Source organism: Bacteroides sp. HMSC067B03, assembly GCF_001811315.1.
Classification (GTDB): Bacteria; Bacteroidota; Bacteroidia; order Bacteroidales; family Bacteroidaceae; genus Bacteroides; species Bacteroides faecis.
In genome coordinates this window covers 1-43,685 of the sequence record NZ_KV804336.1, presented here as the reverse complement: position 1 = coordinate 43,685, position 43,685 = coordinate 1, and the positions used below count along the sequence as shown (strand labels likewise).

The window sequence follows — 43,685 nt, the reverse complement described above, 5'->3', positions numbered from 1 at the left end:
ACGAAAGCGGAGCGTGTAGTTATAGTGGGCTATATCAATGGCAAGCCATTGTCTTTTACCCACAGCCTACGGCTTCCATTCTTCTCCGTTATGGAGGGTTTTCGCCGCTGCTGCCGATTGGGGATGCACCGACCAGTACGAGGTCAAAATCATCTATCAGCTTTTGCAGGACGGGATTCTTTTCTATCATCCGGCAGAGGATTCTTTCCGCCTCCACCAAGTGGTCGGCTGTACAATTTATTTTGCTTTCCCGTATCTGGAAGACAATCCAGTCGGCTATGTCTATGTGTGCCGCTTTCTGTGCCGGGGTGGCATTCTTCTCAATGATGTCGGACACGACCGTCTTGCAAAAAGTCATGTTTTCGGCACGCTGTTTCCATTCCTCATATCCGTCCGCATCGGGAAAGAAGAGCACGGTGCGCCCGGTCAGCACACGGAGCTTTTCCTCTCCCAACTGGCTCTTGCCGCCTGTCGCCAGCCATACATAGCCGGGGAAGATGGCAGAGCCGATAACGGCACTCTTTTCAGATTCCACCAAGACCACGACCTTGTCAGGATAAGTGCCCAGCAGGTGTTCACCGAACAAGCATTGGGACAGTTGCCATTCCTCTGCCAGCTCATGCCGCCTTTTAAGCAGGCTGTGTATCCAGTCCACTGCCGATGCCTGTCCGTCCTTGACACGGTGTCCGTCATTGGGATTGTACTGCATCACCTTGCCCGTGCGTACCCTGCCTGTGCGGTCTATCTGCCAGAAGATGACAGCCCCGTCACGGGTAGCTCCCAAACGGTACTCTTCCAGCAACCTCTTCAACACTTCCTTTGCCTTGCTGCCGTAATAGGAACCAAGGAGCGATGAAATGAAGCGGAAAAAATTGCTATGCACGCTTTGCGACCTCTCCACATACTTTGGCGGTATGCAGCCTATGGTTGCTTGTGGTGGTATCTGCACAGACTTCCGTTCTGACCTCTGCCTGCCAAAAGATAAACCGTTGGCAGTACGGCATTCGGGGTGGTCATGGAAATACTCCTTTGGAGTGTAATGATACCCGCAGCTACTTTCATGGTTGCACCTGCCGACAGACGGGTGCAGGGGCGTACCGCTTTCATCCACATAGTATGTGAAAGAACGCTTGTCCCCGCAGCTGGGGCAGGTATGCCGTGTTGCCGTTCCTTTATATTTCTGTAATGTATAATTACCCATTGCTTGCCTCCTCTATTTTTCAATGAAATTATTACCGTCCTGTCCCATTGTCCCACGTCCTGTGGGTCGGGACAGTGGGACACCTTGGGACACTTTGGGAAATCAGATTCCCGCTTGTACTATTCCCGTTCTGATAAACAAGGCGGTTATCCTTCATACAGATATGTACAGGTTGTTTCATGGCTTGTCCTCCTCTCTTTCCTGACCGATAAACAACTCCGTCTGCCTTGTTTCCTCCGTTGTCCCACCTGTCCCATATTGTCCCACCGTCCCGTTTCCTCCGGGTTGGGACAGCGGGACACTTGGAACAGTAGATTCCTCCACTTTCCTGTTGCGCTGGATTATCCGGCTGACAGTGGATTTTCCGCAATTTACCTGTGAGGCTATTTCCCTGACGGACTTTCCCGACCGGGACAATTGTAATATTTGGCAGTCCCTCTGGCTGGATTCATTGTCGCCAAGTTTTTTCAGGTGTTCTTTTTCCGTTGAATAGCCCCTGAACACAAATTGCAGGAAAGCGTCCACCTTCTCAATCTCATAGATGATTACATTGTCCGCATCGTGGGAGAATGTCCCATATCGGACTTTGAGCTGTTTTACATAGCGAAGCTCTCCATCCTGCGCACTCTTCCCGATGGCGAACACGCTGTCAAAGAAATTGTAGAGCCGTTTGCTGCCGGCAAGGTCGTTGGACGTGATGGGGCAGTCCAAAGAGCGTTTTGGCGTATGCGCCAGCACAAGGACGGACAACCCGTATTTCTTTTTGAGGTTGTTGAGCTGTATCATCAGCCGTCCTGCCGCATCGCCCTTCTCCATAGCGCAGCACAGATAGGTAAGATTGTCAACGATGAAAATCTTGCACCCGGTTTGCAGAGCCATCTGTTCGATACCTCCCATGATGGCTTCCTCGAAATCGGCTTCCAGCAACGAATTGCAGTCAAGCGAAACCCGGTACAGACTTTCGGGAAAGGTGTAGGGCTTCCCATGCTCGTTGGTATAGCGGAGCTGGAACTGCTTTTCGGACAGTTCAAAATCCAGATACAGCACATTGTCCGTCCGGGCGATACGGTCGGCTATCTGCACAGCAAGGATGGACTTGCCCACATTGGAATCCGCAAAGAGGCAGGACAGTTCCCCCTCATACCAGAAACTGTCCCACAGCGCACGGGGCGTGGGCAACAGCGATGCTTCAAGTATCGTCCGGTTGGCGGTCTTGATACTCATTACACCGATGCTGTCCGGCATTCCGTGCTGCACTTGGGTCGCCCTCGTCAGGTCGCCATGTATCAGACTGATATAATTCTTGTCCTCTTCCATGACGTTTACCAATTACGTGGAGCGGGTTTGCGGCGGTGGGAGGAAGATAAGGATTCGCTCAGTTCCTCATCGGACAGGGGTACGGGATTCTTACGGGAGGATTCCAGCCATTTGTCCAGTTCGTCCCTGTAAAGGCAATATCGTTTGCCGGGTTTGGTGGCGGGAATGCTTCCCTCTGACAGCTTCATGTAGAGCGTGCCTTTGGGAATGCCCAGATATTCCGCCGCCTCTTCCACTGACATGGGGACATGGGTGTCCACCGCCTTTGCATTGTTCACACTGCGCTGCTCGGTAAGCAGGTTTCTCAGGCTCATCACCTCGTCCCGAAGCTGAGCCACGACCTCCGGGAGGTCGTTGAATGTAATCACTGTTTTTTCCATTTGCGTAGTCGCCTCTTTTGTAAGGCTTGGCGCAAAGGACTGGAATGATACAGCTGTGAATACTTCCACGAATGGTCATTGCAAAATAATTCCCGAATAATGATGCCCAACCGTGAATGACGGGCAAAATTATTCGGGAAGCGGTGTAGAACAGATAGTTATCTGTTGTTGAATACTTACGATTATTGGTTATGGAAAGGCTGGTTATACTATTTCCGTACATAATCTGCCGGATAATGGAAATCCAGTCTGCCGTTTTCCGGCTCGTCAATGGGAATCAGTGTCTTTAACGGCTCTACCTTGAAGTTCTTGATGGTCGCTATGTCCGTATCGGCAAACTCCCGTGGAAAAAGGGTGCTGATGAAGCGGGCACGGTTGTCCCCCGTGTAGTATTTCTTGTACATGAAACGCTCGGAGATATTCCACACGAAATGCCGGAGCGGAATGTTTGAAATGTCTTTGGTCAGCCGTCCTTTTATTGGCTTGGGCTTGTAACTGTGAAGCCGCATCCAGTTGTTGACCTCACCACAGATGTGGTTCACGGTCTCCTTGTCGGCAATTCGGGGCATAATGAAATGGATGTATTCCATGACCATAGCGATGCGCTCTTCATTTTCCCGCTGCTCCCTGTCCTCGTAGTCGGCACGGTTTTTCTCGTGAAGTTCCGGGGATATGGCAATCTCTGTCGGTCTTATATCCGGGGCTGCTTCCCCTCCTGTCGGCATTGATGCCGGGGGTACAGGCTTGTGTGCATCTTGGGGCTGGTCTTCCCGAACTTCTGCAATTTCGACAGGTGTCTTTTTCTTGCCGAACTTGATTCGGTAGATTTCGTATGTGTCGAAAATGACTGTCTGGAAAGAGAAATAGAGCAGCCAGCCAAGGAGGTTGCTGCATACAAAGACTATCAGACGCACAAAGTTGTCCTGATTGAATTTATCTGCGACAACCAGTGTCGCTATGGAAGATATTAGGAGGATGGCAAAGCCGACAAATCCCCAAATGATATGTTTGTCTTTTACGGACGGTTCCATGTTTCTTGTCTTATTCGGTTGTTACTTGTTGCTGTTTTCGCAAATTTAATAGTCTTCTTCCAATTATTGCTCATTATCCTTGGTTAGTGGTTTCTTTTTCAATGTTTTTCACCAAATGTCCGAAATCGTACCCGATTATCGTACTTTAAGGACTTTTTAAGGAATGGTGGGTAAAAAACATAGGGAGCGGTTAAAGCTCCACGCAATAACCGCTCCCTATGAATATCCCGGACTTTGAGGATGCCTTATGTCTCCTTGCGTTTCAGGGTTATCTTGTCCACGACCTCGCACATCTGCTGTGCCGCCATCTTGGAATAAATCTGTGTGGTGGTAATGTTCTTGTGTCCCATATAGGCTTGTATGACAGCCATGTCCGTACCCATTTCCACGTGCAGGCTTCCGAATGAATGCCGGGTGCAGTGAAAGGTTATCTTCTTGGTAATGCCTGCCGCCAAGAGCCAGCGTTTGAGCGGTCCTTGAAGCATCTTGTCCTTGAATCCGTCAAAGATAAGCCCCTCGCACCGTTCTCCGAGCAGCCCGTAGGCTTCATCACTGATGGGGTTGTGTACAATCTGCTTCGTCTTCTGCATACGGGTGGTCACAAACATCTTACCGTTGGTGTACGGCTGTATCTGCTGCCAAGTGAGCTGCCTGATGTCGCTCTTCCGCAGTCCGGTCAGGCAGGCGAAAAGAAAAGCCCTTTTCAAGACATCTTCCTCGCAAGGGGTTTCGGCAAGCCATATCAGTTCCTCTTGGCTCAGATGTTCCCTCATGGTGGGAATACACTCGATGCGGTCTAAGAATCCGTTTGGGTTCTCCTTTATCTTCCTGTCCCGGTAGGCGGTGTGAAGTACCGCACGGAAAGCCGACCAGTAGCCTGCCGCAGAATTGACATGCAGTTTTTGGTTGGTGTGTATGGATTGGGGTGCGTTAAGCAGGTATTCCATGAACTTGCGGCACAAGTCCACGTCCACCTCCTCAAAGGTACATTTGCCGTTCACGAACCGCTCGAAGTGCTTGTAAACGTGCTGCCACTTGATATTCTTCCTCTCTGCCAGCTCCTTGAAGTAGGCGAGGAAATCCCCTTTCATCCTGGCTTTGTCAAAGAAGCCGTTATTTTCGTTGAAGATGGCTTCGTAACGCCTGTTGCGAAGTATCTCCGCCTTTTTCATCATGCGTGCGTTGAAGTCACGCTCCTGCTGATTGGCGGGTTTGGCGAAAATGTAAATTCCCAGAGCTTCACGTGTAATCACTTTCATGGTGGTGTTGTCACGATAGCCGGGATAATAGTCCAGACACAGCGAATACTGTGTACCGTTCTTAATCTTGCGCTTGCGCAAGGTAACTGTCTTGCATTTGCTCATAATGATGTTGTTTTAACTGGTTGTACATTTTCGGAGGTGTCCCCGTGTTTACGGTGACAAAGGAACAACGTGAAACAACCGTGAATACCTCCACGGCAATCATTTTGAAATAATTTTCCGGAAATGTCGGTTGCTCACGGTTGTTTCTCCCTTTCAGCCATGACACGCTCCACATCGGAGCGCAAAAGCAGGTTTTTCACTCCGACCTTTATCTTTTCGATGCGCTTCACCTTGACGATATGGCTGATGTTGGCTGAGGAAAGCCCGTAAATCTGCCGGACTTGTTCCACGGTGTAGTAGCGTTCATCGTTTATGAGGTCTGTCCTGCGGAGTTCATCCAAATGGGATTTGGAGTAGTAGGTGCGCCCGTATTCTCTTTTGGTCGGTATCTTGTGGCGGTGGGCGTATGCCCGGAGTGCGGTCGGCTTCATGCCGAACAGTTCTTCCGCTTCTTCAATCAGGAGCCAGTCAGTGATATTGCTTGTATCTACAGCCACACCGAAAAACTCGTCAACATGCTTCTTGCTGTAATAGTTCTTCCCAGCGATGCGGCAGATGGGGATGCGGTTACGCTTGGCGGTGGTATAGAGCCACGACTGCTTGACCTTGAAGAGCGACATCACATTCTCACCTGAATAGAAGTCCATTACTTCATCTATATCCTTTTCCCTCTTTTCTCTTTTGGCAGGCAAAGAAGATGAAGCGGCTTTTTTCGGTGTGGAAGTGCAGCCGGGCAGGACACGATGGTAAGGGTTGCCCTCCAGCATCCGCTCGATGTCTGCCTTGCGGATGAATGCCATGCGGTTGCTGATGCGTGAGGCTTTCAGCTTGCCGAGGGCTACAAGTTTGTAAACATACTGCCGGGAACAGCCCATGAGCGTGGCTGCTTTGGAAAAGGTGAGATACTCCTGATGCTGTATCTCCATCAAGGGTTGGGCGACTTTGAAAAGATTGTTTTTCTGTTCCGTTCTGGCTCGTTTGGCTTCCGCCTGACAAGCCTCGCTGCAATATTTCTGTACCCCGCTCCGGGTTACAAATGACTTGCCGCAAAAACTGCATTTTCTGGTTGTTTTCATGCTGCTTTATCGTTTACTGGTTCATTCCTTTAATCGTGTATCCCTGAAATGGTGAATGGAAGTAAACGGAAGTCAACCGTTGTCGCCTTTCTGCACGATGTTACCATCGCTGCAAGAAGGAACGGTTGCTGTCGCTTGTCGTAAACGGTTGTAAACCCTTGTGAACTGTCTGCATGATGTGACAAAAAACAAGCTCCACAAATTCTCCACGTCAGAAATACGTCTCAAAAATATGTGGAAATTTGGGAAGCATCAAAAAGCAGCCGAAAAGTGTTAATTTTTAGAATATGCTGATAGATAAAGATTTACGCTTGAGTATTTCTGGTTGTTTTTGGTTGTTCTACGCTTCTAAATACATTGAGTAACATATCATCGAAGAAAATAGTAATGGATATAATTTCTCCCATTTGTTGGATATGTATAACTTTATCTGTTCAAACATACTAAGTTTCTTTATTTGCAGTAAAGATACAATATTTTCTTGTAAAAATTATAGGCTATTGATGATTATTATATGAACTATTTCGTATTTTTGCACCAACTCAAACAACCACCGCAACACCAAGCAATCCAAAGAATTGCACACGTGGGGTTATTAGTGGGAGAAAGATTTTAGAGATTGCTAAGATATTGAGTACGTGAAGAATAGAATAAAGGTTCATCTTCCGTACGCACCGCGAAAGCAAATAGTAAAGCTCTGAAATTCAAGAATTTCAGAGCTTTTTCTTTTTCTTCACTTTAGCAAAAATAGCGGGTTCTTTACTTTAATTAGCCGATAGCATCAATAATTTCCTGAGGTGTTATCACCAGAGCATCACTCTCACGAAGCGGCTTTTGTTTCAGGAATAATACCGGAACGATTTCCTGCCCTTTCAAGAAAGGGAGTTTCCGAGCTTTGGCAGTCAGTTCATAAATTAGCCTGCCTGCATCTTCACCTTCTGTCCATTTACATTCCCCGACAAGCAGTTTCTTACCGTCCATACTCTGTGCCACTACGTCCAGTTCGATAGCTTCATCCCTTGATACATTGCCCCACCAACGTCCGGCAAGATTGTACATATCTCCGCCGATTACTCCACCACTGACGGCCTGACGGCATAGTTTTTCCCACCAGGCAGATACATATCGAGAAAACTGTGAGCAGATAGCATCCGTCACAAAACCGGAACGTCCGAGTTCTATCAGCGAGCGGTTGGGAACTACAAAATGAAAATAGAAATCCATAAATGGGTCACTTACCTTATACAGGCTCTTCTTGCTGTTCTTCGGATTCTCACCGAAAGGAATCTCCCGTTCGATGAAATCCAGTTGGCGTAGTTTCTCTAATGGACCGGATAAATGGGTAGCCGGTTTTTCCAGGCGTGCGGCAATTTCCGATAACCGGTTGGCACCGCTCCCAATCACAGAGAGAAGCGTCGATGCCTGAATTACATCCCGCATATCGTCCATAAACAGACGGATCGGTTCCTCGTACAGTGTACCTAACGGATTGAGTATATTATAAGCTATTGACTCCTGCAAGCCGTCATCTTGTAACCGAAGCTCCCAATAACGGGGCACACCTCCCCATATAGCATATTCTTCCACCGTACTCACAGCATCCGAATGCAATACTTCCTGTAAATACTTAATATGTATAGGAGATAGTTTCAGCATCTGGTCTGCACGTCCGTATAACGGGGCACTACCATCCAATATCAATCCCTGCATCAATTGTTGGGAAGACCCACAAATAATCAGGTTATACTTAAGGCTACGGGAATCTATCAACCTTTGCAATAGGGCAGGGAGTTCAGGAGAACTCTTGACCAAATACGGGAACTCGTCCAAACAGAGTGAAAAACGCTCTTGAGTCCGATGGTTAAGAGCTGTCAGTATTGCTTCCCAATCAGGATATACTACTTTATCAAAATCCGGTATTACCATACCGATTTCTTTGGCAAGCAGGCTGATTTGATGCGCACGCTCGGTTTGGTCAGCTATATAGTACACATCATTTGAAGTCAGCACTTTTTTTATCAGGGTGGATTTTCCTAACCTGCGCCTGCCATATACAACGACAAATGCAGATTTCTCACCGTTCAACGCTTTTTGGAGCCGTTTTTGTTTTTCTATCCGATCTACGAATTCCATATTTCAATTATTATAGAATACAAAAATAATGTTTCTACTCCATAATAATAAGTATCTTACTTGTTTTCTAATTTAAGTTCTCTTCTTCTATACCCAACTTCTTTTTAATGCCACTTGCACCTATTTTGCATTCTCAAATTAGTCAGACGGAACGTTTTCCCGAAACTGAAACACTCTCCGTTACACAAAATCTTCAAGTACATAAATTTATTCGTCCGGCTATGGACTCATAATTCAATTAAATATAGCATCTTTGTGCATACAAAAAATAGAATAACGTATGAAAGAAGTAATATTTGTATTATTAAATGGTTTTGCCGATTGGGAGGGTGCATTTACAGCCATCTGTTTGAATCAGGGTGTTAAACCCGGAAACCCCATCAATTATAAAGTAAAATACCTCTCAATAACCAAAGAGCCTGTCACTTCAATAGGAGGACTCAGAGTATTACCCGATTATGATCTAAAAGATATGCCGGAAGACTATGCGGGCCTGATATTAATCGGCGGCATGAGATGGTTTTCACCGGAAGCCGAATTGATTGTTCCGCTTGTAAAGAAAGCACTCAAAGACAAGAAACTGGTTGCTGGTATTTGCAACGCCTCCGTCTTTCTTGGTATGCATGGTTTTTTAAATGAGGTAAAGCATACCAGCAATACACTCGATTACTTGAAACAATATGCCGGAGATCAATATACAGGCGAATCCAATTATATAAATAAACAGGCTGTAAGAGATGAAAATATTGTAACTGCCAATGGCATCGGACAACTGGAATTTTGCAGGGAAATATTATATGCATTAGAAGCCGATACAGCTGAAGCGATAGAAGAAAGTTATCTGTTTTATAAGAATGGGGTCTGTCCGAAAGGATAAACAAACGAAGAATATAGACATAAGAGACTTCTGGTATTATTGGTATTTACCAAACTATTTTCGGTAAATACCAGTAGCATTGAATATAGCATTCTCATAACGGATATATTTCATTTTGATGTCAGATACATAACAAAAGGATGACAAACAGCTGGTCCACCTCCCTTTTCTTAGTTAAATCCCTCCATAAAATGATCCTTTGATAAATATTACCCCTATTTTTGACGAAAAATACCCAGTCCGGATATAGGAAACTAATTATACTTGCAGTAGCATATTAGAACCAAGCTATGTGATTGAATGAAAAAAACGGCATAGGCTTATCACAAAAACTATTTAACCCTTATTTAAATTCTGTATGAGACTTATATTAATATTCACTTTTACGCTGATTAGTGCGAATCTAAATCAGACGCATCCATATTCAGGTATTTTCCATCCTCCTATAAAGGCAGAAAAAGATGCAAGTTCCCTGACATATCCCATTGGAAGTCTCAGCCTCGGATTATTTATATCTCTACTAGCCTACCATCGAACAAAACGCAACAAAGAACTACTTTCCCACGACAAATTAAGCCTTGCCCTGAGCATGGTACACAGGACTCAAACTCCATTAACATTAATGCAGAATCTGCTGAATGACATCGATTCGGAAAAACTTCCGGAAGATATCTCAAAAAAGCTAAATCATGCGCTCGGTTACACGATGCATGTCATGGAATGCTACCAAAACATTGCAGTCCTGAACAAGCTGACCAATCATGCAGCTTCAGAATTTCAAACCAACGAATTCGAACTTCATACTTATATCAATTCAATAATCACCCATTGCCGGACATACGCCCAAACACGCAGGATACAACTATGCACCAACAGGGAAGCAGGCTACGTCAGTTGCCGGATCAATGAAGCTATGATGACTGCAACGCTGCAATGTTTACTATATAAGATAATAGATATAACTCCCCGGGAGGAGCACATAGACATTAGGGTGTCACATACCGATGGCTACTGGAACCTACAAATAAGCAACAGCACGTATACTGAAAAAAGGGATTCACGTTCGGGACAATCGATCCTGGCAGGAATGCCAATATCTTATTGCAGGCATTTCCATATAGTCAAGAAAATAATCCGCCTACATGATGGAAAAATAACAGGAAGAAAAAAAGGAAGAGGCATTTTTATCCAAATCAGTATCCCTATACATATCCCTTGCAGAAAAGATTACTGCCCGATCACTCAATATTCTGTAATGAATGGTTACGAAAACACTTTTCCCTGCAAAGAGCAGTTGTCTCCAAAAGACAAAGAGGCATCGAAAGGCAATAAAGTACCTCATGTCCTTCTGGTTATGGCAGATACAGAACTGAGCGGTTATCTACATGAACGATTCTCGAAAAACTTTCAGGTTTCCGTTTTTGACAATCCCGAACTGGTTTGTTCCTCTCCCACCCAGCGTAATCCGGATGTCATCATTGTTGACGAAACAGTCAATGGCATATATGGAAGTGAGCTTTGCTCAGAGATAAAGGCGGATACCTGTATGTGTAATATTCCGGTAATCCTTCTGATAAGCCTGTGCGATAGCGAAAGCTATCTGGCACATATCGGCTGTGGTGCCGACAAAGTAGAATTACGTATGATAAACGTCTGCAAACTCAAGGCAGATATAATAGCTCTGATCAATCACCGTGCTGCACAAAAAGAGCGACTCAAAGAGTTTGCGGCAGCTACTCTTCCTGCCAACCATTCTGAAAAGGTATCACAGGGCGACAGTGACGCCATACTGATAGATAAAATACAGAAATGTCTGGAGAAGAATCTTTCGAGTGAAAAATATACAGTAGAAATGCTGTGTGCCGACATAGGAATGAGTCGCACAGCATTCTATAACAGAGTGAAGTTCATTGTTGGAAAATCTCCCACCAATTACATTCTCTCCTATAAGATGGGGATTGCCAAAACGATGCTGGCTTCCAGACAATATAATGTTTCTGAAATCGCAACCTTACTAGGCTATTGCGATGCCAAATATTTCGGGAAGAAATTCAAAGAATTTTATGGTATTTCACCCATGCAATACGTCAGGGATGTAATGGGATAACTCTCTTCATTTACTTGTCCTACCAATCCCATAACACTCCCTGTTTTCAAGCTTTATTCAACCATAAAACTCTCGGACTTAAAACCGCTGTAAAACCTTCCGGAAGTTGCCGTAAATTTCAGCACGCAATAGTCGGGATCTGTCACGCCTTCCGGATAATACATGGTGTCACCCTCCTGCCAGATCATCTCTTTACTGGCACTATCAGTCAGCACTTCCATAGTGCCACGCAGCATCACACCTCTAAAAAACCTCGCATCACAAAAGTAAATACAGGCATGATTGTTTTCCCTATACTGCGCGACACGCATTGATGAAGTGTTTGTCGTCAGATAAACAGTTTTTATCCCTTCCCGCTTTCGGGGTTGCAACATGGCCTTGATATTAGGAAATCCTTCATTATCTATGGAACCGATAAAAGCCGTTTTCAACTTATCAATCATGTTCCCTACTGTCTTTTCTGCATCTCTCATTATTCAATTATTTTAAATGGTTATTATCTGATGCGAAAGTAGGAATATAGAACACAATCAGTGCAATAAAAAGAAAGGGAGAAATAGCACTTTTTACGGTTTATGCGTTTTTCGATAAAGTAGAGGCGTTTCTCCCGTATGTTGTCGGAAGCAACGGATAAAATAAGAAACGGTTGAGAAGTGAAGTTCAAATGCAATATCCGATATAGAGGAATCTGTATAGGCAAGTAGTCTCTTAGACTCATCCATTACTTTATTCTGTATATATTGCTTCGCACTGAGTCCCATTATTGAAGTTACAATCTCATTCAGGTAATTCGGAGTAATGCAAAGTTTATCTGCATAATATTGAACAGAATGCTGTTCTTTCAAATGGGCGTCAACTAACTTAATAAATTTGTTTATATGGATATTGTTGGTTTCTTTACTTGTACTCTCTCCCCCGATATCCGCTTTTTGATAGGCCCGGTTCAACAACATCAGTACTTCATAGAGTAATGCCCTCAATACATGTACATCATTCTGTTTGTACGAATCAATCTCCGCTTTAATGTTATACAATATCTGAAGGATACGCATATAAAGTTCATCCGACAACTGTAATTTGGATGATGTCTTCCCCGATTTGAAGAATGAGAGGTGCTGCACAAAAAGAGAATCTTTAAAAAGAGAAGATAAAAACTCATCTTCAAAGATCAAGGCATAGCCATTGACTATACGATGGGTATCCCAATTCCGAATCTCTCCCGGTTTAGAGAAAAACACATCACGGGAAACCGCTTCACAAGTCTGATTATCTATCGAGAACATGCCCTCTCCTTCTGTGACAAACGTGATATCATAGTAAGTCAGCGTATGGACAGAACTTAGGGCGAGGAACTTCTTTACATACTTCAGTTCGACGACATCTACTAAAAGTTCACTTCCATACTTATTCTTATAGAAAGTATATCGGGGGATCGAGTTCTTCATTTGAGATACAAAAATAATATTCCTTATCAAATAATCCAAAGCCTCTCCAACTAAAAAAACAGGAAGCCCACAGACTATTTAATAAGGAATATATTAAAGAGACGGATCACAAGAAAATGTTTCTTATTTACGACTGCCAGCCAAGTATCCCAGACTTGTCACGTCAGCCCCTAAATAATAAGTAATGTATTTCAAAGGGACCCTGTACAGGATATCGGGTATCTCTGTCAATAAAGAAAGATATCTTTCTCTGATTGTCAGTTTACGGGTATTTACATTCATTTCCTCTTTCAAATAAAACTGATATTCCATCAGCTGGCGCATCAGATTGGCAAACGTTATGGATGTTGCGCATAACTCTTCAATCTCATCCTCACTGATGTAATAGGCAACACACCTTGTCAGTGTTTTTATAGAATGCTTACTTGTATTGTAGCACAAGATAGCATCACCTTCGGACAGGAATCTGACAGTTTTGTCCTCTCCCTGCCGGGTAGTAAATGTATGCAGGATGCCGGAAACGATAATATACAAGCTCTGCTCGGGCATTGTAGCAGAAGCAATCGTTTCTCCTTTATCCAGATACACCATTTCCATGCGAGCCAACAGCTCTTTCACTTCCTTTTCTTCAACCTGATACTCAAAACAGAGTTTCTTCAAATAAGCTTCCATACAAATTGATTTTAGTTAATATATCCACTTAAAAACACCTAATTCGACATAGCAGGCATCATTGTGCCTTTCAAATAAACTTTCTTCCGTGTATACCTTAAATACCAAATGCATATCAATAATGAAACCACTGTTGAAACAGGCGGAGCAAACCCCATGATAAACAGGGAAGAACTATCTATCTGGCTGAACCAGTACGACAACGGAATCCTAAACAGGAAAGTCGCTATCAAACTGTGAATCATCGGGAATAGTGAATTTCCCTGTCCGCTGAAGTAAGAATTTATGCAGAACACAAAACTTACTATAATACAGTCGATGCTATATCCTCGCAGATACTCCGCCGCCATTGCCACAACCGCAGCATCTTTCGTAAAGAATGCGGTAAGCATTTCCGGCAGGAATTGTGAATAGACACAAACCGATATACCGAAAACAAGTGCAATACCTATCCCGGAAGCCAGACATCTGTTCATCCGCTGTATGAGTCCGGCTCCGTAGTTTTGTGCTGTCATCGTTGCCACTGCCGATGAAATCGCCATCGGAGGCAACATGGCAAACACTATGATTTTCTCTACAACACCTAAAGAGGCCGATGCGATCACTCCCATCTGATTGACTATAACGGTTATAATCAAAAAGGAGATATTAACCAACGCATCCTGCAACGCAATAGGTGCCCCCAATGTCATGATTCTTTTAGCCAGATTCCGGTTCAGCCGGATATCTTTTCGTGTAAACTCAAAATGGAATCCATGCCGATATAAGAACCAAAGAGATATCACAAAGCTGACTCCCTGCGCCGTTATGGTGGCAACTGCTGCTCCTGTAGCTCCCAAATGGAAATATCCTACCAGTATAAAATCAAGTACAATATTAATCACACATGCCAGCGCTACAAAACAGAGCGGTGTCTTAGAGTCTCCCAACCCACGCAGAATACCACATACGACGTTATATCCTACTATAAACAAGATGCCGACCGAACACACCAGAATATAACTTTTCGTATCTGCCATTGCTTCCATCGGCGTATGCATCAACTCCGCTATCTGACCATGAAAGGCCACCATGACCAAAGTAAGCAGTACCCCGATCATTGAAAACAGCCACACGGAAGAACCGATGGTAAAAGCCACCTTCTTGTCATCCTTGGCTCCGGTAGCAATAGCGATCAGCACGGTTGTTCCCGTCGTAATACCAAGAATAATACCTGTAATTGTCTGCATCACCTGGCTGCCGATAGCCACAGCCGCTACACTTGCAGAATCATCGTATTGTCCCACAACAAAGAGGTCAGCCCCGCCATAAAGCGCCTGAAGCACATTCGCAATCAGAAAAGGAACCGCAAATTGCAGTAATACCTTCGGAACGCTCCCTTGTGTCAAATTTAACTCCTTCATAGTTTCTTCGCTACTTATTCCTCTAATCTCTATTTGTTACAAAATAAAATAGTGCCGGACAAGCTGAATGATTCGCACCATTCATCTTATCCAGCACCATAATTATTATTATAGCACCCTCCGATGAGGATTTTCTATGCCTGTCCTTATTTTTGGGCTGCAAATATGGGCTTTGTTTTCATAACTACCAAATTATAATCGATAATTATTTTTTTATGATACCATAAGGTATCAATGTGATACCAATTTCAAACCAACGATGGAGCAAATCAATGTGAAGATAAAGAACATTCTGCTCCAGCTTGCCGGTTCTTTAAAGAAAAAGATACCGATCAACACAGTGCCTGCCGCACCGATACCGGTCCATATAGCATAAGCTGTGCCAACGGGCAATGCCTTTGTTACTCTTATCAGGAGAAGCATACTGACACATAAAGATATCAGCAACCCCAATGACCACAGATATTTCTCTACTCCTATAACCCTGTTTATTTTTCCCAGACAGAAGGTAAATACCAGTTCGAGACATCCTGCCAAAATCAAAAGAATCCAGTTCATAACACTTATTGTTTTTAGTTGCAAAGGTCATGAATTTCCGTCCACCTCTATTTTACATTTGTAAAAAAGGAATTTTACATTTGATAAAAAATCACCTGATCTTTGCCCGGATTCTACTTAGATTGACCTGCGAGATACCTAAATATGACGCTATAATACCCAGCGGTACGCGTTGAAGTATATCAGGATAGTCGGATATCAGTTCCTGATATCTCTCCAATGAAGTTTTGAATTGTCGGGAAATAAAAAGTTTCTCTGATTTGATACATTCTCTTTCGGCAAATTTCCTTCCCCAGTTGGCTATGTGTATATCTTCCAGATAGAGATTATGCAATTTATCAACACTCAGTTCATACAGGGCGCTGTCTTCCAAAAGTTCAATATTCTCATATCCCGCCTGATTATCATAGAGAGTTTGCAACGGGAAAATAGCATCTCCCTCCTTCCCGAACCAGAATGTAACTTTCTTATCCGACTTATGGGTGTAGGCATGCAGCATCCCTTTCTTCATCAGATAAAATTTAGTGCTTTTACGGTTTGCCCAAAACAGATGGAAACCTTTAGGATATACCACTTCGGAAGCATCACTCAATAATGCTTCTTTCGAAACATCCGGCAGTTTATATATGTTGTCAATGATATCATGTATATCCATAAATAGTTTTATTTCAATTGCTTTGCCACTCTTTTCAGCATAAAACGGATGGTTTGCCAAAAATAGTCACTTTAAATAAACAAACAATGACTTTACCCATTTTTCTGTACTTCGTCCATTCGTATTTTGTTTTAAAACAAAATAAGGGCTGCCCCATACAAGGACAGCCCTCACCTATTCTATTTACATATCCTATTAATCTTCAATAGTACATATACTTACACGGTTCCAGTCCGGTTCGGTAAACATGTCACCTACTCCCTGACCTTCGGCAGTGATACGTGCCGGATTAATCTTATATTTGTTGACCAAGATCGTTTTTACAGCCTCTGCACGAGCCGCAGCTATTCGGGCATTGACTTCCACACTACCTTCCGGAGAAGCATATCCTTTGATCACTACTTTTGAGTCGGCATATTTCTTCATATAAGAAGCTACACGTTCTACATTCGGGAGCTGTGAAGCATCAACCGATGATTTGCCTTGTCTGAAAGTAATGATAGATTCGGGAACACGGGCAGTCTTTACCACAGTTTCAACCGGAACAACCTTAGTGCGACATGCTTCAAGTTCCTGCTGCAATCCGCTGATTTTCTGGTTAGCGCTGTTCAACTCACCATCCTTATTATTCACCTGTCCACGAAGAGCATTGACAGAAGCGTTCAGATCGTCAATTTCGCCTTGGTTGTAAACTCTCACTTCAGTGAAGTAACGGTTTCCTGAACTGGTCTTAAAGTGATAAGTCAGTCCGGCAGTCAATTCAAATGCCGCATTGTTGGCATTGAAACGGCTTTTTGCCTGATTGAAGTCACCTTGCATATCATATACAATGGCTGGTTTCACTCCTAAAGTCCAGGCTTTGCTTTCACCAAGGTTAAAGTTCAGATTCAATCCGAAGCGGGTAGACCATGAATTCTGGTCGCCATCGCCATTCACATAATAGTGCAGCCAACCCGCACCGGCTACTGCCTCAACCTCAAACAAACGAGGAACACCCTTGTAACCTGCAAACAGGTTCATCAGGTTTACTTTACCCAACAGGCTAACGTCAGATGCGTCAAAAGCTGTTTTGCTTTGGGTAGTATTGATATATCCCATGCCTTGCAATCCTAAACCAAATATAGGAGTTAATTGTTTGGAGACTCCGATTCCGAAACCGGGACGTGCATTCTTAAAGAAAGCGCTGTGAGTAAGAGGAGTAATCACACCGGCGTTTACTTCTACAGACCAATTATCTGCAAACTTTGTACCTTCCACAACAGTCTGGGCATTCGCTGTAAAAGCGCCCAATACCATAGCTAATAAAATAATAGATTTTCTCATAATCATTCTTTTTTTAATTGTAATGTTTCATTTGCTAAATTATTAGAAATGTTTTATTTGCTCATGTCTAACTTTTTAGTTCATAATTAAAGCTCGTTATTTAGATTAAACAACATTCCATATCAAATATTAGTTCGCAGGTCTCTAGCTGAATTAACATCTATTTACTCAATCCATCCAGGAGAAACGATACATGTATGTTCCGGCATTCCCTGTTAGAGAACAAATATGAAAGAACGACTATTATGCAAAAACTGGATACGAAATATACAGAGGGATCAGAAGGAAGATCGAAAAAACGGCTGGATTTCCAATCTAAAAATATCCAATGAACAGGAATATCGATTATTATATTGCGATATGATACAATTCTGTAGCTGTTACATCCCCAATAACACCAATTGTAAGAAAACCAGTCCAAGTTAACACAATATATAGTGATGGAAAATGAAAACAACCAGCGTAAAAAGCCGGTTGAAAAAGAGATTTCCCCCTTCCTTGCAAAGAAAACAAACCTTCCTCACCGACCAATGACCCGTTCCTTTAAAACCAACGGACCGTTTCATTTAAAGGAACAACCTGTTTCATGCATTGTTATGATGCATATAACAGTTATATTGATGCAATAAAGCCTTCAGAAAGTGTATATTATTTCATCTTTATATGCATAATTCTCTCTATCTAAAGAAAATCATACCGAAAACATTCATTCTCAATATTAAAAACAGAACATTGATAAAAGACACAAATCGATGAGATTAACACTTTATTTTCACTTTGCGACAGTATCCGGGTTTGTGTATCCTGTTTCAAAAAAGATTTTTTTCTTTTTATTATGCACAGTGAAATCAGCATAACGGCTTTCAGATATATGCTAATAATAGCCGAATAATTTTATCCCCTTTTCAGTTGGATTATTGATTTAATTTCTAACTTTGCCGACAACATCGGTTTCCGAATCATCATCAACATGAAACGGAATTAAAAGGGAATCCCGTGAAAATCAGGAACTATCCCCGTAGCTGTAAGTTTTATCCCTCCATCAGAATGAGAGAAATGTTGTGGCATTCATCCGCCACTGGTTTTGCTGAACAAACCGGGAAGGCGTCACAACAGAAACAAGTCAGAAGACCTGCCGATATGATAACCGTTATTCCAGGCTTTCGGGTGAAAGGCAATAGAACGAATCCTACACAGATCCATTTTATTACAAGCTCCGGAAATTGTCGTGCACGAATAACTATGTAAGCACAAATTATATTTGTTAATTCTTAAAATATAGGTATGATCAGTTCGGAGATATTTATTATCAAAAGGGACGGGAAGAAAGAACTTTTTTCCCTCGACAAAATTAAGAATGCAATATCCAAGGCATTCTTGTCAGTAGGAAGTTTTGCAACACAGGATGTTATCACCAACGTGTTGAGTCGTGTCAGTATCAGTGACGGGACAAATGTAGAAGGTTTCCTTCCGCATCACTCCAAAAAGAATTCTTAAAAAGATACGCTCAAACGGATTATACTGTTTATCGTTTGAGCGTTATTTTTTGATTATTTTTCCGGAATCACCTCATTCAGGCAAGCTATCGCATTGAGTGTGCGCGGGTAACCGATATAAGGCAATAGATGGGTTACAACAGCCAGCAGAGTATCTTTATCGTTACCTGCATTGACATTCCCCTGTATATGCCCTTTCACCTGCGATTCACAACCTCCCAAAGAAACAAGGATTGAGAACGTTAACAGTTCGCGCATCTTCACATCCAGTCCGTTACGTGTCTGATAGTCTCCGAAACAGTTGGCAGAAAGATAATGCTGAATATGCTTTTGGTTTTCGGGAGCGCTTTTATGCATCTGATCTATCCGCTCACCAAAAATGGATTTCTGCAACCCCAGTCCTTTGTCGAAACGGGTTTCGGAAGAAACAACCGACTGCCCCTCTAAGGGAAGACGAACACCACGGGCCAATAATACCTCATTAGTGATACCGATAAAATCCATCACTTTAGCCATACCTACGTAGGCTACTGCCTGATAAAGGATCTCCTTTATTTCTATCGGAGTAATACCTGCATTAAGAGCGCTTTCAAGCATCATCCGGTATTCAGTCCGGGCCTGCGAGGCAATATTGGATGCCAATGTCACCATCAGGCGGGTTTTAGTATTCAAGTCACCGTATTCCTGCACTTCTTTGGCGAAATGCCCCCATATCGCGTCCAGTTCGGGGTCAGTATCACTTAGTCCGCCTCCTCTGTTATCTTTCGTAGCTTCAGCATACTGTTCATCGTCCACCCGTTCCAGCCAAGTATTCTTGTTGGTCTGCGGATTGCATTCAATAGCCAAATGCGAAAACCAACTATCAGGAGCGGCACCGTGCCAATGTTCTACATCAGGTGCTATTTCAACGACATCACCGGAAAGCAAACGACGTGCTGCCTTACCCCGTTCCTGATAATATCCTACGCCTCCAACGGCTATCAGGATTTGTCCGCCTGTATGGCTGTGCCAATTGTTTCGGCAACCAGGTTCAAAAGTAACATTGAACATAGGGACATTCAAGTCTTTGTTACCGGTCAGCGGCGCCAGCCAGGATTTTCCCGTAAAGTATTGTTCGAATCCTGCATTTTCCTTTCCTACCGGAAATGCGCTGAGGTTTTGAGGTACTTCTTCTTTTTTCATATTCTGTGCATTTATAGATTGCATCAGAATCTGCAAAACTCCGATGACTGTTACAAAAATAAAAAATAATCTTCTCATAGTGATATATATTGTTTTATGATTCATTATACCAAAACGGATATTTCCCTTCAAAACGGCAGTTTACCGCTTCTATATCACTACATTCTTTCAATGCCGATTCGCCGGCATGAATGGTTACTTCTTCCAGATAAAGTCCATGGGACGCGAACAAAGGACGTTCGCCTTCGTAATGTGCATTTTTAATTTGTTTCATCATTCAATTGTCTTTTTATTATATTTAATCAGTTTCGGGGCTTTTCCCATCCATACTTATTTCTTCAGGTATTCCTTAAAAAAAGATTCCAGTTTATCGAATGGTATAAGACCTACCCGGTCGTAAAGGTCTACATGCCCCGCACCAGGTACAATGTATAGTTCTTTAGGATCGGCAGCCAGCCGATAGGCATCTTCACTAAATTCACGCGAGTGTGCATTCTCTCCGGTAATGAAAAGCACAGCCCGGGGAGAAATAGTCTCAATATCTGCAAAAGGATAGAAATTCATGAATTTCACGTTACTGGTAAATGTAGGATGTGTAGTGGTCAAAGGAGTTGCCCCTTCAGGAGTTACTTCACCACGCGGTGTACGATAAAACTCATAAAACTCACGTTCTATCGGGCTTGATTTTTCAGTCAGTTCATGTACAGTACCGCTTGTGTATTGGGTTTCTCCCCCCAAAAACTCTACATAACGCTGTTCCGCCGCATCTGCTATAATCTGTTTACGCTGCTCCAACGTCAACGCATGTTTAAGCCCGTGGCGATTAGCGTTACCCATATTATACATGCTCACCGTTGCGATAGCTTTCAAACGAGGGTCAATCTTTGCCGCACTGATAGCGAAACTTCCGCTTCCACAAATACCGATTACTCCGATACGATTACGGTCAACAAAAGGACGTGTACCCAGAAAATCGGTTGCAGCACTAAAATCCTCCGCATACATTTCGGGCAAAATAGCATTGCGCGGCTCACCTTCACTCCCACCCCAAAAAGACAAATCAATAGACAGCGTTACAAAACCACGTTCAGCCATCTTAGTAGCATACAGGTTCGCGCTCTGTTCTTTGACTGCTCCCATCGGATGTCCGACAATAATGGCAGGATATTTCTCTCCCTCTTTCATGTTCTTTGGCAAAAACAGGTTACCAACTACTTTCATCTTATACTGATTAGAAAAAGAAACCTTTTCCACATTTACCAAATCACTTTTATAAAAGTTATCCGCATCAACCTGTGCGAAAGACAAATTTGTTCCAAGCATCATAATAAATACAGTAGGTAATAATAATATTCGTTTCATATCTCTCCATGTTTTAGTAATTAATGAATTGAATTATTTACATTGCAAAAATACAACGGAAGAAAGTGATTCGTTGTAGACAAATTACGGAGATAATAACCCCAATTACAGATTATGAGTCCAGATTAGGAAACAAGTTTATGTACACGAACCTATAAAGATCAGACTATCTGTATCTTTGTTATCAATCAGAAGCGATTGAACCCTTCAACGAATATCAAGATCAAGCCTTTACGTGAAAATCCAACTCAACTTTAGCAGAACTGTAATATGGGTAAAAGAATCCGTAATTCATATACAAACAGATTTCAAATCGGGCAGTATCTTTGCAGTGAAATAAAAATATAGGTATAAACATAAATTCAAATTGATATGTATTTAGAAAATATTTATTCTCCTGCAGACGTTAAGAAACTATCAATTAAAGAACTTAATGAATTGAGCACCGAAATACGCGCATCACTTCTCCAAAAGTTGAGTGAACACGGCGGACACTTCGGTCCTAACTTCGGAATGGTGGAGGCAACTATTGCTTTGCACTATGTCTTCAATTCACCGAAAGATAAAATTGTATATGATGTATCACATCAGAGTTACGTACATAAAATGCTGACCGGTCGTAAAGATGCTTTCCTGCATCCGGCTGAATATGACAATGTATCCGGCTACTCGGAACCACAGGAAAGTGAACATGATTTCTTTGTGATCGGTCATACTTCTACTTCTGTCAGTCTGGCAAGTGGATTAGCTAAAGGACGTGATCTGACAGGTGGCAACGAAAACATCATCGCTGTAATAGGCGACGGCTCATTAAGCGGAGGCGAAGCATTCGAAGGATTGGATTATGTTGCAGAAATGGGTACTAACATGATTATTATTGTCAATGACAATCAGATGTCTATTGCCGAAAATCATGGAGGCTTATATAAGAATTTAAAAGACTTACGCGACAGCAACGGCCAATGTGAATGTAACTTTTTCAAAGCGATGGGACTGGACTATATGTATGTGAATGACGGCAATAATGTAGAAGCACTGATTGAAGCTTTCTCTAAAGTAAAAGACATCCTGCATCCGATCGTAATCCACATTAATACATTAAAAGGCAAAGGTTACGAGCCTGCGGAACAAAATAAGGAAAAATATCACTGGCGTACACCGTTTGATATAGTAACCGGAGAATCGAAAGTAAACGATGATGCAGAAGACTATAGTGAAGTGACCGCTCAATATCTGCTGAAAAAGATGAAAGAAGATAAAAGGGTGGTTACTATTACTTCCGGTACTCCTGCTGTTTTGGGATTTACTCCTGCCCGTCGCCAGGAAGCAGGCAAGCAGTTTGTAGATGTCGGCATTGCCGAAGAACACGCAGTAGCTCTTGCTTCTGGCATTGCAGCCAATGGTGGAAAACCGGTTTACGGAGTATACAGTACATTTATACAACGTTCATACGACCAACTCTCGCAAGATCTTTGCATCAATAACAATCCGGCAGTTCTGTTGGTATTTTGGGGAACATTATCCGGCATGAATGATGTTACTCACCTCTGCTTCTTCGATATTCCACTGATCAGCAATATCCCCAATATGGTTTACTTGGCACCCACCTGCAAAGAGGAATATCTTGCCATGCTGGAATGGAGTATCCGCCAGAATGAACATCCGGTTGCTATCCGTGTACCTGCCACAGAGGTTATCAGTTACGGCGAACCGGCAGAGTCTGACTATAGCAATCTCAATCGTTATAAAGTTGTCCACCGCGGTTCCAAAGTAGCTATCGTTGCATTAGGTTCCTTCTTTGGATTAGGTCAGTCAGTTCTGTCATTGCTGAAAAATAAAGCCAATATTGATGCCACCCTTATCAATCCTCGTTATATCACAGGCGTAGACAGCGAATTAATGGATGAACTGAAAGCTGACCACGAATTAGTAATTACACTGGAAGACGGAGTGCTGGATGGCGGTTTTGGTGAAAAGATTGCCCGTTATTATGGAGCGACGGATATGAAAGTTCTCAACTACGGAGCCAAAAAGGAATTTGTAGACCGTTACGACGTACAAGAATTGCTCCGCTCCAATCACCTGACAGATAAACAGATTGTAGAAGATATCATATCCTTGGTTGGCTAATGAGTCAAAACCGGTTCACTATATAATTTCATGCAGGTTGATGTATCCGCTCGTTATGAGGCTACATCAACCTACTTTTTTCAATCAAAATCAATAATCCTTTCCGATAGCTGAGTGGAGTCCGTCCTGTATTTCTCTTGAAAAATTTACAGAAACCGGCAGCATCACTAAAACCTAGCCGGGAGGCAATATCCCCTACCGTGAGTTTAGTGGAACTTAACAAGGTACGGGCTTCCATTACCAACAATTCATTAATAATAGTATTCACACTTTTTCCTGTTCCGGCACGAACGATACGTGCAAGATATTGTTCACTGATAGCCAGCTTATCCGCATAGAAACTGACAAAATGTTCCTCTCTGAAATTTCGGGTAACAAGCGCATGAAACTCCTGTAAAACGTGGTCTTTATGGCTGACCTGCTTTCTGATAATGGTTTTCCGGGAAAGAAAATCGGCTATATCCAGAAACAAAGCATTACATGCCGCCTGTATTCTCCGGAAAAGAAACTGATGTTCTATATTCAGCAGATGCATCAGCACTTCCAATTCATTGCGGATAATTTGAGCTTCGTAGGCGGTTAGTTGTATGGTGTATTGCCTATTCTGCCTCATCGTAGCCAACAGGATGGCTGTTATCTGAGTAAGATAAGAATCGTCTGTCCGCATGGATTCGGAAATAGAGAGGGTGATAAACTTTATATCCGGACTCGAATAAAGATGATCAGTGAGATAATTCGCTCCATGAACAAGTAGCATATCAGGCTCTATCGCAATAAACTCACCATTCAGCAAAATCTCGGAACGACCTTCAAGAACGAGGATCATATAAAGTTCACGGTTAAAGTAACGTTCATTTTCCGGATAACTTCTATCTTTATATTCACTCATAAAGCAGACTACCTCCTCTTTATAATGAGGAATTTCCGGATGTTCCTTTAGCAACTGCCTATTATCAAAAATACGGGATTTTACCATTTATGCCTCCTCCTTTTCGACGTAAAAATACAATTTGTTTCGGATATGACAAAAACTGTGTGGAATTGGATAACTCATTTCAGGCAAAAAAACGGGACCTTTGCATACTCTTCTTTACAAAATGGAGAAGGAACCAATCATATAGAGTATAAAGACATGGAAATGAAGGACGTTTTTAAAAGGTATTTAGTATTTGTTATCGGATTGTATTTTCTGGCTGCCGGAATAGTATTGATCGTGCGTTCCGCGTTGGGAACGACACCTATATCCAGCGTCAATTATGTATTAAGTCTGAACAGTCCCTTGTCATTAGGGACTTGTACATTTCTCATCAATATGCTGCTTATTATGGGACAGTTTTGGTTAATCAGAAAAAATAATACCAAACAGGATACCATTGAAATACTTCTTCAATTGCCGTTCTCCCTTATCTTTTCAGCATTCATTGATTTCAATATGGCACTCACCAGTGATCTACATCCCGACAATTACGGGATGTCAATAGCCTTATTACTCACAGGATGTATGATACAATCCATAGGAGTAGTACTCGAACTCAAACCTAAAGTAGCTATGATGAGTGCAGAGGCTTTTGTGAAGTATGCCTCCCGACGCTACAACAAAGAGTTTGGAAAGTTCAAAGTCTGTTTTGATGTTACGCTGGTCACTCTGGCAGTCATACTCTCTCTCCTGCTTTCTCAATGTATCGAAGGTGTTCGCGAGGGCTCTCTTATCGCCGCCTGTATCACAGGATATATCGTCAGTTTCCTGAATCAGAAAATAATGACAAGGAAGACTCTCTACAAGTTATTACCCGCATTGAAGTAAATTGCATAAGAGTAAACTGTTAGAGAAATAAGTTTTTATTTCTCTAACCTACTACCAGTAACGCTTCCATCTGCCTGACTATATAAGGTTTCCACTGAACAAGTATATCCTCAAAAGTATCCTCCTTCTCCAAAAAGAAAGAAGCACTAAGATTTTTTGTCAGAAAGGGTACTGTCAATGCGCTATAAAAAGTATAAAACACAAATGGCAGAGGAACTGTTTTAAGTCTCCCACCATTCATTTCTTCCTGCAAAACATCCATAATCTTATGGAGATATTGTTCCAAACGTAACTCTTTGATCGTAGTACTTAAATGGTCCATATCACGATGCATTTCTCTCACCATAAACAATGGTAAACATGGGTTTTCGGTAAATACTTTATAATAAGCATCTACAATTTCACCAATACTCTCGGAAACAGGTTTGTCCTGCTGAATGATGATATCATGTATTCGGGGAATAAAAGAAAGTATGATGTTGCCAAAAACGGCCTGGAACATCTTATCCTTCGTTCTGAAATAATAATGAAGCACCGGTCTGTTGATACCAACTTTAGCAGCAATATCACTCATACTGGTTTCCGCAAAACCATTCTCTATAAATAGTTCCTTGGCAGCCTCAACTATCTTTTTCTCCACATCTTCATTGTTATTAGTTGTTGTCATAATTCATTGTCGCATTTTTCAGATTATCAATAAATAAAAGCATACGGTTTGTTATGTTTACGTCGCTCACACCACTATCAAAGTCTAAAGATAGTAAATTTATATCCGGATAGAAACTTTTTATACGTTTTTCGACTCCTCTGGATACGATGTGATTTGCTATGCAGCCAAAAGGTTGCAAACTCACGACATTTTTCACTCCTTGCCGGGCGTAAGACACGATTTCAGCCGGTAATAACCAACCTTCACCGAATTGAGCATTCAAGGAAATAATATTTTTAGCTCTCTCCGCCTCTTCAAAAATATCATTGAAGGGGACAAAGTAACGGAACTGATTTGCAGTCTTGTTTATTTTATCAATCTGTTTTTTTACAAACCTGTAAATCCAATCGTAAATAAACTCAGGCAATTGCCTGTTTTTTACATAAGAGTCCGTATTGATCTTCCTATTCACAAATCCCTGCATAAAAAAGTCAACTAAAATCGGTGGAACCACTTCTATCTTCCGGTCTATCAGCCAATCAATGATCTCTTTTTGAGCAAAAGGATTGAATTTCAAAAAAATTTCTCCTACAATTCCAACTTTAGGGGTATCAACAGCCTTACATATACTATTAAATTCAGCGATAGCCGATTACAACAAAGAATGAAGTCCTTTTATATCTCTTCTCAGTATCACTTCAGATGCAAGCTGCAAATATTTATCACGTAACCTAGCCGATACACCTGCCTCTTTCTCACGTACTACCGACGCATAATAAAACTTTGCAATGCAGTCACTATACAAAACAGCATGAAAAGTAATCGGAATTACTTTCATCCAGTTGACCTTGAAGGCAGGTTGATTATTATCTATTTCACTGCCCACAGAAATAGAGATTGCAGGAATATCCGTATATCCGGCATCCACCAGTGCCTTTTTTATCAAAGAAATATAGTTACTAGCACGGCATTGCCCTCCCGTTTGAGTGATTGCCACTGCTATTTTGGCTACATCATATTTTCCACTTTTAAGCGCTTTCAGGATATCACCAACTATCAAAGTAGCCGGATAACAGACCTCATTATTGGCATACTTCAATCCCCATTCACTTGAATCACTATCACTGAGAGGAAGATTTTCCGCATCATAACCGGCTACTTTCATTATAGCAGGAATCAAAGGTGAAATAAATGGAGTAAAGTAAGGAACTAATATTTTACGGTCACGGTAAAACTCATCATAAACAGGGACAGTCGCAAAGTCTTTTACACCGATATCTTCTGTTTCATTCATATTCGCAAGTTTGAGGCTTTCGATCATTGAACGTACCCTCAACTTCATTGAACCGATATTATTGATATCATCCAGCTTCAATAAGGTCAGCGATTTATTATGACGCATCAGCAAATCTCTCACTTCATCTACCAGAAAGGCATCCGGACCACATCCGAATGACGTCATTTCTACAAACTGAACATTCTGTCCTTGTGTTGCGCACCATTTCGCTGCTTTTAAAATACGATTCGTATAGGCCCATTGAGCAACAAAATGCGCATCATCCACCGGAATATCCAAATGACGCACCCAATCATCCATTATCACATTCACTCCCATATCCGAAAGCATGTCCGATACTTTATGCTGTATCAGAGAATCGGTATGATAAGGGCGTCCGGCAAGCATGACAGTCAGCGTCTCCCCTCCCCCTGCATGCTTCAATATATTTTTATTATACTCAACCAATGTATTAATAAAAGAAATCTGTTCGCTTTCCGCCTTATTGAATGCCTGCTGAATCATTTTATCATCCACATTCAAACTGCTCAGATATTCACGGCATTGCTTAAATAGCAGCCTCCGGTCTTTGAAAGTTATTGCAGGAGAGTCAATGGGTATACCTTCGGACTGTACACTCTTGATAACCTCCGAATACCCTGTTACAATAGGACAATTATAACTGTTTTGTTCCTTCCCTTTTCTTTCAAAGATGACAAAAGGCATAAATATCCGGCCCACCTTCTTTTCTATCAGGTTCTGTACATGGCTATGTACCAACTTAGCCGGAAAACAGATATTGTCCGACATCACCATCCGTGCACTATGCTCATACTTCCTGAAATTGGATGGATCAGACAAGCAGACTTGTATATCACAGGAAGTGAAGAGAGTATGCCAGAAAGGATATTCCTCGTACATATTCAGGCATCGGGGGATACCGATGATCTGTTTAGGAACTGCAATCTCCACACTGCGGTGAAACAAAAGTTCTTCTTTTTGTCGATAAACATTCAGACCTTTTCGATTACTGCTCTCCCCATTCGTGAAAACTTTCTCACATCTGTTTCCCGAATAGTAACTTTTACCGCTTTCGAACTGATAACGAATGACCAGACAGCGGTTATCACAACCTTTACAATACAGAGAACGTGCCGAATATTGAGCTTTATTTATAATCTCATTCAATGATACGGATTCCCCCTGATGCTTCATCGCATATAATGCACATCCGAAGGCTCCCATCAACTCAGGAGTATCACATCTTGCAACTTCTGCTCCTGTGAGAAGTTCAATAGCACGGACCACCGCATCATTGCGCATGGTCCCCCCCTGTACAACAATATCGTTCCCCAAAACAGATATATCTTTCAGTTTTAGTACCTTATACAAGCAATTCTTAACAACAGAATATGCCAGTCCGGCGGCAATATCATTGATAGTTGCTCCCTCCCTGAGCACCTGTTTCACTTTTGAGTTCATGAAAACAGTGCACCTTGTTCCCAAATCGCACGGTGCTTCCGAGCGGCAGGCTGCCAATGAAAATTCTTGCGCTGAATACCCCAAAGACTTAGCAAATGTTTCAAGAAATGAACCACATCCGGATGAGCACGCTTCATTAATCTCCATCCGGTCAATCACTCCATTATTCACAAAAATGGCTTTCATATCCTGTCCTCCGATATCGAGGATGAAAGACACATTCTTATTCAGATAGTGTGCTGCCATATAATGAGCAATCGTTTCGATAATTCCCGAATGAAGCTGAAAGGCCGATTTTATAAGGTCTTCACCATATCCGGTAGAGCAACTTCCTTTTATATCGAGTACAGCGCCCTGCTTCAAACATTCTTCGCTCAACCGATTCAAACCATCCTCTACGGCCTTTATCGGATTTCCTCCATTCATATTATAGTAAGAATACAATACTCTTGAATCTCCATCCAATACAACAATCTTTGTCGTGGTAGAACCGGAATCAATGCCAATAAAAACATCTTGTTTTCCGGCTTTCAAACCGGAAGACATCATCTTATGACGAGATATTCTCTCTTTCCATATTTCATATTCCTCACTACTCGTAAAAATGGGGTTCAGCCCTATTGCAGTAAGATTTCCTGCACAGTTTAAAGTAGTGTCGATCTTATCGATCAAATGAGACAGTTTATAATAATCCTCACCCTCGATATGAAATAAAGCAGCCCCCAATGCAGGAAGTAAAGTACCGTTGGCAGGCAGTATTATCTCTTGTTCATCAAAAGATAAATAATCAATAAAGGCTTTTCTCAGTGCCGGAATGAAAGTCAACGGACCACCGCAAAACAATACGGGAGTTGTTATATCACAGCCATGTGCCAGTGTCACGACTGTCTGAACAGCTACTGCACGAAAGATAGAAGCCGCAATATTCTCACGACTTACATTTTTAGCAATCAGATTCTGAATATCTGTTTTACAGAAAACACCGCAACGGGAGGCAATCGGATACACCTGTTTCGCATTCATGGCAAGATGATTCAATTCATCAATATTCACCCCCAGTATGATCGACATCTGATCAATAAAAGCACCTGTTCCTCCTGCGCAATTTCCGTTCATGCGCAAATCAGTCGCTTCGCCATCTTTGAAGAAGACAACTTTCGCATCTTCCCCTCCGATGTCTATCATGGAAGTCACATGAGAATAATCTTTTTGTATCGCTTTCGCCGCTGCAACAACTTCCTGTACAAATGGCAATGAACATTTCTCGGAAATTCCCATTCCGATAGAGCCTGTTATTCTTAAGGAGATATCTTTATCTCCAATTTCGGATAACAGCTCTTTCAGGAATGATAAAATTGTCTCTTTTGCTTTCGCATTGTGTCTCTCGTACTTCGAAAATAATAAATTATCATTTTCATCGATAGCAACTAACTTCACAGTTGTTGAACCTACGTCAATTCCTATTTTAATCATGTTCTACACTATGTCCCCTTAGCTTGACACTATTGTCAAACATAAAAGTAGAAATAACTTTGATACATCATTTCAACAGGAGTGTTCTTTTCGATTCTTTTAACACAAACGAAGATATCTACTTCTTCTGGCTGTCTATCTCTTTAAGCAATTCATCCACAGCCATTTTCAGTTGTGTATCCTCACCTTTCACCACTGTTTCCGGGCTATTGGCAACTTTAATATCAGGTTCCAGTTGAGTATTTTCCAGATAGCTGCCGTCAGGCAAACGATAACCGATGATAGGAATTCCGAATACCAATGAAGGGTCTTGTAATGTTTCCCAAGACACACTTGTCATTGTTCCCGGAACAGGCATTCCCACAAGCTTTCCAATATTCCGATGCTTATACACCCACGGAGTACCATGAGCATTCGAATAATTGGCTTCACACTGCAACATAATAGAAGGTTTATTCCAGCGGCGGCTTGGCATATCGCAGGCTTCACGTCCGCGTACCACCTGAGTAAAATATTTCTGACCACTAAAAAGTATTTCAATATCTTCATGCAGGCGACCACCCCCATTAAAGCGAGTGTCGATCACAATTCCATCACAGTTATTATATTTTCCCAGAATATCCGAATAAACAGTACGGAAACTTCCATCTCCCATCGATTGAATATGAACGTATCCTAAACGACCGCCAGACCATTTCTCCACATCTGCAGCACGTTGCTTTACCCAACGTTTATACAGCAGGCCATTGAGCTGTCCGCTTGTGATAGGCTTAACCACTTCTTCCCAGCGCTCCTTGTTCTGTGGGTCGTACAGCGAAATCAGCGTTTTCTTTCCTGCCTTATTATTCAAGAGAGCAGTGATGTCTTTATCCGGAGCTATTTCGTCTCCGTTGATTTTCTCGATAATGCATCCTGCCTTTACCTTGGTGCGAGAATGATCGAACGGACCTTTCTCTATTATTTCAGCAATCTGCATGCCCTTTCCCTGATAATTCCAGTCAAACAGTAATCCCAGATTAGAAGTCACATCTCCATTGCTTCTCGGAGAATAGCGACCTCCGGTATGCGAAACATTCAGTTCACCCAACCATTCGCTTAACAGCTCTGCAAAGTCGTAGTTATTATCTATATGCGGCAAAAATTTGCGATAGGCAGCCGTCATAACATCCCAGTCTATTCCATGCATATTAAGATTATAAAAACGCTTTTGATGCTGTTTATACACATGGTCGAACATCGCCTCACGTTCAGCAGCTAAATCCATTTTCATTTCAGCCTGATAACTGATAGATTTCAGAGCATCCGATTTAGCATCCATTTTCTGCATATTTCTGCTTCCCAGTAAAAAGATATCTCCTTCTTTGTCCAACATCAACGATGCCCAGCCGGAATTAAGTTTATGGAGACGCTTCGTATCCTTTTCACGAAGATTCATTTTCCAAAGATCATAGCCTTCCTCAAAGGCAGAGAAATAATACAGATTCTCCCCATCCTTTGAGAGGATGGCACCACCCAGATCGGAAGAGTTGGGAGTCAAGCGTACAATACGGTCTTCAATGCCATTGAATTCTACAATAATGTCATTCTTATCCGCCTTATCTTCCAACTCCTCTTCATCTCCCGCTTTATCTGCCTTATCTTTTTCTTTATCTGCCTTTTCCTTTTTAGACTTGTTTCCGTCTTTTTTCTTATCATCGTCTTTCTTCTTTGCTTTCTTCTGTTCCTTTTCAAATTCTTTGAGCAGTTCAAAATCCTCTTTGCTCAAACGGTAACGGTCGTAAGCATCCTGATTCAAAAACACCATCATCACATCCTGCTGAGAACCCCAGGAAGCATGCGCACGCATACCATAACGCTCCGTCTGGAACAGAATGGCATTTCCATCCAGCACCCAACGTGGAGAACCGCTAATATAACCACTATTAGTCAAATTAATGATAGTACCTCCCTGTGCGCTGACAATACCGATATCGGAATAAGGATCGTGACGATTGCCGATAAATTCAAGCGTAAACCACTTGCCATCGGGTGACCATTCGTAGTCGAATCCGCCACCGGTGTTGTACCAAGTAGAACCGTCTGTCACCTGACGCACTTTCTTTGTTTTCAGGTCAAGTACCATCAACCGGTTACGGTCTTCAATAAAAGCCAGTTCCTTACCATCCGGAGAATATTGCGGATAAGCGCGCTCTACGGTCTTAGAAGGAAGCAGCACCTCTTCCTCAATAAGAGTTGCATTGGGAAAGTTTGCCTCCTCTTTACGAGCTATCTTAGCGGTATAAAGTTGCCAGTTACCAGTCCGTTCGCTTGCATATACAAGTGTACGATTGTCGGGAGCAAAAGATACACTGGCTTCCTTTGCCGGAGTATTCGTTATTTGCTTGGTTGTAGCATAATCAGTTGAAGTCACAAAAACATCACCACGTACAATAAAAGCCACCTGTTTACCATCCGGAGACACAGAAGCGGAAGTTGCCCCCTGAGAAAATCGAAGAGCAGCCATCTCTTTTTCATCATCACGTACAAGGTCAACGCTCACTTTCTTCGGACGGGCGTTGGGCTCCTGCGTATAAAGCTCTCCGTCATACGTATAACACAATGTTCCTTTGTCACTGATGGACAAGAAACGTACCGGATGCGTGCGGAAAGTAGTAATAGCTTTCACTTCTTGCGGAGCGTTCAAATCAAAGTTATATACATTGAATGAACCGTTGTTACGCTCACTTAAAAAATAAACAGAAGTGCCGTCCGGTGCATATACCGGGTTACGATCCTCCCCTCCCCGGTTGGTCAGATTGGTATGTTTCCCGGTTTGGGTATCATATAACCAGATATCTCTTGTTATAGAAGATGTGTGATGTTTCCTCCATTCATCTTCAAAACCTTTACGATCCTGATAAAGGAAATTTTTCCCCGATTTATCAAAGCACACCCATTCGGCAGGAGTAGCCAGCACCTGTTCGGTACGTCCTCCGGAAACCGGAACTTTATACAACTCCGTCATTGCTCCGGTAGGAAACAGGGCACTGTTCGCCGGGTCCTGAATAGATGCAGAAAAAAGTACAAATTTACCGTCAGGAGTAAAAGCTGAAGGAATCTCCGAAGCGGAATGAAAGGTCAATCTACGTGCTATTCCACCGTCAGCCGGCATAATAAAGAGATCGAAATTACCATTTCGGTCGCTGGCAAAGGCTATTTGTTTTCCGTCAGGCGACCAAACAGGATTAGCCTCATAAGAGGCTTGTGTCGTTAACTGAACAGCAGCTCCTCCCTGTGCAGGAACTTTGTAGATATCCCCTTTATAACAAAAGACGATTTCCGATCCATCCGGTGAAATACGTGCATCACGCATCCACAGAGGGGTAATAGCATGGCTGGATAATGCAACCAGTACCAATGCTAAAGAAGTTATAAGTTTCTTCATATTATTGTATGTTTATATATTTAATTTATATTCTAAATTTCACAAGAAGACTATATTTAAAGCTGCTTTAAACCACTTTTGATATTCCAGCGATTTCTTCCATGTGCCTGCTGTCTGTTCCACAACACCCACCAAATATTTTAAGATGATAATCTGATTTTAACCTTAAAATAGCCTTACCTAAATCGACTGCCGAAGAAGTACGCAAATTCTTTGCTCCATCCAATTCCTTATATGAAAGTCTGGAAGTATTTGCCTGTATACCCCAAAAGCGATTTTTTACCATCTGTGTTTGATTGAACTTATGAGAAAGTGCTTCGTAAACGATATCAGGATGAACGCAATTTGTCATATAGCACACTGGCTTGTTTGATACATGATTATCAATGTAATATATAGCATCATTAATTGTATGGCCGTCTATCAATTTTCCGTTTCTTTGAATGGTAAAACTGATAATATATGGAATATCTGTATCAGACATAGCGACTGCCATTCCGATAGCCTCCGACAATACAGGCATTATACCCGCATATAAAAAATCAACTCCAACGGATTTGAACAGACTGGCTTGCCAACTGTGAAAGGCTATTGCCTCTTCTTGGTTTAGAGCTCTTTCACTTGTATATGCATCTCCCTTACATCCCATCAAACCACCGATATACATGTTCACATTCGCCGTTTCTTTTATTGTACGAAGAAAATCCACATTGTCTGTGATGATGGATTCATTGTATCCAGCCATATAAACCCGCTCTTTGTTGGCCCTTCTTGTTGGAGTTGTTGCAAGAAATGGCAACTGATATCTATGTGCAATATCCATATATTCATTCCATAGCGTTTTTAATGCCATTCTGCCTTTTTGCTGATAAATTAGGTCAGCCATTGCAACGGTACCACTGATATCCAAATCAAACTCCCTCTTTAGTCGCTCTCCTAAAGCACCTTCCATCAGTATAAAGGGATAAGAATCTATGCAGTCTTTAAAGTTCATCCAGTTCATTTTTTACATTCTGTCAAGTCATCTTAGATAATTATATCAAAGAATTCGTCTGAATCAAGTTCCCTGTGTGATTATAAAATACTCTATCACCAAACTCCTTATAAAAGAAAGCATATTTATCTACTCCCGTACAATGGCAGACACCCATCTTTTGAGGTAAATATTCATGCAGATAATCAGCAATAATTTTATATTTAAATTCTTCTGCTTTATGAATATGAAAACCACCTAAAAGTAAATTGCAGGGTAGTCCCGGAAATACGGTTCGTACAGTCCGCAATATATTGGTAATACCACGATGAGAACAAGCACTTAAAACAGAAAGTCCTTCAGGCGCAACCAATGTCATAGCTAATTCGTCAGAAAAAGTATCCGGCACTTTAGAACCTTCTTCTTTCTGAATCCAAAACCGTTCAAAATGGGTATCTCTCCGGTCTATAATATCCACAGAAGGGAAAAGAAATACTCCGGGAACCAGCTCAGTCAAATCATCAATAAAATGGAATCGGGAAAGATCAAACGAATGGGTATGCTTTATTCCATTTTCACGTTCATCTTTAAACTTAGGTAAAAACACTTCGCGTTTGCAGGCAACTGTCGCTTTCGTATTCAATTCCATAAAATAACGCAATCCGCCTGTATGGTCACTGTGACCATGAGATAATACCAGATAATCCACCTTTTGCAGATCAATATGTAATAAACGGGCATTACGGATAAATAAATCGGAAGCTCCCGTATCAAAAAGTAATCTATTTTCCGGAGTCTCAATATAGAGTGAAAGCCCATGTTCTGCCTGCAATTTACGTCCATAGACACAATTTTCTACAAGAGTCGTTATTTTATAGTTCATGTAGCTTGGTTATTAATCAAATAATACGAAATAAAAAGTTCTGCTACAAAATTAGAATAATTCTATGGCAGAACAAGCAATCAACCGATTTAAATCCATTGTAGGGGTAAAATCTATTGTTTCAGGCTTTCACTGCCGAATGATTCATTTTGTAGTTTGAATGTAAATAATTACTTTTACATCCATATTTAACCCTTCAAATAAAGAATTAAAATGGAGAAAGAAGAAAAAGGTAAAGCAAAAGCAGTTCAGATACAGTACTATCAATCTCCATGCGGGAAATTGATACTCGGTTCTTTTGAAGACAAACTCTGTATGTGTGACTGGGTGGTGAGTGAAAAACGCAGAGCTGCAATTGACAAACGGATACAAAAAGCCCTAAACGCTCAATATGTAACAGAAAACTCTGAAGTAATCGCAAAAACGATTAGCCAGTTAGATGAATATTTTTCCCGCCAAAGAATAGCATTCGATGTTCCTCTGCTTCTTGTCGGGACGGAATTTCAGAAAAGTGTGTGGAATGAACTGCAAAATATCCCCTATGGAACAACGATATCGTATACTCAATTATCACAAAGGCTGAACAATCCGAAAGCTATCCGTGCAGTAGCCTCTTCTAATGGAGCAAATTCGATTTCAATACTTATTCCTTGTCACAGAGTGATCGGCAGTGACCATAAATTGACCGGATATGCAGGTGGTCTTACAGCCAAAAAGACATTATTGGAGCTGGAATCGAACGAAAGAAGATTATTATAATCAGGGTAATTAAACTGATTTTTTTATACAAATATATATCAAAAAGATAGTGTCGCTATCCCATTACTATAGTGTCACTATCCTACAGGTATAGCGTCACTATATGATCAGTATAGTGACACCATCCCGAAAGTCTGTTATATGATACAGAAAATGCGTATCTAAAACTAACGTTTACACCAATTTCCCCATTTCATAAGCTTCCTGTAGATAGGGAGTATCTTTTATTTCTCCCACCTTCCATGCACCTATTCCATAGATCACTCCTTTCTCCTGTGGATTCTCCAGACAATCAAGGAAACCGCGAAAACCATCAATAGTACGTTCCATCATCGACTTATCATTCTCTGCTGCTGCAATAATAAAATAGAACTCCTTATTCGTAATTTCTGTATAACGTGCACAGCAGCGGTCAATCATAATCTTCATCTGTCCGCACATCGTATAGAAATAAACCGGAGTTGCCATTACAATGACATCAGCCACAATCATTTTCTCTACAATTTCGGCTGCATCATCCTTCTGCGGACATGGCTTACCATACATACTACAAACACTGCATCCCGTACAAGGATGAACCGTTTTGTCTTTCAGAAAAATCTTTTCCACTTCATTACCAGCTTCGAGGGCGCCTTTCTCAAATCCGTCACAAAGCAAATCAGAATTACCGCCCTTTCGCGGACTGGACGAAATAATCAGAACTTTTTTAGACATAACTTTATTACTTTTATCTTTAGTATTTTATTAGTCAGTTTTTTAACTCTGCAAAAATAGACAAATAATAATATAATGAATGTAGATAAATTACAGAGATATGTACCCTAATTACTGATTTTACTTTCTGCATTATCTTATCCACCTTACAAACAATACTTCCCGTATTTTTTTTCTACTAATTTATAATTTATATCTTTGTCCATGATACGAACAACATAGTACAATGAAAAAAATACAGCTGACCAACTCACATAAAGAAAAGCTATTTCAAATCCCTTTATTTCGGGATTTACCTCTGAACATTAAGGAATCTCTGTTAGATAAACTGGAATTCGTCATCTATGCAGCGGATAAAAAAGAAATAGTTGTTACACAAGGCACACCTTGTAACAAACTATATGTGTTATTGGAAGGAAAACTACGTACTGATATCATTGACGGACTAGGAAATGAAGTGATGATTGAGTATATCATTGCACCTCGTACCTTTGCCACTCCCCACCTTTTCAGTTCTAACAATACTTTACCTGCTACTTTCACAGCTTTGGAAGACAGTGTAGTACTTATGGCAACCAAAGATTCCACTTTTAAAGTCATCAGTCAGGACCCTCAGGTATTACACAACTTTCTTTGTATCGCTGGAAATTGTAATATATGCACCGTGTCACGTCTGAAGCCTCTGTCACGCAAGACTGTACGTGAAAGGTTTATTGTTTACTTATTCGAGCACAAAAAGACAGACTCTCTGACAGTGGAAATCATGCATACTCAATCTCAACTTGCCGAATATCTGAATGTGTCACGTCCTGCTTTATCTAAAGAAATTAATAAAATAATCAAGGAAGGACTTATCACAATGGAAGGAAAAAAAATCGAGATTCTGAATAAAATGGCTCTGGAGAAATACTTATAATAAAAAGAAAGTGACACAGCCTCAACTTCAAAGCGGTGCCACTTCCTTATTTCTACCAATGGTTTAATCAGAACCCTGACTAACTTTCAATTACCATTTTGCAAAAAATACTTTCGGATTGATATTTATAGATACCCATCCCCAATCTTGCCAACTATTATGATTGCCCCCTTTCACAAAATCCATCATCTTCGTACCGAGCATAAAAGAGTATCCTGCAGAAAGTTTCACATCTTTCATTATTGTCCAATTGATCTGGTAATCGACTTCCGAACCTAATACCATCTTCAAATCCTCATTAATGTCCATATCGGCAGCCGTAGCAAAATAGTGATAATTGAGTTCCATATCCACTTTGGAAGAGGGACGTAAACGAATGCCAAGACGACCGTCTATCAATCCGGGAGCTCCATATTTGAAAGCAGAAGCATAAAAATAGTCCATTGCTCCATAAAACTTATGATGCGTACCATAAAGAGGGTCAAACGCCTTAAATTTGTCACCACCACCTTTATCACCACTTAGATAATCAAAACCAACCACTGCACCCCAAGTATTATTGAACGCATAAGCAGCCGTAGCACTAACCATGAAGGCTGAAACTTTCTGAGCATTCTTATTCTTACCCATCTGATAATAAAAAGCACCATCGAAATTCCAACTGCTATTCTTATAAGTAAGGTAAGTTCCCATTGTTTGCAAATAACGGGTGTGAGAGTCCTGCGTGGACTTGTCTCCTGTCTCCAATCCCAAATTCATAAACAACAAAGAAGCTCCGAAAGGAACATTGTCTGCTTTATAGTGATACCAGACCGTCTGCATATTCTTATAAGGCTGACCTGTAGCGGCATCTGAATAATAATAAGTACCACCTGCCGTTTTCTCATCATTCTGATTGAAAGCAAGAATAACATGTACTTCATTCTTCTTATTGGCATACCCCAACTTCAACGCATCATGATAACGTCCGGCTACATTCCAATCCAGCCCACCCAAGATTCGTTCGTCATCATAAGATAAGGTCTGACGACCTAACTGAGCGAAGAAACCTTTTCCAAAATCCAGTTTTGCCCATGCCTCATTCAATATAAATCGCCCATTTTTATCAATCTGCGGGTCTTGTCCCCAGACTCCGACATGTTGCGCCGACATCTTTATTTCTAAATCCGAACGTTTGTAATCCATCGACAGCCGGGCACGGTTATTAATAAATGATGCAGCTTCCTGCCCTTCAAGACGAGGAAACAAGGCACCATTCCGATACTCCGCACGAGGTCTGATTTGCATAGACATCGAAAATTCGTTTTCCTTCTCTGTAGTTTGTGTGTATGCCATGCTTGGCAATAGCATAAGAACGAGTGACCAATAAAATGTTTTCATTGATATTTCAATTTAAGTTATAAGTATGTACACTAACTCCCTGTGCTGATGGAAGATAATTGATTCCATACCAGCACATTTGTAATAAGACAAATGATACTAACAGAATGATTAATGCTGGACGACTCTTCAACGGTCTGCCCAATCTGAAATGGATATACACCAGATAAGAGAACCAGGTAGCTGCCGCCCATGTTTCTTTGGGGTCCCAGGCCCAGTAATGTCCCCAAGCCTCTTTCGCCCAAATAGCCCCTGTCAGCATTCCCAATGTCATAAACGCCAAACCTACATAAGTGAGGTTATCACATAAATCCATTTCTTTCCGTTCAATCTCTTTCTTTTTGAACCAAAGCAGATAAACAGCCATTACCACCGCAGCTCCCAGCATCGCATAAGCAAACATATACACAATGACGTGAGGAGCAAACCACGGGCTCTGCAATGCAGGCATCAATGTTTTATTGTGAATCTCCGGTTTAAAAAGATTGATGCAAATAAATACCAAAAAGAGAATGCAACTGAAACTAAGAATCCATTTATATTTCCAACGCACATACGTTATCAATCCTGCCAACGGAAGAAAGAAGGAATACCATAACCGCGTCTCTCCCATCGTCCGCATCGGAGGACGTTCCAACGAAATCCACATGCCAAGTATAAAACTGAAGAAGATGGCCAGTCCCAACAAAGTAAAACCATAAGTCCATGCCGGCTTCTTGCCTTTCCAGGCAGTAAAAGCTCCCAAGCCCCAGCAAATCAATGCGGCTATCGCAAACAGTATAAAATGTTCCCAGCTCATTCCTTATCCTCCCCTTTTCTCTTTTGTGCATTGACAAACAAACAGACAGCTCCGAGCATCATCATGATAATTCCCGCATAAACAACAGGTAACCATGGGTCACGAACCAGTTCAAAGACACTGATATCACTCCATCGCCCTTTCGACTCATCATAACTAAGTTGATAGATTTTCCATCCTTCTATCTCCATCGGACGGTTCACTTCAATCGTACCTTCTGTTATCGTTCCTTCCTGTGTATAGACTTTTACTTCCGACGCAAAGCGCTGCGGTTCCCGTTCCGGCATCACCAGACTCGTCAAAGAGTCAAGACGCAATGCCTTATAAGGAAAGAGAAAACTCCCACAACTCACCCAGCCTTCCTTCGTCTGTTGATTTTTCCGGTTGACAGCTTTCAGATATACTGCATATGTTGCTCCCATCGAATGAAAATCCGTAAACTTCAGTGTGTCTTCAGTAGTCACGGAAGCAGCCATTGGAATAGACTGTTCGACAGACAGTTCCCAATCGAGCAAATGACCATCGGAAACTCCTTCCTCAAGCAATAAATGCACAGGAGACTTTGCGGGAAGTACTCCACCGGTTTCATTATCAATCAACATCAGTTTCGGAGGATATTCGTCAATCGTGAAATCTTTCAGTTCGATAGCCAGCGGAAGTTCTATTAACTTCCCTTTATCATCCGTAGCCCGCCATTCTGCATTTCCCATCCGGGTGGTCATCTTCAACCGTTGCATATCGGCATTTCCCAAAGTAGCCGTAATCAATGCGACAAACAATCCGGTATGATTGAGAAGAAACGAAAGTCTGCCAATTCTGAAAGGGAAACCGGCACGAAGTATCGTTAATCCCAATGCTGTAACCATCCAGAAGTAAAGCAAGACAAAAGGCCAGGACGAAATCATTTGTGAAAATCCCAGCATATCATTCGAAGCATGGCCGGAAGGAGCCTGCCGGATCAGTCCCATTATCACTGTCATACCGACTACCCATACCAAGGAAGAAACAGCGGCAGAATAATGGCTCAACCATCCAAACAGATAGATACGTTTACGAAGGAGGTGCATGGCTATCAAGGCAATGAGGTAAACCACCAACACAATTACATTAACCGGACAAGCAAACAGACTCCAATTGATAGTTCCCACTGACATTTGCAGCAAAGCACCTATCACCAGCAATCCTGCACCAATCACCAGTCCTTCTTTATAACTCCACGGTTTGCTCCACATATATCACCTTTTTTATTTTTGTGCCAGACGTCCGTTAGCCTTTGCTTTCTCCAACCATGCCGGAACAGTCGTTTTCAGGAATTTCTCCTTAGCCGCCCTTTCAGCGTCCATATCAAGACCGATATATTCCTGTGCTTTTGCCTTTGTCGAAATGTCCGGCATCGGAACGTCTTCCGTATATCCATGTTTTGCTAAAACCTTAGATACAGCCAGACGAGCCTGCATAGCGCGGTCCAGACCGTGGGAAAGAATCCGCTGAATCTCCTGCGGTGCATGAAAAGAACCTCCATGAGATGCCACACCGAAATCCCAACGCCATTGTGCCTGACGAATCAATGCAAGTACATCTTTCATCTGATCTTCCGTAGCTCCCTTATCCCAAGCAAATTTTGCTTCGATATGCGCTTTCGCCAGTTCCTGTTCCAGACGGTTACGGATTTCATTTGCTTTGCGCTGACGTTCGTAAACATTATTACGTAAGGTTTCTTCACTCTCACGGTGGCAAGTTTGACAAGTACGGTCAATCATTGCCAACGGACTCTGAATATGATGGTCACTGAACTTCACGCCGCCCTCACTCTTATAAGGCATGTGACAGTCGGCACAAGAAACACCTCTTTGACCATGAATGCCCATCTGTGCTATTTCATAATCAGGATGCTGCGCTTTCAGAATCGGAGTGCGGCTCAGCTTATGAATATAATCATAGAAACCAGCTTCATCATAATATGCTTCCATATCTTCCACAGTGAAACCTTTATCCCACGGGAAAGTCAAATATTTGCCATCACCCTTGAAGTAATATTCTACGTGGCACTGCGCACAAACCAATGAACGCATTTCCTGTGGAGTAGCTTTAGTGATATCCCTTCCCTGACGTTGGAAGGCTTCGATCAATGCCGGACGGCTGATATGAAGATTCATTGTCTCAGGATCGTGACAGTCGGAACAACCAATCGGGTTCACGATTTCATCACCAAAAGCAGCCCATTTATTATTATAGAAAGAATCTACTCCCAATGCTTCCATCATGCGAGGGACATCCGGGCTCTTACAGGTCCAACAGGTAGACGGCTGAGGTCCATCGTGCGGACCGGCGGGCGAACCGGTACGAAGTGATGCGGTGATATCTTCGATAGCATGCATGTGCCCGCGCGGAGTAGAATAGTCTTTTGAGAATGCATATCCTGCCCACAGAATAACCATCTCCGGACGTTTTTCCAAAGCGTCGACAGCTATATTTCCATTGAATTCACTTTCAAAATCAGTCTTAGCCGTTTCTGTCCAAGTCTGATATTCACGGGGAAAATCATCTTTAAACAGTTCGTTGCGTGCTTCAATTCCTTTGATGACAGTTTTACGGTTATTAAAGATACTGGCGACTTCCGCCCTCCGTTCCATCAACGCAGAAACACATAATCCTAAAACAAAAACAACGACCATTGAACCTCCGAACAATAGCCATCCTTGCCATGATTTTAATTTCTTTTCCATTGTATATCGGTTTTATTATTTTATTACGTAGTTAATGTAGATACTCATTCTTTATGATCGATCATCTTCCGAAGCCACTCCGGTACGGGCGATTCGGGAAGAGGAACAATGGCTCCCGGAGTAGCGGACAGTGAATTCTTACCACCATGAGGCACATCCCGATGACAATCCCAACAAGCCTTTCCATCTCCTGCCATGGACATCATATAATCTATCTTCCCTGTCTTTACGAATTCCGTATTCAGCTGGGTATGGCAACGTATACAATTGTTCATAATCACCTGTGAACTGGCTTCATGAGCTTGTATCACTTGTGGCTCGCTTTTGGTGAGGAAGGCTGCAACGTGCTTCATCCCATCCATTCCCTTGAATGTCCATTTCTTTACTATGTTCTCATGAGGAACATGGCAGTCGTTACAGGTAGCATCCCGTGCATGTGAACTGTGAAACCATGTAGCATAATAAGGAGACATGATGTGACAATTCACACATGCCGCCGGATCATCGCCCAGATATGTATGCGCACGAAGCATGTACATAAATAAAGCTCCTCCGCCCACTATAACACCGCCAATCATGACGGCTATAATCTTTGACCTGTACGAAGGAAAAATTCGGTTTATAAATGGTAACTTCATCATAGTGAAAAAGTATTTTTCACAAAAGTAAAGCTTTGAAAACACAAAAGAGGTTGTGTCAAAACGCTGGCACAACC

The 43,685-nt window shown here is 42.0% G+C and carries 34 protein-coding genes, 3 pseudogenes and 1 riboswitch; of the genes and pseudogenes, 8 read left to right on the top strand and 29 right to left on the bottom strand.

Annotated elements, in window-relative coordinates; genetic code table 11:
* Positions 1–88 precede the first annotated feature (88 nt).
* The 7 genes from HMPREF2794_RS09095 to HMPREF2794_RS09065 all read right to left on the bottom strand — a co-directional run bounded on the left by HMPREF2794_RS09095 (position 89) and on the right by HMPREF2794_RS09065 (position 8,502).
* Positions 89–1,201 (bottom strand): DUF6371 domain-containing protein, encoded by a 1,113-nt coding sequence (locus tag HMPREF2794_RS09095; protein WP_070751388.1) that lies wholly within the window; start codon positions 1,199–1,201, stop codon positions 89–91.
* A gap of 177 nt (positions 1,202–1,378) precedes the next feature.
* A complete protein-coding gene (locus HMPREF2794_RS09090; RefSeq protein ID WP_070751387.1) occupies positions 1,379–2,518 on the bottom strand; it encodes an AAA family ATPase in 1,140 nt (379 codons plus the stop codon).
* 5 nt (positions 2,519–2,523) lie between these two features.
* Positions 2,524–2,898, bottom strand: a complete 375-nt coding sequence (locus tag HMPREF2794_RS09085; RefSeq protein WP_070751385.1) for an excisionase family DNA-binding protein — start codon at positions 2,896–2,898, stop codon at positions 2,524–2,526.
* 209 nt (positions 2,899–3,107) lie between these two features.
* Positions 3,108–3,929, bottom strand: coding sequence for a transposase (locus tag HMPREF2794_RS09080; protein WP_070751383.1), 822 nt, complete (start codon positions 3,927–3,929; stop codon positions 3,108–3,110).
* 245 nt (positions 3,930–4,174) lie between these two features.
* On the bottom strand, positions 4,175–5,293 hold the full coding sequence (locus tag HMPREF2794_RS09075) for a site-specific integrase (RefSeq protein WP_070751381.1): 1,119 nt from the start codon (positions 5,291–5,293) through the stop codon (positions 4,175–4,177).
* Positions 5,294–5,427: 134 nt separating this feature from the next.
* Positions 5,428–6,369, bottom strand: coding sequence for a helix-turn-helix domain-containing protein (locus HMPREF2794_RS09070; protein ID WP_070751379.1), 942 nt, complete (start codon positions 6,367–6,369; stop codon positions 5,428–5,430).
* A gap of 768 nt (positions 6,370–7,137) precedes the next feature.
* A complete protein-coding gene (locus HMPREF2794_RS09065; protein ID WP_070751377.1) occupies positions 7,138–8,502 on the bottom strand; it encodes an ATP-binding protein in 1,365 nt (454 codons plus the stop codon).
* Between the two features lie 280 nt (positions 8,503–8,782).
* Between HMPREF2794_RS09065 and HMPREF2794_RS09060 the strand changes: the two genes are divergently transcribed.
* Complete coding sequence (locus HMPREF2794_RS09060) at positions 8,783–9,379, top strand: type 1 glutamine amidotransferase family protein (RefSeq protein WP_055268973.1); 597 nt, start codon at positions 8,783–8,785, stop codon at positions 9,377–9,379.
* A 358-nt stretch (positions 9,380–9,737) separates the two neighbouring features.
* Positions 9,738–11,486: a helix-turn-helix domain-containing protein gene (locus HMPREF2794_RS09055; RefSeq protein WP_070101306.1), complete on the top strand. Its 1,749-nt coding sequence runs from the start codon at positions 9,738–9,740 to the stop codon at positions 11,484–11,486.
* Positions 11,487–11,539: 53 nt separating this feature from the next.
* Here HMPREF2794_RS09055 and HMPREF2794_RS09050 read toward each other — a convergent pair whose 3' ends face one another.
* From HMPREF2794_RS09050 to HMPREF2794_RS09020, 7 genes are all read right to left on the bottom strand, one after another.
* Positions 11,540–11,959 carry a pyridoxamine 5'-phosphate oxidase family protein gene (locus HMPREF2794_RS09050; RefSeq protein ID WP_010538640.1) on the bottom strand — a complete coding sequence of 140 codons (420 nt, stop codon included), beginning with the start codon at positions 11,957–11,959 and terminating at the stop codon, positions 11,540–11,542.
* Between the two features lie 93 nt (positions 11,960–12,052).
* A complete protein-coding gene (locus HMPREF2794_RS09045; protein WP_010538641.1) occupies positions 12,053–12,931 on the bottom strand; it encodes an AraC family transcriptional regulator in 879 nt (292 codons plus the stop codon).
* Positions 12,932–13,054: 123 nt separating this feature from the next.
* On the bottom strand, positions 13,055–13,603 hold the full coding sequence (locus HMPREF2794_RS09040) for a Crp/Fnr family transcriptional regulator (protein WP_022302353.1): 549 nt from the start codon (positions 13,601–13,603) through the stop codon (positions 13,055–13,057).
* Positions 13,604–13,641: 38 nt separating this feature from the next.
* Positions 13,642–15,006: an MATE family efflux transporter gene (locus HMPREF2794_RS09035; RefSeq protein WP_070751375.1), complete on the bottom strand. Its 1,365-nt coding sequence runs from the start codon at positions 15,004–15,006 to the stop codon at positions 13,642–13,644.
* Positions 15,007–15,237: 231 nt separating this feature from the next.
* Complete coding sequence (locus tag HMPREF2794_RS09030) at positions 15,238–15,564, bottom strand: DMT family transporter (protein WP_010538644.1); 327 nt, start codon at positions 15,562–15,564, stop codon at positions 15,238–15,240.
* A gap of 91 nt (positions 15,565–15,655) precedes the next feature.
* On the bottom strand, positions 15,656–16,219 hold the full coding sequence (locus HMPREF2794_RS09025) for a Crp/Fnr family transcriptional regulator (RefSeq protein WP_010538645.1): 564 nt from the start codon (positions 16,217–16,219) through the stop codon (positions 15,656–15,658).
* Between the two features lie 195 nt (positions 16,220–16,414).
* The gene (locus tag HMPREF2794_RS09020; protein WP_010538646.1) at positions 16,415–17,548 is read right to left on the bottom strand and encodes an OmpA family protein; all 1,134 of its coding nucleotides are present in this window, start codon (positions 17,546–17,548) and stop codon (positions 16,415–16,417) included.
* A 434-nt stretch (positions 17,549–17,982) separates the two neighbouring features.
* Between HMPREF2794_RS09020 and HMPREF2794_RS09015 the strand changes: the two genes are divergently transcribed.
* Positions 17,983–18,171 (top strand): hypothetical protein, encoded by a 189-nt coding sequence (locus tag HMPREF2794_RS09015; protein ID WP_055268976.1) that lies wholly within the window; start codon positions 17,983–17,985, stop codon positions 18,169–18,171.
* 302 nt (positions 18,172–18,473) lie between these two features.
* Positions 18,474–18,697, top strand: a riboswitch (cobalamin riboswitch).
* A gap of 129 nt (positions 18,698–18,826) precedes the next feature.
* A pseudogene (locus tag HMPREF2794_RS09010) lies at positions 18,827–19,003 on the top strand (ATP cone domain-containing protein); the annotation flags it as partial.
* 89 nt (positions 19,004–19,092) lie between these two features.
* Here the strand turns inward: HMPREF2794_RS09010 and HMPREF2794_RS09005 are convergent.
* From HMPREF2794_RS09005 to HMPREF2794_RS08995, 3 genes and pseudogenes are all read right to left on the bottom strand, one after another.
* Entirely contained in the window at positions 19,093–20,298 is a 1,206-nt protein-coding gene (locus tag HMPREF2794_RS09005; protein ID WP_070751448.1) for a cupin domain-containing carboxymuconolactone decarboxylase family protein, read from the bottom strand.
* A 28-nt stretch (positions 20,299–20,326) separates the two neighbouring features.
* Positions 20,327–20,494 (bottom strand): annotated as a pseudogene (locus tag HMPREF2794_RS09000) (DUF3737 family protein); the annotation flags it as partial.
* A 56-nt stretch (positions 20,495–20,550) separates the two neighbouring features.
* Positions 20,551–21,582, bottom strand: coding sequence for an alpha/beta hydrolase (locus HMPREF2794_RS08995; protein WP_070751369.1), 1,032 nt, complete (start codon positions 21,580–21,582; stop codon positions 20,551–20,553).
* Between the two features lie 372 nt (positions 21,583–21,954).
* Between HMPREF2794_RS08995 and HMPREF2794_RS08990 the strand changes: the two genes are divergently transcribed.
* Complete coding sequence (locus HMPREF2794_RS08990) at positions 21,955–23,712, top strand: 1-deoxy-D-xylulose-5-phosphate synthase (protein WP_022302345.1); 1,758 nt, start codon at positions 21,955–21,957, stop codon at positions 23,710–23,712.
* Between the two features lie 61 nt (positions 23,713–23,773).
* On the opposite strand, the gene HMPREF2794_RS08985 is transcribed toward HMPREF2794_RS08990, so the two are convergent.
* Positions 23,774–24,688 carry a helix-turn-helix domain-containing protein gene (locus tag HMPREF2794_RS08985; RefSeq protein ID WP_010538662.1) on the bottom strand — a complete coding sequence of 305 codons (915 nt, stop codon included), beginning with the start codon at positions 24,686–24,688 and terminating at the stop codon, positions 23,774–23,776.
* A gap of 156 nt (positions 24,689–24,844) precedes the next feature.
* On the opposite strand from HMPREF2794_RS08985, the gene HMPREF2794_RS08980 reads away from it, so the two are divergent.
* Positions 24,845–25,516 carry a YczE/YyaS/YitT family protein gene (locus HMPREF2794_RS08980; protein WP_029425619.1) on the top strand — a complete coding sequence of 224 codons (672 nt, stop codon included), beginning with the start codon at positions 24,845–24,847 and terminating at the stop codon, positions 25,514–25,516.
* Positions 25,517–25,559: 43 nt separating this feature from the next.
* Here HMPREF2794_RS08980 and HMPREF2794_RS08975 read toward each other — a convergent pair whose 3' ends face one another.
* The 5 genes and pseudogenes from HMPREF2794_RS08975 to HMPREF2794_RS08955 all read right to left on the bottom strand — a co-directional run bounded on the left by HMPREF2794_RS08975 (position 25,560) and on the right by HMPREF2794_RS08955 (position 35,676).
* A complete protein-coding gene (locus tag HMPREF2794_RS08975; RefSeq protein ID WP_022302343.1) occupies positions 25,560–26,183 on the bottom strand; it encodes a TetR/AcrR family transcriptional regulator in 624 nt (207 codons plus the stop codon).
* A pseudogene (locus HMPREF2794_RS08970) lies at positions 26,170–30,396 on the bottom strand (acyl-CoA dehydratase activase). Before HMPREF2794_RS08970 ends, HMPREF2794_RS08975 begins: the two are co-directional and overlap by 14 nt.
* A 118-nt stretch (positions 30,397–30,514) precedes the next feature.
* Entirely contained in the window at positions 30,515–33,820 is a 3,306-nt protein-coding gene (locus tag HMPREF2794_RS08965; protein WP_070751367.1) for a S41 family peptidase, read from the bottom strand.
* A gap of 67 nt (positions 33,821–33,887) precedes the next feature.
* Positions 33,888–34,814 (bottom strand): homocysteine S-methyltransferase family protein, encoded by a 927-nt coding sequence (locus tag HMPREF2794_RS08960; RefSeq protein ID WP_022302339.1) that lies wholly within the window; start codon positions 34,812–34,814, stop codon positions 33,888–33,890.
* A 40-nt stretch (positions 34,815–34,854) separates the two neighbouring features.
* Positions 34,855–35,676: an MBL fold metallo-hydrolase gene (locus HMPREF2794_RS08955; protein WP_010538667.1), complete on the bottom strand. Its 822-nt coding sequence runs from the start codon at positions 35,674–35,676 to the stop codon at positions 34,855–34,857.
* A gap of 213 nt (positions 35,677–35,889) precedes the next feature.
* Here HMPREF2794_RS08955 and HMPREF2794_RS08950 point away from each other — a divergent pair, with 213 nt between their 5' ends.
* Positions 35,890–36,435, top strand: a complete 546-nt coding sequence (locus HMPREF2794_RS08950) for a methylated-DNA--[protein]-cysteine S-methyltransferase (RefSeq protein ID WP_010538668.1) — start codon at positions 35,890–35,892, stop codon at positions 36,433–36,435.
* A gap of 174 nt (positions 36,436–36,609) precedes the next feature.
* On the opposite strand, the gene HMPREF2794_RS08945 is transcribed toward HMPREF2794_RS08950, so the two are convergent.
* A complete protein-coding gene (locus HMPREF2794_RS08945; RefSeq protein ID WP_010538669.1) occupies positions 36,610–37,149 on the bottom strand; it encodes a flavodoxin family protein in 540 nt (179 codons plus the stop codon).
* 226 nt (positions 37,150–37,375) lie between these two features.
* On the opposite strand from HMPREF2794_RS08945, the gene HMPREF2794_RS08940 reads away from it, so the two are divergent.
* Positions 37,376–38,065, top strand: coding sequence for a Crp/Fnr family transcriptional regulator (locus HMPREF2794_RS08940; protein ID WP_010538670.1), 690 nt, complete (start codon positions 37,376–37,378; stop codon positions 38,063–38,065).
* A 90-nt stretch (positions 38,066–38,155) separates the two neighbouring features.
* Here the strand turns inward: HMPREF2794_RS08940 and HMPREF2794_RS08935 are convergent, their stop codons facing one another.
* From HMPREF2794_RS08935 to nrfH, 5 genes are read right to left on the bottom strand one after another with little or no spacing between them, the layout of a single operon-like run.
* Positions 38,156–39,445, bottom strand: a complete 1,290-nt coding sequence (locus tag HMPREF2794_RS08935) for an alginate export family protein (protein ID WP_055268987.1) — start codon at positions 39,443–39,445, stop codon at positions 38,156–38,158.
* A 7-nt stretch (positions 39,446–39,452) separates the two neighbouring features.
* The gene (locus HMPREF2794_RS08930; RefSeq protein WP_070751365.1) at positions 39,453–40,244 is read right to left on the bottom strand and encodes a cytochrome c biogenesis protein; all 792 of its coding nucleotides are present in this window, start codon (positions 40,242–40,244) and stop codon (positions 39,453–39,455) included.
* Complete coding sequence (locus tag HMPREF2794_RS08925; RefSeq protein ID WP_010538673.1) at positions 40,241–41,476, bottom strand: cytochrome c biogenesis ResB family protein; 1,236 nt, start codon at positions 41,474–41,476, stop codon at positions 40,241–40,243. Before HMPREF2794_RS08925 ends, HMPREF2794_RS08930 begins: the two co-directional genes overlap by 4 nt.
* Positions 41,477–41,488: 12 nt before the next feature.
* The gene (nrfA, locus tag HMPREF2794_RS08920) at positions 41,489–42,970 is read right to left on the bottom strand and encodes an ammonia-forming cytochrome c nitrite reductase (RefSeq protein WP_010538674.1); all 1,482 of its coding nucleotides are present in this window, start codon (positions 42,968–42,970) and stop codon (positions 41,489–41,491) included.
* A gap of 44 nt (positions 42,971–43,014) precedes the next feature.
* A complete protein-coding gene (gene nrfH, locus HMPREF2794_RS08915; RefSeq protein ID WP_022302335.1) occupies positions 43,015–43,611 on the bottom strand; it encodes a cytochrome c nitrite reductase small subunit in 597 nt (198 codons plus the stop codon).
* Positions 43,612–43,685: the final 74 nt, after the last annotated feature.

Excerpts from the sequence above, each read along its gene's own strand:
- HMPREF2794_RS09095 (WP_070751388.1), bottom strand. The coding sequence starts at position 1,201 with ATGGGTAATTATACATTACAGAAATATAAAGGAACGGCAACACGGCAT.
- HMPREF2794_RS09090 (WP_070751387.1), bottom strand. The coding sequence starts at position 2,518 with ATGGAAGAGGACAAGAATTATATCAGTCTGATACATGGCGACCTGACG.
- HMPREF2794_RS09085 (WP_070751385.1), bottom strand. The coding sequence starts at position 2,898 with ATGGAAAAAACAGTGATTACATTCAACGACCTCCCGGAGGTCGTGGCT.
- HMPREF2794_RS09080 (WP_070751383.1), bottom strand. The coding sequence starts at position 3,929 with ATGGAACCGTCCGTAAAAGACAAACATATCATTTGGGGATTTGTCGGC.
- HMPREF2794_RS09075 (WP_070751381.1), bottom strand. The coding sequence starts at position 5,293 with ATGAGCAAATGCAAGACAGTTACCTTGCGCAAGCGCAAGATTAAGAAC.
- HMPREF2794_RS09070 (WP_070751379.1), bottom strand. The coding sequence starts at position 6,369 with ATGAAAACAACCAGAAAATGCAGTTTTTGCGGCAAGTCATTTGTAACC.
- HMPREF2794_RS09065 (WP_070751377.1), bottom strand. The coding sequence starts at position 8,502 with ATGGAATTCGTAGATCGGATAGAAAAACAAAAACGGCTCCAAAAAGCG.
- HMPREF2794_RS09060 (WP_055268973.1), top strand. The coding sequence starts at position 8,783 with ATGAAAGAAGTAATATTTGTATTATTAAATGGTTTTGCCGATTGGGAG.
- HMPREF2794_RS09055 (WP_070101306.1), top strand. The coding sequence starts at position 9,738 with ATGAGACTTATATTAATATTCACTTTTACGCTGATTAGTGCGAATCTA.
- HMPREF2794_RS09050 (WP_010538640.1), bottom strand. The coding sequence starts at position 11,959 with ATGAGAGATGCAGAAAAGACAGTAGGGAACATGATTGATAAGTTGAAA.
- HMPREF2794_RS09045 (WP_010538641.1), bottom strand. The coding sequence starts at position 12,931 with ATGAAGAACTCGATCCCCCGATATACTTTCTATAAGAATAAGTATGGA.
- HMPREF2794_RS09040 (WP_022302353.1), bottom strand. The coding sequence starts at position 13,603 with ATGGAAGCTTATTTGAAGAAACTCTGTTTTGAGTATCAGGTTGAAGAA.
- HMPREF2794_RS09035 (WP_070751375.1), bottom strand. The coding sequence starts at position 15,006 with ATGAAGGAGTTAAATTTGACACAAGGGAGCGTTCCGAAGGTATTACTG.
- HMPREF2794_RS09030 (WP_010538644.1), bottom strand. The coding sequence starts at position 15,564 with ATGAACTGGATTCTTTTGATTTTGGCAGGATGTCTCGAACTGGTATTT.
- HMPREF2794_RS09025 (WP_010538645.1), bottom strand. The coding sequence starts at position 16,219 with ATGGATATACATGATATCATTGACAACATATATAAACTGCCGGATGTT.
- HMPREF2794_RS09020 (WP_010538646.1), bottom strand. The coding sequence starts at position 17,548 with ATGATTATGAGAAAATCTATTATTTTATTAGCTATGGTATTGGGCGCT.
- HMPREF2794_RS09015 (WP_055268976.1), top strand. The coding sequence starts at position 17,983 with ATGGAAAATGAAAACAACCAGCGTAAAAAGCCGGTTGAAAAAGAGATT.
- HMPREF2794_RS09005 (WP_070751448.1), bottom strand. The coding sequence starts at position 20,298 with ATGAGAAGATTATTTTTTATTTTTGTAACAGTCATCGGAGTTTTGCAG.
- HMPREF2794_RS08995 (WP_070751369.1), bottom strand. The coding sequence starts at position 21,582 with ATGAAACGAATATTATTATTACCTACTGTATTTATTATGATGCTTGGA.
- HMPREF2794_RS08990 (WP_022302345.1), top strand. The coding sequence starts at position 21,955 with ATGTATTTAGAAAATATTTATTCTCCTGCAGACGTTAAGAAACTATCA.
- HMPREF2794_RS08985 (WP_010538662.1), bottom strand. The coding sequence starts at position 24,688 with ATGGTAAAATCCCGTATTTTTGATAATAGGCAGTTGCTAAAGGAACAT.
- HMPREF2794_RS08980 (WP_029425619.1), top strand. The coding sequence starts at position 24,845 with ATGGAAATGAAGGACGTTTTTAAAAGGTATTTAGTATTTGTTATCGGA.
- HMPREF2794_RS08975 (WP_022302343.1), bottom strand. The coding sequence starts at position 26,183 with ATGACAACAACTAATAACAATGAAGATGTGGAGAAAAAGATAGTTGAG.
- HMPREF2794_RS08965 (WP_070751367.1), bottom strand. The coding sequence starts at position 33,820 with ATGAAGAAACTTATAACTTCTTTAGCATTGGTACTGGTTGCATTATCC.
- HMPREF2794_RS08960 (WP_022302339.1), bottom strand. The coding sequence starts at position 34,814 with ATGAACTTTAAAGACTGCATAGATTCTTATCCCTTTATACTGATGGAA.
- HMPREF2794_RS08955 (WP_010538667.1), bottom strand. The coding sequence starts at position 35,676 with ATGAACTATAAAATAACGACTCTTGTAGAAAATTGTGTCTATGGACGT.
- HMPREF2794_RS08950 (WP_010538668.1), top strand. The coding sequence starts at position 35,890 with ATGGAGAAAGAAGAAAAAGGTAAAGCAAAAGCAGTTCAGATACAGTAC.
- HMPREF2794_RS08945 (WP_010538669.1), bottom strand. The coding sequence starts at position 37,149 with ATGTCTAAAAAAGTTCTGATTATTTCGTCCAGTCCGCGAAAGGGCGGT.
- HMPREF2794_RS08940 (WP_010538670.1), top strand. The coding sequence starts at position 37,376 with ATGAAAAAAATACAGCTGACCAACTCACATAAAGAAAAGCTATTTCAA.
- HMPREF2794_RS08935 (WP_055268987.1), bottom strand. The coding sequence starts at position 39,445 with ATGAAAACATTTTATTGGTCACTCGTTCTTATGCTATTGCCAAGCATG.
- HMPREF2794_RS08930 (WP_070751365.1), bottom strand. The coding sequence starts at position 40,244 with ATGAGCTGGGAACATTTTATACTGTTTGCGATAGCCGCATTGATTTGC.
- HMPREF2794_RS08925 (WP_010538673.1), bottom strand. The coding sequence starts at position 41,476 with ATGTGGAGCAAACCGTGGAGTTATAAAGAAGGACTGGTGATTGGTGCA.
- nrfA (WP_010538674.1), bottom strand. The coding sequence starts at position 42,970 with ATGGAAAAGAAATTAAAATCATGGCAAGGATGGCTATTGTTCGGAGGT.
- nrfH (WP_022302335.1), bottom strand. The coding sequence starts at position 43,611 with ATGATGAAGTTACCATTTATAAACCGAATTTTTCCTTCGTACAGGTCA.